This is a genomic window from Salmonella sp. SAL04162, assembly GCF_046551535.1.
Classification (GTDB): domain Bacteria; phylum Pseudomonadota; class Gammaproteobacteria; order Enterobacterales; family Enterobacteriaceae; genus Salmonella; species Salmonella enterica.
The window spans coordinates 57,672-114,633 of the sequence record NZ_JBGDVX010000010.1 but is presented as its reverse complement, the minus strand read 5'-3'; the positions used below and the strand labels follow the sequence as shown (position 1 = coordinate 114,633).

61 protein-coding genes (2 of these 61 only partly in view) are annotated in these 56,962 nt (G+C 50.8%); 21 read left to right on the top strand and 40 right to left on the bottom strand.

Annotated features, from left to right (window positions below):
• The 6 genes from ACLJRH_RS19045 to gutQ form a co-directional block, all read left to right on the top strand.
• Positions 1-251, top strand: the end of a protein-coding gene (locus ACLJRH_RS19045; RefSeq protein WP_000199039.1) for a PTS glucitol/sorbitol transporter subunit IIB. It extends 721 nt beyond the left edge of the window; 251 of the gene's 972 nt are visible here — the last part of the coding sequence; the start codon falls outside the window, past its left edge; it ends in the stop codon at positions 249-251.
• Positions 252-262: 11 nt separating this feature from the next.
• On the top strand, positions 263-625 hold the full coding sequence (gene srlB / locus ACLJRH_RS19040; RefSeq protein ID WP_001645799.1) for a PTS glucitol/sorbitol transporter subunit IIA: 363 nt from the start codon (positions 263-265) through the stop codon (positions 623-625).
• A gap of 11 nt (positions 626-636) precedes the next feature.
• Positions 637-1,416, top strand: a complete 780-nt coding sequence (gene srlD, locus ACLJRH_RS19035) for a sorbitol-6-phosphate dehydrogenase (RefSeq protein ID WP_001077372.1) — start codon at positions 637-639, stop codon at positions 1,414-1,416.
• A 76-nt stretch (positions 1,417-1,492) separates the two neighbouring features.
• The gene (gutM, locus tag ACLJRH_RS19030) at positions 1,493-1,852 is read left to right on the top strand and encodes a transcriptional regulator GutM (protein WP_000255198.1); all 360 of its coding nucleotides are present in this window, start codon (positions 1,493-1,495) and stop codon (positions 1,850-1,852) included.
• Positions 1,853-2,049: 197 nt separating this feature from the next.
• Positions 2,050-2,823 (top strand): glucitol operon DNA-binding transcriptional repressor SrlR, encoded by a 774-nt coding sequence (gene srlR, locus ACLJRH_RS19025; RefSeq protein WP_000804536.1) that lies wholly within the window; start codon positions 2,050-2,052, stop codon positions 2,821-2,823.
• Positions 2,816-3,781 (top strand): arabinose-5-phosphate isomerase GutQ, encoded by a 966-nt coding sequence (gene gutQ / locus ACLJRH_RS19020; RefSeq protein ID WP_410958100.1) that lies wholly within the window; start codon positions 2,816-2,818, stop codon positions 3,779-3,781. The genes srlR and gutQ overlap by 8 nt, the downstream gene beginning before the upstream one ends.
• Here the strand turns inward: gutQ and norR are convergent.
• Positions 3,778-5,298 carry a nitric oxide reductase transcriptional regulator NorR gene (norR, locus tag ACLJRH_RS19015; protein ID WP_000010814.1) on the bottom strand — a complete coding sequence of 507 codons (1,521 nt, stop codon included), beginning with the start codon at positions 5,296-5,298 and terminating at the stop codon, positions 3,778-3,780. The two genes, gutQ and norR, sit on opposite strands and share 4 nt — an antisense overlap.
• 185 nt (positions 5,299-5,483) lie before the next feature.
• Between norR and norV the strand changes: the two genes are divergently transcribed.
• Both norV and norW read left to right on the top strand, forming a co-directional pair.
• A complete protein-coding gene (gene norV / locus ACLJRH_RS19010) occupies positions 5,484-6,923 on the top strand; it encodes an anaerobic nitric oxide reductase flavorubredoxin (protein WP_000026000.1) in 1,440 nt (479 codons plus the stop codon).
• The gene (gene norW, locus ACLJRH_RS19005; RefSeq protein ID WP_000086339.1) at positions 6,920-8,053 is read left to right on the top strand and encodes an NADH:flavorubredoxin reductase NorW; all 1,134 of its coding nucleotides are present in this window, start codon (positions 6,920-6,922) and stop codon (positions 8,051-8,053) included. The genes norV and norW overlap by 4 nt, the downstream gene beginning before the upstream one ends.
• Before the next feature lie 96 nt (positions 8,054-8,149).
• On the opposite strand, the gene hypF is transcribed toward norW, so the two are convergent.
• The 12 genes from hypF to hycA form a co-directional block, all read right to left on the bottom strand.
• Positions 8,150-10,390, bottom strand: coding sequence for a carbamoyltransferase HypF (hypF, locus tag ACLJRH_RS19000; RefSeq protein WP_000963424.1), 2,241 nt, complete (start codon positions 10,388-10,390; stop codon positions 8,150-8,152).
• 145 nt (positions 10,391-10,535) lie between these two features.
• Positions 10,536-11,081: an electron transport protein HydN gene (gene hydN, locus ACLJRH_RS18995; protein ID WP_001078787.1), complete on the bottom strand. Its 546-nt coding sequence runs from the start codon at positions 11,079-11,081 to the stop codon at positions 10,536-10,538.
• A 200-nt stretch (positions 11,082-11,281) separates the two neighbouring features.
• On the bottom strand, positions 11,282-12,061 hold the full coding sequence (locus ACLJRH_RS18990; protein ID WP_023136964.1) for a hypothetical protein: 780 nt from the start codon (positions 12,059-12,061) through the stop codon (positions 11,282-11,284).
• Positions 12,062-12,117: 56 nt separating this feature from the next.
• A complete protein-coding gene (gene hycI / locus ACLJRH_RS18985) occupies positions 12,118-12,588 on the bottom strand; it encodes a hydrogenase maturation peptidase HycI (protein ID WP_001635295.1) in 471 nt (156 codons plus the stop codon).
• Positions 12,581-12,991 (bottom strand): formate hydrogenlyase maturation HycH family protein, encoded by a 411-nt coding sequence (locus ACLJRH_RS18980; protein ID WP_000003725.1) that lies wholly within the window; start codon positions 12,989-12,991, stop codon positions 12,581-12,583. Before ACLJRH_RS18980 ends, hycI begins: the two co-directional genes overlap by 8 nt.
• Positions 12,988-13,755, bottom strand: a complete 768-nt coding sequence (gene hycG, locus ACLJRH_RS18975; RefSeq protein WP_000067419.1) for a formate hydrogenlyase subunit HycG — start codon at positions 13,753-13,755, stop codon at positions 12,988-12,990. The genes ACLJRH_RS18980 and hycG overlap by 4 nt, the downstream gene beginning before the upstream one ends.
• A complete protein-coding gene (hycF, locus tag ACLJRH_RS18970) occupies positions 13,755-14,297 on the bottom strand; it encodes a formate hydrogenlyase subunit HycF (RefSeq protein WP_023223204.1) in 543 nt (180 codons plus the stop codon). Before hycF ends, hycG begins: the two co-directional genes overlap by 1 nt.
• Before the next feature lie 9 nt (positions 14,298-14,306).
• Complete coding sequence (gene hycE / locus ACLJRH_RS18965) at positions 14,307-16,016, bottom strand: formate hydrogenlyase subunit HycE (protein WP_001288155.1); 1,710 nt, start codon at positions 16,014-16,016, stop codon at positions 14,307-14,309.
• A 17-nt stretch (positions 16,017-16,033) separates the two neighbouring features.
• Complete coding sequence (locus ACLJRH_RS18960; protein WP_000110563.1) at positions 16,034-16,957, bottom strand: respiratory chain complex I subunit 1 family protein; 924 nt, start codon at positions 16,955-16,957, stop codon at positions 16,034-16,036.
• A 2-nt stretch (positions 16,958-16,959) separates the two neighbouring features.
• Positions 16,960-18,786: a formate hydrogenlyase subunit 3 gene (gene hycC, locus ACLJRH_RS18955; protein ID WP_000097051.1), complete on the bottom strand. Its 1,827-nt coding sequence runs from the start codon at positions 18,784-18,786 to the stop codon at positions 16,960-16,962.
• Complete coding sequence (gene hycB / locus ACLJRH_RS18950) at positions 18,786-19,394, bottom strand: formate hydrogenlyase subunit HycB (RefSeq protein ID WP_001079164.1); 609 nt, start codon at positions 19,392-19,394, stop codon at positions 18,786-18,788. Before hycB ends, hycC begins: the two co-directional genes overlap by 1 nt.
• Positions 19,395-19,539: 145 nt before the next feature.
• A complete protein-coding gene (gene hycA, locus ACLJRH_RS18945) occupies positions 19,540-20,001 on the bottom strand; it encodes a formate hydrogenlyase regulator HycA (protein ID WP_000158075.1) in 462 nt (153 codons plus the stop codon).
• 209 nt (positions 20,002-20,210) lie between these two features.
• Here hycA and hypA point away from each other — a divergent pair, with 209 nt between their 5' ends.
• From hypA to flhA, 6 genes are all read left to right on the top strand, one after another.
• A complete protein-coding gene (hypA, locus tag ACLJRH_RS18940; RefSeq protein WP_000544461.1) occupies positions 20,211-20,567 on the top strand; it encodes a hydrogenase maturation nickel metallochaperone HypA in 357 nt (118 codons plus the stop codon).
• A 68-nt stretch (positions 20,568-20,635) separates the two neighbouring features.
• Complete coding sequence (gene hypB, locus ACLJRH_RS18935) at positions 20,636-21,508, top strand: hydrogenase nickel incorporation protein HypB (RefSeq protein WP_000337641.1); 873 nt, start codon at positions 20,636-20,638, stop codon at positions 21,506-21,508.
• Positions 21,499-21,771, top strand: coding sequence for a hydrogenase 3 maturation protein HypC (hypC, locus tag ACLJRH_RS18930; RefSeq protein WP_000334871.1), 273 nt, complete (start codon positions 21,499-21,501; stop codon positions 21,769-21,771). Before hypB ends, hypC begins: the two co-directional genes overlap by 10 nt.
• Positions 21,771-22,892 carry a hydrogenase formation protein HypD gene (gene hypD, locus ACLJRH_RS18925; RefSeq protein ID WP_001212962.1) on the top strand — a complete coding sequence of 374 codons (1,122 nt, stop codon included), beginning with the start codon at positions 21,771-21,773 and terminating at the stop codon, positions 22,890-22,892. Before hypC ends, hypD begins: the two co-directional genes overlap by 1 nt.
• Complete coding sequence (hypE, locus tag ACLJRH_RS18920) at positions 22,889-23,899, top strand: hydrogenase expression/formation protein HypE (RefSeq protein ID WP_001059957.1); 1,011 nt, start codon at positions 22,889-22,891, stop codon at positions 23,897-23,899. Before hypD ends, hypE begins: the two co-directional genes overlap by 4 nt.
• 218 nt (positions 23,900-24,117) lie before the next feature.
• Positions 24,118-26,196: a formate hydrogenlyase transcriptional activator FlhA gene (gene flhA, locus ACLJRH_RS18915; protein ID WP_000122691.1), complete on the top strand. Its 2,079-nt coding sequence runs from the start codon at positions 24,118-24,120 to the stop codon at positions 26,194-26,196.
• A 61-nt stretch (positions 26,197-26,257) separates the two neighbouring features.
• Here the strand turns inward: flhA and ACLJRH_RS18910 are convergent, their stop codons facing one another.
• Positions 26,258-26,602 (bottom strand): nitrous oxide-stimulated promoter family protein, encoded by a 345-nt coding sequence (locus ACLJRH_RS18910; protein WP_001117938.1) that lies wholly within the window; start codon positions 26,600-26,602, stop codon positions 26,258-26,260.
• A 181-nt stretch (positions 26,603-26,783) separates the two neighbouring features.
• On the opposite strand from ACLJRH_RS18910, the gene sitA reads away from it, so the two are divergent.
• From sitA to sitD, 4 genes are read left to right on the top strand one after another with little or no spacing between them, the layout of a single operon-like run.
• The gene (sitA, locus tag ACLJRH_RS18905; protein WP_000182930.1) at positions 26,784-27,701 is read left to right on the top strand and encodes an iron/manganese ABC transporter substrate-binding protein SitA; all 918 of its coding nucleotides are present in this window, start codon (positions 26,784-26,786) and stop codon (positions 27,699-27,701) included.
• Complete coding sequence (gene sitB / locus ACLJRH_RS18900) at positions 27,698-28,519, top strand: iron/manganese ABC transporter ATP-binding protein SitB (protein ID WP_000083154.1); 822 nt, start codon at positions 27,698-27,700, stop codon at positions 28,517-28,519. Before sitA ends, sitB begins: the two co-directional genes overlap by 4 nt.
• The gene (gene sitC, locus ACLJRH_RS18895; protein WP_001104336.1) at positions 28,516-29,376 is read left to right on the top strand and encodes an iron/manganese ABC transporter permease subunit SitC; all 861 of its coding nucleotides are present in this window, start codon (positions 28,516-28,518) and stop codon (positions 29,374-29,376) included. Before sitB ends, sitC begins: the two co-directional genes overlap by 4 nt.
• The gene (gene sitD, locus ACLJRH_RS18890; RefSeq protein ID WP_000480209.1) at positions 29,367-30,215 is read left to right on the top strand and encodes an iron/manganese ABC transporter permease subunit SitD; all 849 of its coding nucleotides are present in this window, start codon (positions 29,367-29,369) and stop codon (positions 30,213-30,215) included. The genes sitC and sitD overlap by 10 nt, the downstream gene beginning before the upstream one ends.
• A gap of 276 nt (positions 30,216-30,491) precedes the next feature.
• Here sitD and sprB read toward each other — a convergent pair whose 3' ends face one another.
• The 9 genes from sprB to prgH form a co-directional block, all read right to left on the bottom strand.
• Complete coding sequence (gene sprB / locus ACLJRH_RS18885) at positions 30,492-31,247, bottom strand: transcriptional regulator SprB (protein ID WP_001527990.1); 756 nt, start codon at positions 31,245-31,247, stop codon at positions 30,492-30,494.
• A 384-nt stretch (positions 31,248-31,631) separates the two neighbouring features.
• The gene (gene hilC, locus ACLJRH_RS18880; protein ID WP_000243999.1) at positions 31,632-32,519 is read right to left on the bottom strand and encodes an invasion transcriptional regulator HilC; all 888 of its coding nucleotides are present in this window, start codon (positions 32,517-32,519) and stop codon (positions 31,632-31,634) included.
• A 344-nt stretch (positions 32,520-32,863) separates the two neighbouring features.
• Positions 32,864-33,316 carry a type III secretion system effector protein OrgC gene (locus ACLJRH_RS18875; RefSeq protein WP_000612182.1) on the bottom strand — a complete coding sequence of 151 codons (453 nt, stop codon included), beginning with the start codon at positions 33,314-33,316 and terminating at the stop codon, positions 32,864-32,866.
• 15 nt (positions 33,317-33,331) lie between these two features.
• Entirely contained in the window at positions 33,332-34,003 is a 672-nt protein-coding gene (orgB, locus tag ACLJRH_RS18870; RefSeq protein ID WP_000916656.1) for a type III secretion system linker protein OrgB, read from the bottom strand.
• Entirely contained in the window at positions 33,960-34,559 is a 600-nt protein-coding gene (gene orgA, locus ACLJRH_RS18865; RefSeq protein ID WP_001591231.1) for an oxygen-regulated invasion protein OrgA, read from the bottom strand. Before orgA ends, orgB begins: the two co-directional genes overlap by 44 nt.
• Positions 34,531-35,289, bottom strand: a complete 759-nt coding sequence (gene prgK, locus ACLJRH_RS18860) for a type III secretion system inner membrane ring lipoprotein PrgK (RefSeq protein WP_000621238.1) — start codon at positions 35,287-35,289, stop codon at positions 34,531-34,533. Before prgK ends, orgA begins: the two co-directional genes overlap by 29 nt.
• A complete protein-coding gene (prgJ, locus tag ACLJRH_RS18855; protein ID WP_000020431.1) occupies positions 35,286-35,591 on the bottom strand; it encodes a type III secretion system inner rod protein PrgJ in 306 nt (101 codons plus the stop codon). Before prgJ ends, prgK begins: the two co-directional genes overlap by 4 nt.
• Positions 35,592-35,609: 18 nt before the next feature.
• A complete protein-coding gene (gene prgI / locus ACLJRH_RS18850) occupies positions 35,610-35,852 on the bottom strand; it encodes a type III secretion system needle filament protein PrgI (protein ID WP_000235228.1) in 243 nt (80 codons plus the stop codon).
• 24 nt (positions 35,853-35,876) lie between these two features.
• Positions 35,877-37,055, bottom strand: coding sequence for a type III secretion system inner membrane ring protein PrgH (gene prgH, locus ACLJRH_RS18845; protein WP_000450196.1), 1,179 nt, complete (start codon positions 37,053-37,055; stop codon positions 35,877-35,879).
• Between the two features lie 315 nt (positions 37,056-37,370).
• On the opposite strand from prgH, the gene hilD reads away from it, so the two are divergent.
• The 3 genes from hilD (at position 37,371) to iagB (ending at position 41,550) form a co-directional block, all read left to right on the top strand.
• Positions 37,371-38,300 carry a transcriptional regulator HilD gene (hilD, locus tag ACLJRH_RS18840; RefSeq protein ID WP_001527962.1) on the top strand — a complete coding sequence of 310 codons (930 nt, stop codon included), beginning with the start codon at positions 37,371-37,373 and terminating at the stop codon, positions 38,298-38,300.
• A gap of 1,088 nt (positions 38,301-39,388) precedes the next feature.
• Complete coding sequence (gene hilA, locus ACLJRH_RS18835; RefSeq protein WP_001120090.1) at positions 39,389-41,050, top strand: transcriptional regulator HilA; 1,662 nt, start codon at positions 39,389-39,391, stop codon at positions 41,048-41,050.
• A 17-nt stretch (positions 41,051-41,067) separates the two neighbouring features.
• The gene (gene iagB, locus ACLJRH_RS18830) at positions 41,068-41,550 is read left to right on the top strand and encodes an SPI-1 type III secretion system invasion protein IagB (protein ID WP_000558932.1); all 483 of its coding nucleotides are present in this window, start codon (positions 41,068-41,070) and stop codon (positions 41,548-41,550) included.
• Between the two features lie 53 nt (positions 41,551-41,603).
• Here the strand turns inward: iagB and sptP are convergent, their stop codons facing one another.
• The 17 genes from sptP to invC all read right to left on the bottom strand — a co-directional run.
• Positions 41,604-43,235 (bottom strand): SPI-1 type III secretion system effector GTPase-activating protein SptP, encoded by a 1,632-nt coding sequence (gene sptP / locus ACLJRH_RS18825; protein ID WP_023223205.1) that lies wholly within the window; start codon positions 43,233-43,235, stop codon positions 41,604-41,606.
• Positions 43,222-43,614, bottom strand: coding sequence for a chaperone SicP (gene sicP, locus ACLJRH_RS18820; protein WP_001147854.1), 393 nt, complete (start codon positions 43,612-43,614; stop codon positions 43,222-43,224). The genes sptP and sicP overlap by 14 nt, the downstream gene beginning before the upstream one ends.
• Before the next feature lie 26 nt (positions 43,615-43,640).
• Positions 43,641-43,901 (bottom strand): hypothetical protein, encoded by a 261-nt coding sequence (locus tag ACLJRH_RS18815; protein ID WP_000692251.1) that lies wholly within the window; start codon positions 43,899-43,901, stop codon positions 43,641-43,643.
• A 43-nt stretch (positions 43,902-43,944) separates the two neighbouring features.
• On the bottom strand, positions 43,945-44,193 hold the full coding sequence (locus ACLJRH_RS18810) for an acyl carrier protein (protein WP_001055579.1): 249 nt from the start codon (positions 44,191-44,193) through the stop codon (positions 43,945-43,947).
• An 18-nt stretch (positions 44,194-44,211) separates the two neighbouring features.
• Positions 44,212-46,269 carry an SPI-1 type III secretion system effector SipA gene (sipA, locus tag ACLJRH_RS18805; RefSeq protein ID WP_023136968.1) on the bottom strand — a complete coding sequence of 686 codons (2,058 nt, stop codon included), beginning with the start codon at positions 46,267-46,269 and terminating at the stop codon, positions 44,212-44,214.
• Positions 46,270-46,287: 18 nt separating this feature from the next.
• Positions 46,288-47,310 (bottom strand): SPI-1 type III secretion system needle tip complex protein SipD, encoded by a 1,023-nt coding sequence (gene sipD, locus ACLJRH_RS18800; RefSeq protein ID WP_000932250.1) that lies wholly within the window; start codon positions 47,308-47,310, stop codon positions 46,288-46,290.
• Positions 47,311-47,380: 70 nt separating this feature from the next.
• Positions 47,381-48,610: an SPI-1 type III secretion system needle tip complex protein SipC gene (gene sipC / locus ACLJRH_RS18795; protein ID WP_000909019.1), complete on the bottom strand. Its 1,230-nt coding sequence runs from the start codon at positions 48,608-48,610 to the stop codon at positions 47,381-47,383.
• Positions 48,611-48,637: 27 nt separating this feature from the next.
• The gene (gene sipB / locus ACLJRH_RS18790; RefSeq protein WP_000245782.1) at positions 48,638-50,419 is read right to left on the bottom strand and encodes an SPI-1 type III secretion system needle tip complex protein SipB; all 1,782 of its coding nucleotides are present in this window, start codon (positions 50,417-50,419) and stop codon (positions 48,638-48,640) included.
• A 2-nt stretch (positions 50,420-50,421) separates the two neighbouring features.
• Positions 50,422-50,919 carry a SycD/LcrH family type III secretion system chaperone SicA gene (gene sicA / locus ACLJRH_RS18785; protein WP_000386309.1) on the bottom strand — a complete coding sequence of 166 codons (498 nt, stop codon included), beginning with the start codon at positions 50,917-50,919 and terminating at the stop codon, positions 50,422-50,424.
• Positions 50,920-51,056: 137 nt separating this feature from the next.
• Positions 51,057-52,127, bottom strand: a complete 1,071-nt coding sequence (gene spaS, locus ACLJRH_RS18780; protein ID WP_000097719.1) for an SPI-1 type III secretion system export apparatus protein SpaS — start codon at positions 52,125-52,127, stop codon at positions 51,057-51,059.
• A complete protein-coding gene (gene spaR / locus ACLJRH_RS18775; RefSeq protein WP_000498965.1) occupies positions 52,114-52,905 on the bottom strand; it encodes an SPI-1 type III secretion system export apparatus protein SpaR in 792 nt (263 codons plus the stop codon). Before spaR ends, spaS begins: the two co-directional genes overlap by 14 nt.
• A 3-nt stretch (positions 52,906-52,908) precedes the next feature.
• Positions 52,909-53,169, bottom strand: a complete 261-nt coding sequence (gene spaQ, locus ACLJRH_RS18770; RefSeq protein ID WP_000342503.1) for an SPI-1 type III secretion system export apparatus protein SpaQ — start codon at positions 53,167-53,169, stop codon at positions 52,909-52,911.
• Between the two features lie 25 nt (positions 53,170-53,194).
• On the bottom strand, positions 53,195-53,869 hold the full coding sequence (spaP, locus tag ACLJRH_RS18765; protein ID WP_000526016.1) for an SPI-1 type III secretion system export apparatus protein SpaP: 675 nt from the start codon (positions 53,867-53,869) through the stop codon (positions 53,195-53,197).
• Entirely contained in the window at positions 53,859-54,770 is a 912-nt protein-coding gene (spaO, locus tag ACLJRH_RS18760; RefSeq protein ID WP_000058729.1) for an SPI-1 type III secretion system protein SpaO, read from the bottom strand. Before spaO ends, spaP begins: the two co-directional genes overlap by 11 nt.
• On the bottom strand, positions 54,770-55,780 hold the full coding sequence (gene spaN / locus ACLJRH_RS18755; RefSeq protein ID WP_023136970.1) for an SPI-1 type III secretion system protein SpaN: 1,011 nt from the start codon (positions 55,778-55,780) through the stop codon (positions 54,770-54,772). Before spaN ends, spaO begins: the two co-directional genes overlap by 1 nt.
• The gene (gene spaM, locus ACLJRH_RS18750; RefSeq protein ID WP_000555884.1) at positions 55,780-56,223 is read right to left on the bottom strand and encodes an SPI-1 type III secretion system protein SpaM; all 444 of its coding nucleotides are present in this window, start codon (positions 56,221-56,223) and stop codon (positions 55,780-55,782) included. The genes spaN and spaM overlap by 1 nt, the downstream gene beginning before the upstream one ends.
• Positions 56,201-56,962, bottom strand: the 3' portion of a protein-coding gene (gene invC, locus ACLJRH_RS18745; protein WP_000856766.1) for a SctN family type III secretion system ATPase InvC. 534 nt of this gene lie beyond the right edge of the window; 762 of the gene's 1,296 nt are visible here — the last part of the coding sequence; the start codon falls outside the window, past its right edge; it ends in the stop codon at positions 56,201-56,203. Before invC ends, spaM begins: the two co-directional genes overlap by 23 nt.

Sequence of the window (56,962 nt, the reverse complement as noted above, 5' to 3'; positions counted from 1 at the left end):
CTCAGGTCATTGGCGTCCTGATCGGCGTTCAGATAGGCCTGGGCAATATCCCCCCGCATCTGGCGCTTCCCGCCCTGTTCGCGATTAACGCGCAGGCGGCCTGCGACTTTATCCCGGTCGGCCTGTCACTGGCGGAAGCGAAACAAGACACCGTTCGCGTCGGCGTACCTTCTGTGCTGGTCGGACGCTTCCTGACTGGCGCGCCCACGGTACTTATCGCCTGGTTTGTTTCCGGCTTTATCTATCAATAAGAGGTTCAGACATGAGCGTGATTTATCAAACCACCATCACCCGTATCGGCCAGAACGCGAAGGAGGCGCTCGGCGAACAGATGCTGATTACGTTTCGGGAAGGCGCGCCGGCGGATATCGAAGAATTTTGCTTCATCCATTGTCATGGCGAACTGACCGGCGCGCTGCAGCCTGGCGCGCGGTGTGAATTGGGCCAACATTGCTATCCGGTCACGGCGGTCGGCAGCGTAGCCGAGCAAAACCTGCGTGAACTGGGGCATATCACTTTGCGCTTCGATGGTCTGCGCGAAGCGGAATTTCCCGGCACCGTACACGTTGCGGGGCCTGTACCGGACGATATCGCGCCGGGCTGTATTTTGACGTTTGTCGCTTAAGGAGAAAAAACATGAATCAAGTTGCCGTTGTCATTGGCGGAGGCCAGACCCTGGGGGCATTCCTTTGCCGTGGGCTTGCAGAAGAAGGATACCGCGTGGCGGTCGTTGATATTCAAAGCGATAAAGCCGCGAATGTCGCCCAGGAAATTAACGCCGATTTTGGCGAAGGTATGGCGTACGGTTTTGGCGCTGACGCTACCAGCGAGCAGAGCGTGCTGGCGCTGTCCCGCGGCGTAGACGAGATTTTCGGGCGCGTCGATCTGCTGGTTTACAGCGCGGGTATCGCCAAAGCGGCGTTTATCAGCGATTTCCAGCTGGGCGATTTTGACCGCTCGCTACAGGTGAATCTGGTGGGCTATTTCCTCTGCGCCCGGGAGTTTTCCCGCCTGATGATCCGCGACGGCATTCAGGGGCGCATTATTCAGATTAACTCTAAATCCGGCAAAGTGGGCAGTAAACACAACTCCGGCTACAGCGCGGCGAAATTCGGCGGCGTGGGGTTAACCCAGTCTCTGGCGCTGGATCTGGCGGAATACGGCATTACCGTACACTCGTTGATGCTCGGCAACCTGTTGAAATCGCCGATGTTCCAGTCACTGCTGCCGCAATACGCCACTAAACTGGGCATTAAGCCCGACGAGGTGGAGCAGTATTACATTGATAAGGTACCGCTCAAACGCGGGTGTGATTATCAGGATGTGCTGAACATGCTGCTATTTTATGCCAGCCCGAAAGCGTCCTATTGCACCGGGCAGTCGATCAACGTAACCGGCGGTCAAGTGATGTTCTGACCGTGAATTGCCGGATGGCGCCGTAGGCCGGATAAGACGGTTACGCCGCCATCAGGCAAAACAACAGGAGCACATTATGGTTTCCACTCTGATTACCGTCGCCGTTATCGCCTGGTGTGCGCAACTGGCGCTGGGCGGCTGGCAGATTTCCCGCTTTAATCGAGCTTTCGATAAACTTAGCCAACAGGGACGGGTCGGCGTCGGGCGCTCCGGCGGGCGTTTTAAGCCCCGGGTGGTGGTTGCCGTGGCGCTGGACGAACAGCAGCGGGTGACGGACACTTTATTGATGAAAGGCCTTACGGTATTCGCCAGACCGGTTAAAATTGCCGCAATGCAAGGAAAACATTTGCATGAATTACAGCCTGATGTGATCTTTCCCCATGATTCGCTCGCGCAGAATGCACTATCATTGGCGCTTAAACTGAAACATGGGTAATTTCGTTGTGAATGCGTATAGCTTGCGAAATTATCATTTTGCAACCAATACCCTAAATAATTCGAGTTGCAGGAAGGCGGCGACGCAGTGAATCCCAGGAGCGTACATCAGTACGTGACCGGGGTAAGCGAGGAAAGCCAACGCACATGCAGCGTGAAGTATGACGGGTAAATACATAAGTCAGGGTAATCACGCCTATGAAACCTCGTCAGCGTCAGGCCGCGATTCTGGAGCACCTGCAAAAACAGGGAAAATGCTCGGTTGAAGAACTGGCCCAGTACTTTGACACGACAGGCACCACTATCCGTAAAGATCTGGTCATTCTGGAAAATGCCGGAACCGTCATCCGCACCTATGGCGGCGTGGTGTTGAATAAAGAAGAGTCCGATCCGCCTATTGATCACAAAACGCTTATCAACACCCACAAAAAAGCGCTGATAGCCGCAGCCGCTGTGAAATATATCCATGATGGCGATTCCATTATTCTGGACGCCGGAAGTACCGTGTTACAGATGGTGCCGTTGCTTTCGCGTTTTAGCAACATCACGGTGATGACCAACAGCCTCCATATTGTCAACGCGCTATCGGAACTGGACAACGAACAAACTATCCTGATGCCCGGCGGCACCTTCCGTAAAAAATCGGCGTCGTTTCACGGTCAACTGGCGGAAAACGCCTTTGAGCAATTCAGCTTTGATAAACTTTTCATGGGAACTGACGGTATTGACCTGAACGTCGGTGTGACCACGTTCAATGAGGTTTACACCGTCAGTAACGCAATGTGCAATGCAGCACGCGAGGTGATTCTGATGGCGGACTCCTCAAAATTTGGTCGTAAAAGCCCCAATGTGGTGTGCAGTCTGGAAACCGTCGACAAACTGATCACGGACGCGGGTATCGATCCGGCATTTCGTCAGGCGCTGGAAGCAAAAGGGATTGAAGTAATCATAACCGGAGAAAGCAATGAGTGATGCACTACTAAACGCGGGCCGTCAGACCTTAATGCTGGAGCTACATGAAGCCAGCCGTCTGCCGGAGCGTCTGGGCGATGATTTTGTCCGCGCCGCCAATATCATTATTCACTGTGAAGGCAAAGTGATCGTTTCCGGTATTGGTAAATCAGGTCATATTGGTAAAAAAATCGCCGCGACGCTTGCCAGTACCGGTACTCCCGCTTTTTTTGTTCATCCGGCGGAAGCACTGCATGGCGATCTGGGGATGATTGAAAGCCGCGACGTGATGTTATTTATCTCCTATTCCGGCGGCGCAAAAGAACTCGACCTCATCATCCCGCGTCTGGAAGATAAATCCGTCGCGCTGCTGGCGATGACCGGTAAACCTCACTCTCCGCTGGGGCGAGCGGCAAAAGCCGTTCTGGATATTTCCGTCGAGCGTGAAGCCTGCCCGATGCATCTGGCACCGACGTCCAGTACCGTCAATACGCTGATGATGGGCGATGCGCTGGCGATGGCAGTCATGCAGGCGCGCGGTTTTAACGAAGAAGATTTCGCCCGTTCGCATCCGGCTGGCGCACTGGGCGCGCGTTTGCTCAATAATGTGCATCACCTGATGCGCCAGGGCGATGCAATACCGCAGGTGATGCTCGCCACCAGCGTAATGGATGCCATGCTGGAACTTAGCCGTACCGGACTGGGGCTGGTGGCAGTTTGCGATGAGCAACATGTTGTGAAAGGCGTCTTTACCGACGGCGACCTGCGTCGCTGGCTGGTGGGCGGCGGCGCGCTCACCACGCCGGTAAGCGAAGCCATGACGCCCAACGGTATTACGCTCCAGGCGCAAAGCCGCGCTATTGACGCCAAAGAGCTCCTGATGAAACGCAAAATTACCGCCGCGCCGGTGGTCGTTGAAAACGGCAAACTCACCGGCGCCATTAACCTACAGGATTTCTACCAGGCGGGGATTATCTAATCCTTCAGTCCCAGACGCTTCGCCAGCCGATGCAGGTTGGCGACGTCGGTTTCCAGTGCCCGCGCGCTGGCCGCCCAGTTATGATTATTTTGCGCCAGCGCCTGGCGAATCATCTCTCGCTGAAAGTTCTCCGTCGATTCGCGCAAATTGCGGCAAGTCGGCAGCGCCAGAAAGCTTTCCGCAGGCGGCGCGGGTAAAACGTCCTCTGACAAGGCAAAATGCTGCGCCTCCAGTATCACCTCATCCCCTGCCCGGGTCGCTCTCGCCAGTACAACCGCACGGTGAATGGCATGTTCCAGTTCCCGGACGTTGCCCGGCCAGCCATAGTTGAGCAAATGGCGGCGCGCGCCGGGACTCAGCACCACGCGGGACAGCCCCAGCCGCAGTCGGCACTGCTCGCAAAAATAGCCCGCCAACAGCACCACATCATCGCCGCGCTCGCGCAGCGGCGGCACAAAGAGCGGGAAAACGCTCAGGCGATGGAACAGATCGGCGCGAAAACGTCCCGCCAGCACCTCTTCACGCAGGTCACGGTTGGTCGCCGCCAACACCCGCACATCCACGCGCAGGCTACGATCGTCGCCGACGCGCTGAATATCGCCATACTGCAACACGCGAAGCAGCTTGGCCTGTAGCGCCAGCGACAGTTCGCCAATCTCATCCAGAAACAGCGTACCGTTATCTGCCATTTCGAACTTACCGCTACGATTACTGATAGCCCCGGTAAAAGCCCCTTTTACATGACCAAACAACTCGCTCTCCGCCACGCTTTCCGGCAGCGCGGCGCAGTTGAGATAGACCAGCGGATTGACCGCTCTGGGGGAGCCCTGGTGAATAGCTTTCGCCACCAGCTCTTTACCGGTCCCCGTTTCACCGCCGATCAGCACGTTAAGATCGGAGCCCGCCACAATCTCGATCTCTTTTTTCAACTGCGTCATCGCAGGCGACAGGCCGATCATGTGCGTCTCTTTTATCGGTTCAAACACGCCTGACGACCCCGGCAGCATGTTCTGGCTTTCCAGTTGTTCAATTAACAGCGCATTACTCAATGCCCCGGCGGCCAGCGCGGCGACAAGCCGTAGTTCTTCATCGCTAAATACCTCGAACTGCTCCGGCGTCATAGCATCAAGGGTCAGCGCACCGATGAGGTTCTGTCCGGCAAACAGCGGCAGACCAACACAGGCGTGGACTTTCAGGCTTTCCTGTCCGGGAATTAACCCGTCATACGGATCGGGCAAATCGCTATCAGCCGGAAAACGCACCACGTCCCCCGCGCGGGCGATGGCTTCCAGGCGCGGATGCCCTTCCAGGGTAAAACGTCTGCCGAGGACGTCCTGCGCCAGGCCATCAATCGCCAGTGGAATAAATTGTCGTGATTCATAGCGCAGCAGCGCCGAGGCGTCGCACGCCAGCACCTGACGCAGCGTAGTAATCAACCGCTGAAAACGATCCTGATGCCCAATGCCGCGTTGTAACTCAATGGCGATGCCCGCCAATACCTCCACGGAAAAACTCATGGTTACCTCATTGTCATTTTGACAACCTATAGTGTCATATTGACAGCATCATTTATAGTCTTTTTGACTATATCAAAAATACAAACTTATTATAAATTCATATAAATCAATAAGATGTAAAGTTGGCACACTACCTGCAATAAGCAAAACAACTTTTTGCAAACGTTGAATGAATTGAGGTGGTTATGTCTATCCTGGTTAAAAATAATATTCATTGGGTTGGCCAGCGCGACTGGGAAGTTCGTGATTTTCACGGCACTGAATACAAAACGCTGCGAGGCAGCAGCTATAACAGCTATCTCATTCGTGAAGAAAAGAATGTGCTGATCGATACCGTCGATCATAAGTTTAGCCGTGAGTTTGTGCAAAACTTGCGCAGTGAAATCGACCTCGCGGATATCGACTACATCATCATTAACCATGCCGAAGAAGACCATGCAGGCGCGCTGACCGAACTGATGGCGCAGATCCCGGACACGCCTATCTACTGTACCGCCAACGCCATTGACTCTATCAACGGCCATCACCATCACCCGGAATGGAATTTTAAGGTGGTGAAAACCGGCGATACGCTGGATATCGGCAACGACAAGCAGTTGATCTTCGTGGAAACGCCGATGCTGCACTGGCCGGACAGCATGATGACCTATATGACCGGCGACGCGGTGTTATTCAGCAACGACGCCTTTGGTCAGCACTATTGCGACGAGCGCCTGTTCAATGATGAAGTGGACCAAACCGAACTGTTTGAACAATGCCAGCGCTACTACGCCAATATCCTGACGCCGTTCAGCCGTCTGGTAACGCCAAAAATTACCGAAATCCTCGGCTTCAACCTGCCGGTGGATATGATTGCCACCTCACACGGCGTGGTATGGCGCGACAACCCAACGCAAATCGTGGAACTGTATCTGAAATGGGCGGCAGATTATCAGGAAGATCGTATCACTATTTTCTACGATACCATGTCGAACAATACTCGCATGATGGCGGATGCCATCGCACAGGGTATCAATGAAGTGGACCCGAACGTGGCGGTCAAAATCTTTAACGTCGCCCGCAGCGATAAAAATGAAATACTGACCAATGTCTTCCGTTCGAAAGGCGTGCTGGTCGGCACTTCTACCATGAACAACGTGATGATGCCGAAAATCGCTGGTCTGGTGGAAGAGATGACCGGCCTGCGCTTTCGCAACAAACGCGCCAGCGCCTTCGGTTCTCATGGCTGGAGCGGCGGCGCGGTGGATCGACTGTCCACGCGCTTACAGGATGCCGGTTTTGAAATGTCCCTGAGTCTGAAAGCAAAATGGCGTCCGGATCTGGATGCGCTGGAGTTGTGCCGTCAGCACGGTCGCGACATCGCGCGTCAGTGGGCGCTTGCTCCGCTGCCGGAAACCACACAGAAAACCGCGCCAGCCGAAGAAATCACAACCTGCGCCGCCGCAGACCTCGGCCCTAAAATGCAATGCAGCGTATGCCAGTGGATTTACGACCCTGCGCAGGGCGAGCCGTTGCAGGATGTCGCGCCGGGTACGCCGTGGAGCGACGTGCCGGATAACTTCCTGTGCCCGGAATGTTCATTAGGTAAAGACGTGTTCGACGTACTGGCGACGGAGGCAAAATGAGTCGGGGGATCATCATTATTGGGTCGGGCTTCGCCGCCCGCCAGCTCGTCAAAAATATCCGTAAACAAGATGCGCATGTGCCGTTAACCCTGATTGCGGCGGACAGTATGGATGAGTACAACAAGCCCGATCTCAGCCACGTTATCAGCCAGTCGCAGCGCGCCGATGATCTCACCCGCCAGTTAGCGGGGGAATTTGCTGAACAGTTTAATCTGCGACTGTTCCCGCATACCTGGGTTGCTGACATTGATGCCGATGCCCATGTGGTGAAAAGTCAGGATAAGCAGTGGCAGTACGACAAGCTGGTACTGGCGACCGGGGCGACAGCCTTTGTGCCGCCGATTGCAGGACGTGAGTTAATGCTTACTTTGAATAGCCAGCAGGAGTACCGCGCCTGTGAGACACAACTGCGCGACGCGCAGCGAGTGCTGATTGTCGGCGGCGGTCTCATTGGCAGTGAATTAGCGATGGATTTCTGCCGCGCCGGGAAAACGGTAACTCTGATGGATAACGCCGCCAGCCTTCTCGCCTCACTGATGCCACCGGAAGTGAGCAGTCGCTTACAGCATCACCTGACCGATATGGGGGTGCATCTGCTGCTGAAATCGCAGTTGCAAAAACTGGAGAAAACCGAAGCCGGTATCCGCGCTACGCTGGTAAGCCAGCGTAGTATTGAGGTCGATGCGGTGATTGCCGCCACCGGCTTACGCCCGGAAACCGCTCTGGCGCGCCGCGCCGGGGTAGTCGTCAACCGCGGCGTCTGCGTGGATAGCTATCTACAGACCAGTCACCCGGATATTTATGCGATCGGCGATTGCGCGGAAATCAACGGTCAGGTGCTGCCCTTCCTGCAACCGATCCAGCTAAGCGCGATGTACCTGGCGAAAAATCTGTCTGGCGGCAACGTGCCGCTGAAGCTACCGGCGATGCTGGTCAAAGTCAAAACGCCGGAACTGCCGCTGCATCTGGCGGGAGAAACTCAGCGCCGTGATTTAAGCTGGCAGATTACCGCAGAATCTGACGGTATGATTGCCAAAGGCATGAGCGGAGAAGGCCAACTACGCGCCTTTGTGGTGAGTGAAGACCGCATGAAAGAGGCCTTTGCACTACTGAAAACGTTGTCCGTATAAGCCTGTGATGCCGGATGGCGCCGCTTCGCGTCTTATCCGGCCCACGAGTGAGCATCTATTTACAGGCCGAATAAGGCGCAGCCGCCATCCGGTGCCCTACACTTCCCTTAATGCTCGCGCTGCGGCAATCACGCCCTGTCCAAACGACAGTCCGCCGTCGCCCGCCGGTAACCGCTGCGGAAATAACAATTTAAAATCAGAAAGATAAAAGGCAAGACGCGCGCGAAGTAAGCGGTTGTGTATCACCCCGCCGCTGAAGACCAGAGTGGTTATCCCCCGCGCCGTAGCCTGCTGGCGCATTAGCGTGGCAAACCCGCACGCCAGCGCATCATGAAAAGCCCAGGCGCGTTGCGCGGGCGTGGCCTGCCAGTTCAACCATTGCCGCCAGAAAACAGCGACGTCCAGTTGAGCGCCGTTAAGCGGCATCGTTACCGGATGCTCAACGTTAGCGCATTGAGAGGCCAGCGCCTCCAGCGCGCAGGCGGCCTCGCCCTCATAGCTAAGCGATGCTGGCGCGCAGCGAAGCGCGGCAGCCACCGCGTCAAACAACCGCCCGCAGGAAGACGCCAATGGGGCATTGACGCCGCGCTCAATGGCGCGCGCCAGGACACTCCAGTTTTGCTGTTGCAGCCCCGCTGTCTCCGGGTAATCCTGCCAGTCCGGCACAAAGCGCAGGCACTGCGCTAACAGATTACGCCACGGCTGTTTGGCAGCCAGATCGCCTCCCGGCAGCGCCACGGCGGGTAAACCACCTAAATGTTCGCATTCGCGATAATTGACCCGCAGACATTCTCCGCCCCATAGCGCGCCATTCTCACCCATGCCGATACCGTCTACCGTCAGGGCAATCACCTCTCCGCCGTCCAGCGGCCAACCATGCTCGGCCAGGCAAGCCGCCGCATGGGCATGATGGTGTAACACCGTCTCTGTCGGCAGACGCATCTCACTGGCCCACTGACTGGAAACATAGCCCGGATGCGCGTCACAGACGATACGCTCTGGCGTAAAATCGTAGATTGACTGGATCAAACGCAATGCCTCGCGCCACTGCGCCTGGATACCGTCATCGCTGAGATCGCCCAAATGTTGGCTGACAACCGCCTGTTCGCCGCGTACCAGACAGAACGTGTTTTTCAGATCCGCGCCCAGACAAAGTATCGGCGGCACATCGCGAAATCCGGGCGGCAACGCAATCGCGTCCGGCACGTATCCCCGCGAACGACGCAGCATTTCGCCGCTGTCGCGCACGACAGAGTCGTCCATGCGCTGAACAATGTCGCGATTGTGCAACAAAAAACCATCGGCAATATCGTGTAAATCGTCCAGCGCCTGTTCGTTGGTGATGGCGGGCGGTTTGCCGCTCAGGTTGCCGGATGTCATCACCAGCGGGTAATTGAGCGCCTGCAACAAGAGATGTTGCAACGGGTTGGCTGGCAGCATCACGCCCACCTCCGTAAGCCCTGGCGCGATGCCCTCACCCAGCGCAGGTACATACTGCTTATCCACCAGCACAATCGGGGCCGCTGGCGTGGTCAGCAGCGAACGCGCCGCGCTCGGCAGCGTTTGCGCCGTGGGCAACATCACCGCCAATGGTTTCGCCGGGCGATGTTTACGCGCCCGCAGCATCGCCACTGCGTTATCGTTGCGCGCATCGCAGGCCAGATGAAAACCACCCAGCCCTTTAACGGCAATAATGCCCCCGGCGTTCAGTTGGGCGACCGCCGCCTGCAAAGCCGCCTCTTTTTCCGCTCGTTCATGTTGGCTCCGCCACTCAAGATGCGGCCCGCATGACGGACAGGCAACGGGCTGGGCATGAAAACGGCGATCGTACGGATCGCGGTATTCGCTGTCGCATTCCGGACACAAGGGAAACGCCGCCATCACCGTAAATGGCCGGTCATAGGGCATAGCGCGAATAATGGTGAAGCGTGGTCCGCAGTGGGTGCAATTGATGAAAGGATAACGGTAGCGCCGCTCGCCAGGGGTATTCATCTCGGCAAGACATGCCGGGCAGGTCGCCGCATCCGGCACGATTTGCGTGTTCATCGAACCGCCTGCGCTCTGACGAATAGCGAAATCCGTCGGTGCGCGCTCCCATATCAACGACGCGTGTTCAACGCTGTCAATGCGCGCCAGCGGCGGGCAATCCTGATAGAGCGCGGCAATAAATTGCGACGGCTCTTCCAGCAGCCGAACGACGACGCCGTCGCCGTCATTACACACGTCGCCGTGTAATCGCAACTGCTGCGCCAGCTGCCAGACAAAAGGACGAAAACCGACGCCCTGTACTTTGCCCCGAATGCGTAGCTGTACGCCGGAAGGTGTGTCTATCGCCATCTTATTTTCCCGCCATCATCGAACCCGGATGCCTGATGGCGCGACGCTTATCAGGTCTACAACCGCACGGACCGTAGACCGGATAAGGCATTGATACCGCCATCCGGCAATGCTTTGTGGCGTATTCTACGCGCAATCGCAGAAATCAGAAAAGCAGCGATGCCGTTGAATCCAGCGCCGCACGACGGCGTTTTTCCGCGCTCAGCTGTTCAAGCTTATTGCGGTCAACGCAGATGAGGGCGTGCGTTGGGCAAGCGGCCATACAGGCCGGACCGGCCTCACGGTGGTGACATAGATCGCACTTGTTGGCTTCGGCTTTTTCGGCACGCACGTTCAGCCCCGCGCCGCTATTGCGAACCACCGGACGTACCACCACGTCCATGGCGCCGTAAGGACATGCCACTACGCAAGTTTTACAGCCAATGCAGCGTTCCTGCATCACATGAACAAAGCCTTTGTCACGGCTGATGGCGCCATTCGGGCAAACGTTGGCGCACGGCGCGTCTTCACACTGGCGACACAGCGTTGCCGTGGAAACGTTCACGCCTTTGATGACATGGATACGAGGTAAAAAGGTTTCAGGGGTCAGCGATGCGCAATCCTGATTTTCCTGATGGGATACGACGCAAGCCACTTCACAGGTACGGCAACCAATGCACTTACTCGCGTCTGCAATGATGAAACGGTTCATCAAATTCTCCAGCAATAACAGATGATGTGCCGATATATACACGAATCGTGCCAATTTTTATTTCATTGTTATTTAAGAATATTATTTCTATTTTCGTGAGCATTTACGTGTCATCGTCACAAGTGTCGATGACACGTAATGTCGCCAGTGGTGGTCAAAATTTGCAGTGATAGCCAGCCAACTCTGCACCGCAACTGGCATCAATCCTGATTAACGCCTGGCAATACGTTACCGCGTATTAAACAGCGCTGCGTAAGGGAAAGATCGTCCGTTTGCGGATTCCTTCCGGCAATAGGTTTGATAATTAATTTACGGCCAGGATAGTGATTAAAACGGGTCAGCGCCGGATAACTCAACCGGCCAAACCAGCCGTGTACGCGCTGCCAGCGGGCGTCCTTCACCTGATATAAATTGGTTATCCAGTAGCCTGAGTCAAACTGCATATCCAACAGTTGCGTGCGACCATTGCCCTGTAAATCAAGCAAATCATCGACACCAGTATCGGTCGCGGAATAAAACCCCCACGGTTCAAAGACGCAGGGGCGGCCATTCTTGAGAAAGGTGAAAATGATGTATTGCGCGCTCGGCGCCAGGCCCAACCCAGGATTGCCCAACCAGATAACCAGGTCCTGAATGCCGTTACGATCGAGGTCAGCGCGATAAAATTGCGCATTACCCGCCAAATTAATCAGCCTTCCCACCGGGACAACCCACGAATTACCGGCTCTGTCTTTTCCGCTAATCCGCCATTCGTTATCTTTTTTCGGCTCCGGCAGTAGCGTCACGCCACTGACTCCGACCTGGCGAAAATGCCAGGTCTGGTCGGGCGATACAGAATAAGGCAGGGTCAACAGCGGCTTCAGCGCACGCTTTTGCGCATATTCACCGTCGCTCATCGGCAGGTAACCGACAAAATCGGTGGCCAGCGCGCGCACGGCGAGGCAGAGAAATAGCAGTCCGCTCCATACGATAATCTTCACGTCCTGCTTACAACCGTTGCCGGGTAACTCAAATTCTCCCTAAATATGTGCGCATTTTACGCCTCCGGCGCTTCCAGCGCGGCAAATCCGCCGTTTCCCTGCCATCCTTCCAGGCGCTGATAGACGATGTTTACCGCGTCCTTAATCGGTTGAGTCATCGGATAATAAAACCCGACGATATCCGGCTGGATACCAAGAAAAATCACCTCGCCGACATCCTCTTTGAGCTGATCGACCAGGTAGTTCAGCGGCATATTGTGGGTGGTCATCATAAACATTTCGGCGATATCATCCGGATCGATAATGCGGATCTCGCCCGGATTAAGCCCCATGTCGGTGGCGTCGACAATCAACAGACGCTGCGGGCGCAGTTCGCGAATCGCCACAATGTCGTTTTCCGGCGCGCTGCCGCCATCAATCACCACCCAATTACCCTTCGGCTGCGCCGCGCACATTTCCGCCAGTAGCGGGCCTGCGCCGTCGTCGCCCATCATGCTGTTGCCGACACAGAGTAAAACGTCAGTCACGAAGCCTCCTCACCATCAGGTAGATGGCGCTTTCCTGATGAATGTCATGCAGCATACTGAGCATCAGTTTGCTCCATTCTTGCTGCTGCGGGGTCTGCGCGGCGCGCGCCTCATCAAACGCGCGCGCCAGCATTTGCACATGGTTGAAATCGATGACGATCTCGCCATACTTCGGCACGCCTTCCATTTTACGCCGGGCATCGCTACCGGCTTCCAGGGTGGCGATCCACGCCAGATACTCATCCCATGGGCAGGTGAGCGCGGCCTCCAGACAATCGATGACCCCCAGGTGGTGACCAATCGCCAGGCTGTAATAGACAACCTGCTGCGCCTCGGCAGGCGTCGCATCGTTCTCATCAATAAACTTACGGCTCAGTTGACTGAACACCACCTGTTCGCTCATCGGATACGCGCCTCTTCAACAACATGATTGAGATGGGTGACAATTTCGGTTAAACGCGGATCGTTTTCCGCTTCCAGCCAGCGCGCCACTTGCTGCTCGCCCTGCCCCAACTGTGTCAGGTAATCATCGGCGATCTGACGACCATAGCGATACCCCGCCAGCCGGCGCGCCGCGCGATCCACCTTCACGCGCAGCGGCTGCACCATATCCGGATGCAGGATCTCTGCGGGCTGATCGTCCAGCTCACCCGGCGCGCGGGCGTGGATTTTCTGCTCCAGCAGGCCAAGCGCCATCGCAAAGCCATACAGCGTGGCGGCAGGCGTTGGCGGGCAGCCTGGAATGTAGACATCTACCGGGACGATTTTATCCGTACCGCCCCATACGCAGTACAGATCATGGAAGATGCCGCCGCTGTTGCCGCAGGCGCCGTAAGAGATACAGATTTTCGGGTCCGGCGCCGACTGCCAGGCGCGCAGCGCCGGAGAGCGCATGGCGCGGGTCACCGCGCCGGTAAACAGCAGAATATCGGCATGACGCGGCGACGGTACCACTTTGATGCCGAAACGCTCGGCATCAAACAGCGGCGACAGCGTCGCAAAGATTTCGATTTCACAGCCGTTACAGCCGCCGCAGTCCACGCGGTAAACGTATGCCGAACGCTTAATATTTTTCAGTAGAGACGCTTTCATGCTGGCGATGGATTCATCCACCGTCATCGGTACCGGAATGCCGTTGGCGTCACGCGGGCCTAATAAATTGCTCATTAGCTGACCTCTTTCATATGGCGAGTCAGTTCAATACGGTCGGACGGCACCAGGCATTTCTGACGCTTACAGTCCGGGCAGGTCTCAAAGCTTTCGCGGTGGTTTTCCGCGCGGTTGTCGCCGTTGTGCGCAAGCAGCGCAATGGCGTAGTCAATCTCTTTCTGTACCGCGAAAGGACGATTGCACACGCGGCAGTTGCACAGCGCAAAGCGGGACTGTTGCAGGAAATCTTCTTTCTTCCACACCGCCAGTTCGTACTCTTGCGACAGTTTAATCGCCGCCGTCGGGCACACCTCTTCGCAGCGACCGCAGAAGATACAACGGCCAAGATTGAACTGCCACGCCAGCTCATTGGTCGCAAGATCGGTTTCCACCGTCAGCGCGTTCGACGGGCAGGCATTAACGCAGGCGGCGCAGCCGATGCACTGCTGCGGATTATGTTCCGGCTTGCCGCGGAAGTTTTTATCAACCGCAATCGGCTCCAGCGGATAAGACGAGGTCGCCGTGCCGGTTTTGATAACTTTTTTGATAAAGGTAAACATGGCGATTCCTTATTTCAGCGGCGAGTTTTTACGCTCAATGCTGTAGCGCTCAAGTTCTTTGTACGGCACGACTTTGCTCTTCTTCTTACGTACATCGACCACGGTCATCCGGTCGGTACAGGAGTAGCAAGGGTCGAGGCTGCCGATAATCAGCGGCGCATCGGAGACGGTGTTGCCGCGCAGCATATAGCGCAGCGTCGGCCAGTTGGCGTAGGTCGCCGCACGACAGCGCCAGCGGTAAAGCTTTTGGTTGTCGCCGGTCATGCTCCAGTGGATATCGTCACCACGCGGCGCTTCGGCAAAGCCGAGCGCAAAACGGTGCGGAATATAGGTAAAGCCTTCCACCATCAGCGGGCCGCCCGGCAGATTATCCAGACCGAAATCGATCATATTCAGCGAGGTGTAAACTTCGTTGATACGGACTTTCAGACGAGAAATCACATCGCAGCCCTGCTCGCTGTGCACTTCCATCGGCAGCAGGCCATAGCCCACAAACGGGTGGTCGGCGCGGGTGTCGCGGGCGTGACCGCTGGCGCGCACCATCGGGCCGACATTACTGAAGTCACGGGCAATTTCCGGGTCCAGACGGCCGATACCCACGGTACGCTGTTCCATATTCGGCGTGCTCAGCAGCATGTCCACCAGCTCCTGCACGTCACGACGCATCTGCTGCGCCAGTTGACGGGTCTGGATCATGTCCTCTTTGAGCAGATCGCGGCGAATCCCGCCGATCAGGTTCAGACCGTAAGTTTTGCGCGCCCCGGTAAGGATCTCTGCCATCTTCATGGAGGTTTCACGCACGCGGAAGAACTGCATAAAGCCGGAGTCAAAGCCGGTAAAGTGGCAGGCCAGGCCGAGGTTGAGCAGATGCGAGTGCAGACGTTCCACTTCCAGCAGAATAGCGCGGATCATCTGCGCACGTTCCGGCACCTGAATGCCCATCGCGTTTTCCACGGAAGTGGTGTAGGCGGTGCTGTGGGCGAAGCCGCAGATACCACACACGCGATCCGACAGGAACGTCACTTCGTTATAACCCATACGGGTTTCCGCCAGTTTTTCCATGCCGCGGTGGACATAGAACAGACGGTAGTCGGCGTCGATAATGTTTTCGCCATCGACGAACAGACGGAAGTGGCCCGGTTCATCGGAAGTGACATGCAGCGGGCCAATCGGCACCACGTTATTTTTCTTGTCACCCAGCTCGTTAATGAACTCGTAGGTTTCCGCATCGGTGGTCGGCGCCGGGCGCTGACGATAATCCATGCTGTCTTTACGCAGCGGATAGAGTTCATCCGGCCAGTCGTCCGGCAGCACCAGACGGCGCTCGTCCGGCAGACCGACCGGGATTAAACCGTACATGTCGCGTACTTCGCGCTCACCCCACACGGCAGCCGGCACGCGCGGCGTAACGGATGGGAATTCCAGCTTATTGGCATCCACTTCAACGCGGACGGTAATCCAGCACTTCGTGCCCTGCTCCATCGACAGCACGTAATAAACGGCATAGTGGCCGCACAACTGGCGTTCGTCATTACCGAACAGCACCGACAACCACCCACCCTGCTGGTAGTAAAGAAACTCCACCACTTCCGGCAGATAGTTCACTTTTACCGTAATAGTCAGCTGATCTTTGGTCTGCCAGGCTTCGTCCAGCACGACGCCCGGAAACGCCTGGTGCAGCGCCGCAAGGTATTGTTGACCTAATTTTTCTTCAGACATGCTCAAACTCTCTTAAATCACGCCGCCAGCAAGGAGACGAAGGCTAAAAACGCAAACCCAAAACCGGCCCAGGTCACGCGTGAAGTGGCGCAAAAACGCAGTCGCGCCATGCTGTTTTCAAACAGGGCGATCACCAGTACGCCGACAATCAGCTTGACGACGGCAATCACCAGCGCCAGCAACAGTCCGCCTGCGCTGAAGGTTTCCATTTGTCCCCACGGCAGAAACACGCCGACGAACATTTGCAGCACCACCAGTTGTTTCAGGCTGATGCCCCATTTCAGCACCGCAAAGCCGCTACCGCTGTATTCGGTCAACGGCCCTTCCTGCAACTCCTGCTCCGCTTCCGCCAGGTCGAACGGCAGCTTGCCCATTTCGATAAAGGTGGCGAAGGCGCAGGCGCACAGCGCCAGAATCAGCGGAATACTGCGCGCGACAGGCCAGTGATAAATGGTATCGGCGATATTGCTGATATGAGTTGAACCCGCCACCTGCGCGGCGACCCACAGACCCAGCAGCAGAATCGGCTCCACCAGCACGCCGAGCATCGCTTCACGGCTGGCGCCGATCGCGGTGAACGGACTGCCGGTATCCAGGCCTGCAATAGAGAAGAAGAAGCGCGCGATGGCGAACAGGTAAATCAGGGTGATTAAATCACCCAGTTGCGGCAACGGAGATCCAACGGTGACGACCGGCAGTGCGGTGGCGATAGTCAGCATCACGCCGACCATCACAAACGGCGTCAGGCGAAAAACCCAGCCGGAATCCGCGGGCGCAATACTCTGACGACCGAGCAGTTTGATAATGTCGCGGTACTCCTGCAACACGCCCGGCCCTCGGCGATTGTGTAGACGGGCGCGCGCCACGCGAGTAATACCGGACAGCAATGGCGCAACGGCAAATAGCACCAGCGCCTGAATTAACGGATAAAACACACTCATTTTCAGGCTCCTCGTGAAACCACAATCACCACCAGCACCGCCAGCTCAATCAGCGCCAGACGACGGAACAGCACCGCTGCCGCCGCGTTCTGCCAGCCCGGCACCAGCGATACCGGGTTCAGCCATTTACGCAGTTTAAGTACCGGGGCAAAGGCCTCTTTCACCGGCATGGCGAAACCGTGCGCGGTAATCACCATCGACTGCTCATGGTCGTAGCCGCACACCCAGGCCGCGCCGCGAGAACGCGACGGCAGACGGTTGCCTTTGAACATCGCCATAATGATGAACGGCAGTAGCGGACAGGCGACCAACAGCAGCGTGATCATCGGCTGCGATACGGTGGTGTGCGCGGTTTCCAGCGGCAACGGTACCGCAGTGGAAATCATCGGCAGCAGCCACGGCGCGGCAACCCCGCCCAGTACGCAGCAAATCGCCAATGCCACCACGCTGACGCCCATCAGGATCGGCGCGCAGCTGGCATTTTCAGCTTCCTTCGTGCGCGGCGCGCCAAGGAACGTCACGCCGTAAACTTTCGCCATACACATCACCGCCAGCGCGCCGGTAATCGCCAGGCCAACCGCCAGCAGCGGTCCTAACAGACGACCAACAAACGCGCCGCTGTTGCCCAGTTTGAAGAAGGACTGGTAAATCACCCACTCGCCGGCAAAGCCGTTCAGCGGCGGCAACGCAGCCATCGCCATCAGACCGACCAGCATGGCGATAGAAATAACCGGCATCCGTTTACCAATACCGCCCAGTTTTTCGATATCGCGATGACCGGTACGGAACCAGATGCTGCCCGCGCCCAGAAACAGCACGCTTTTGAACAGGCTATGGTTCAGCAGGTGATAGAGCCCGCCGGTCAGACCCAGCGCGATCAGTACCGGCTGATTGAGAGCAATCCCGGTAACGCCTGCGCCCAGACCGAGCAAAATGATGCCGATATTTTCCAGCGTGTGGTAGGCCAGCAGGCGCTGAATGTTATGCTCCATCAGCGCGTACAAACCACCGACAAAGGCGGTGATCATCCCAAGCACCAACAGCGCCACGCCCCACCACAGCGGCGCATTGCCGCCAAGCAGAGATAGCGTGAGAATGCCCAGCAGCCCGATTTTCATCACCACGGTCGAGAACAGCGCGGCGGCGGGAGCGCTGGCGTTGGCGTGCGCCTGCGGCACCCAACCGTGTAGCGGGATAATCCCGGCCAGCAGACCAAAGCCGATAACACCGAGCAGCCAGATATCGGAGCCCAGCGGCAGTTGCTGAGCGCGTTGATCCAGCAGCCCCAGATCCAGCGTGCCGTAGCGCTGCCACACCAGCCAGCAGGCGATTGCCAGCAGCAGCGTACCGAGACGGCCCAGCGCAAACCACAGTTTGCCCTCTTTGCTACCGCCGGTAAGGAACACGGCGCAGAGCGCCATGATTTCCGCCATCACCACCATCGTCCCCAGGTTACTGGCGACCACAGCGCAGACGGCTGTCGCCATCAGCAGGTTGATCAACAGTCCGTTGGCTTTTACCTGTGGATGGCGATGCCAGTCGATATTGAACAGGCTGACGAACAGACCGCACAGCCCCAGCGTAATCAGCCAGATAGCATTCAGCGGCGTTATTTGCAGCATGTGACCGGTAAACGGCATCACGCCGCTCACCGTAACGGCGCTGGTCAGCGCGGTGAACCCCGCGCCTGCCGTACACAGGCTGCCGACCGCGCCGCCGATACCGGCAATCCAGCCGCTCAGCGCTTTATGAAACGAAAACAGAAACGCCAGAACGGCGGCGGCGGCAAACCACGCGACGCCGCTAGTAATCAGTGAAAGTGAACTCATTATGCATCCCCACTCTGAGCCTGCTGAAACAAGGTGAGATCGCCAAAATCGGTATTAAACGTCAGCTCACGTTTACGTTTGCTGGCGCGGGCGATATCCGTGTTCTCTACCAGGTGTAGCGCTTTAGTCGGGCACATCCGCACGCAGGCCGGGCCTTGCTCGTCAAAGCTGCACAGGTCGCATTTCACCGCGATAGCGCGCACGCCCGGCACCCAGTCGAGCAACGTACTGACGCGCGCAGGCGCTGGCGGCGCGGGCGGCGCTTTCGGCGTATTGGCGTTCGCCGGAATATGCAGCGGACGGCTGCCGGAAAACTCAATAGCGCCAAACGGACAGGCAATACCGCACAGTTTGCAGCTCACGCACAGGCTTTCATTAAGCTGGACAGCGCCGTCAACGCGATTAATCGCGTTAACCGGGCATACCGTGGCGCATGGCGCATCTTCACAGTGGTGACAAAGCTGCGGCGCAGATTCTTTTTCATTCAGCATCACTTTCAGGCGCGGCATTGACTGCAGGCCATGCTGGCGATGCGTCTCTGAACAGGCGGCCTCACAGGTGTGGCAGCCGATACAGAGAGTGGAGTCAGCAATTACAAAACGATTCACCAGGCATTCCTCAGGTGATTGTCATTTTTGACGAAAACATGCCGTTGAAATGTCATTTTCGACACTTATCGACACGCCCATCCCCAAAACATTCATGACATGGCGCAACGCCATATCGAGAATCAAAGCGGGCAACACCTCAGGCTTATACCGCCGGGCTGTTTCCCTTTACCAATTGACGCAAATTAACCGGCGAATTGGTTTCTACAGCGGTATAGAGGCTGTCGTAAACGCTGGCGATTTTTTCCAGATAGTGCTCCAGCACCTGCTCGCGATCGCGGTTATTAACCCGTTCGTCAACCTTGCCGTCGATATCGAGCTGCGCCTGTGCAATCAATTGCTTATCTTCGCCATCTTTGGTTTCAACGTAGTACTCAATGGTGTGGCTGTTAAAACCATCCGCCAACGCGACGTAAATACGAAAGTGCTCAAACAGGACAAAGCAAAGATCCCTTTCCGGCGCGCAGCTCATTGCGTGATGCAGGCGCGCTTTCGAGAGGGTGATCCCCTGAACCAGCGAGTTGCAGTAAATATGCCACTGGTCCTGTAGGCGACGATGCCGTTGCGCGATGTAATCGGCCTTTTCGCTTATTTCCCAAATAGTCATGTCAGGTTACCCGTTTAACAGAGATGCCTGCGTTAAGCATTTTCCATGCCAATTTTTAACTTATTGTTTTTAATGGCAGACGCGCACAGTAACTGCCGTTTCGACGCGGTGACGACATGTCATTTCGTCATCGTCGACATTAACCTGCCAGGGGATAAAAATATTGGCATAAATATTGCTTTACAGGGGCAACCACTACGGGAGGCGATATGCACGAAATCACCCTCTGCCAACGGGCACTGGAATTGATTGAACAACAGGCTTCAGCATACGGTGCAAAACGTGTGACAGCCGTCTGGATCAAAATTGGCGCATTTTCTTGCGTGGAAACCAGCGCTCTTTCCTTTTGTTTTGATCTGGTATGCCGCGGCACGATAGCAGAAGGTTGTAAACTGCACCTCGAAGAACAGGAAGCCGAATGCTGGTGTGAGCATTGTCAACAATATGTCACGTTGTTAACCCACCGTGTACGTCGTTGTCCGCAATGTCATAGCGATACGCTGCGAATTGTGGCCGATGACGGCTTACAAATTCGGCGCATAGAGATTGATGAAACTGAAGATTAATGCCGGATAGACGCTCGCGTCGCCATCCGGCAGAAAGCCTGTAACAAGAAAAAGATCAGGAGTAAGCGATGTGTACGACTTGCGGTTGCGCTGAAGGCAACCTTTATATAGAAGGCGATGAACATAATCCGCACTCAGCGTTTCGTAGCGCGCCCTTTGCCCCAGCGGCCCGCCCGGCGCTGAATATTACCGGCATTAAAACGCCTGACTTTGCCCCAAGTCAGACCGCAGAAGGCGATCTGCATTACGGCCACGGCGAAGCCGGAACCCACGCGCCTGGTATGAGTCAGCGGCGGATGCTTGAGGTTGAAATCGACGTGCTGGACAAAAATAATCGTCTGGCTGAGCGCAACCGCGCCCGTTTTGCCGCCAGCCAGCAACTGGTGCTCAACCTGGTGTCCAGCCCCGGGTCCGGTAAAACCACCCTGCTGACCGAAACGCTGATGAAATTGAAAGACCGTGTACCGTGCGCGGTGATTGAAGGCGACCAGCAGACAGTGAACGACGCCGCCCGCATCCGCGCTACCGGCACGCCCGCCATTCAGGTCAACACCGGTAAAGGCTGCCATCTTGACGCGCAAATGATCGCCGACGCCGCGCCGCGCCTGCCGCTGGATGACCACGGTATTCTGTTTATCGAAAACGTCGGTAATCTCGTCTGCCCGGCCAGCTTCGATCTGGGCGAAAAGCATAAAGTCGCAGTGCTTTCCGTGACCGAAGGTGAAGATAAGCCACTGAAGTATCCCCATATGTTTGCCGCTGCGTCGCTCATGCTGCTCAATAAAGTCGATCTGCTGCCCTACCTCAATTTTGACGTTGAGAAGTGCATCGCCAGCGCGCGTGAAGTGAACCCGGAGATTGAAATTATCCTGATTTCCGCCACCAGCGGCGAAGGCATGGATCAGTGGCTGGCCTGGCTGGAGGCGCAGCGATGTGCATAGGCGTTCCGGGTCAAATCCGCGCCATTGACGGCAATCAGGCAAAAGTTGACGTCTGCGGCATTCAGCGCGACGTCGATCTCACATTAGTCGGCAGTTGTGATGAAAACGGTCAGCCGCGTCTGGGTCAGTGGGTGCTGGTTCATGTCGGATTCGCCATGAGCGTCATTAACGAAGCGGAAGCGCGCGACACGCTCGACGCGCTACAAAATATGTTTGATGTTGAGCCGGACGTCGGCGCACTGCTGTATGGTGAGGAGAGATAATGCGTTTTGTTGACGAGTACCGTGCGCCGGAACAGGTAATGCAGCTCATTGAACACCTGCGTGAACGCGCCGCCCTTCTTCCTTACACTGCCGAACGTCCGTTGCGCATTATGGAAGTCTGCGGGGGTCATACCCACGCGATTTTTAAATTTGGTCTCGATCAGTTACTGCCCGAAAACGTGGAGTTTATTCACGGCCCCGGTTGTCCGGTCTGCGTGCTGCCGATGGGACGCATCGACAGTTGCGTGGAAATTGCCAGCCATCCGGAGGTGATTTTCTGCACCTTTGGCGATGCCATGCGCGTGCCGGGGAAACAGGGGTCTCTGTTGCAGGCTAAAGCGCGCGGCGCGGATGTCCGTATTGTTTACTCTCCGATGGACGCGCTGAAGCTGGCGCAGGATAACCCGACCCGCAAAGTGGTATTTTTCGGGCTGGGCTTTGAAACCACCATGCCGACCACCGCCATCACGCTGCAGCAGGCAAAACAGCGTGACGTGCGAAACTTCTACTTTTTCTGCCAGCACATTACGCTGATCCCGACGCTGCGTAGCTTACTGGAGCAGCCGGACAACGGCATTGACGCCTTTCTTGCGCCAGGCCACGTCAGCATGGTCATCGGCACCGAGGCGTACCAGTTTATCGCCGCCGATTTTAATCGCCCGCTGGTGGTGGCTGGATTCGAACCGCTTGATCTACTGCAAGGCGTGGTCATGCTGGTTGAGCAGAAAATAGCGGCCCTAAGCCAGGTTGAAAACCAATACCGTCGCGTGGTGCCGGATGCCGGAAACATGCTGGCGCAGCAGGCCATCGCCGATGTGTTCTGCGTTAATGGCGATAGCGAGTGGCGCGGTCTGGGCGTGATTGAATCCTCCGGCGTCCACCTGACGCCAGAGTATCAGCGCTTTGACGCCGAAGCGCATTTCCGCCCAGCGCCGCAGCAGGTCTATGACGATCCGCGCGCCCGCTGCGGCGAAGTGCTGACCGGCAGATGCAAGCCGCATCAGTGCCCGCTATTTGGTAAAACATGTAATCCAGAGACCGCGTTTGGCGCGCTGATGGTCTCTTCCGAAGGCGCATGCGCCGCCTGGTATCAGTATCGTCAGCAGGAGTGTGAAGTTTGAACAATATACAACTCGCCCACGGTAGCGGCGGCCAGGCTATGCAACAGTTGATTAATAGCCTGTTTATGGAGGCCTTTGCCAACCCGTGGCTGGCGGAACAAGAAGATCAGGCGCGTCTGGAGCTGGCGCAGCTGACGGCGGAGGGCGACCGTCTGGCGTTTTCTACCGATAGCTATGTGATCGATCCGCTCTTTTTCCCCGGCGGCAATATCGGCAAACTGGCGATTTGTGGTACGGCGAACGACGTAGCGGTGAGCGGCGCGATCCCCCGCTATCTCTCCTGCGGCTTTATCCTTGAAGAAGGACTGCCGATGGAGACGTTAAAAAGCGTGGTCAATAGCATGGCGGCGACCGCGCGGGAAGCGGGTATCGCCATTGTAACCGGCGACACCAAAGTTGTGCAGCGCGGCGCGGCGGATAAATTGTTTATCAACACTGCCGGCATGGGGGCGATTCCCGCCGATATTCACTGGGGCGCGCAAACGCTGAACGTTGGCGATGTGCTGTTAGTCAGCGGTACGCTTGGCGATCACGGCGCCACTATCCTCAACCTGCGTGAGCAACTGGGACTGGATGGCGAGCTGGCGAGCGACTGCGCAGTATTAACGCCGCTTATTCAGACGCTGCGTCATATTGACGGAGTGAAGGCATTGCGTGACGCCACGCGCGGCGGCGTGAATGCGGTCGCCCATGAGTTTGCGGCGTCCTGCGGTTACGGTATTGAATTGTCCGAATCCGCACTGCCGCTCAAACCTGCCGTGCGCGGCGTCTGCGAGCTGTTGGGGCTGGATGCCCTGAACTTTGCCAACGAAGGAAAACTGGTGATTGCCGTTGAACGGCAGGCCGCAGATCGGGCGTTGGCGGCATTACGCGCGCATCCGCTGGGACGTGATGCAGCGCTGATTGGCGAAGTCGTGGAACGCAAAGGCGTTCGCTTAGCCGGACTCTATGGCGTGAAGCGAACCCTTGATTTGCCACACGCCGAACCATTACCTCGTATATGCTAGCAGCCTGTTGGCAGCATACTGTAGGCCGGATAAGACGCATTTGCGTCGACATCCGGCATTAACGCTGCATTAACGCCTGATGGCGCTTTGCTTATCAGGCCTACGGAGTGTGTGACCAGCGAGTTTGCGGTCAGCCATCCGGCAATAACTTACGACTTATACCTATAATTCATTTACCGTTTTCGCACCGTTTTGCGGTATTTTCCTGGAAAAGCAACATGTCGTATACACCCATGAGCGATCTTGGACAGCAAGGCTTGTTCGATATCACTCGTACCTTATTGCAGCAGCCCGATTTGGCGTCGCTCAGTGAAGCGCTTTCGCAACTGGTAAAGCGTTCAGCGCTCGCCGACAGCGCCGGCATTGTGCTATGGCAGGCGCAGTCGCAACGCGCACAATATTATGCGACGCGAGAAAATGGCCGTCCTGTTGAATATGAAGATGAAACCGTACTGGCGCACGGCCCGGTACGTCGCATCCTTTCTCGCCCCGATGCATTGCACTGTAATTTCCATGAGTTTACCGAAACCTGGCCGCAGCTTGCCGCGAGCGGCCTCTACCCTGAATTTGGTCATTACTGTCTGCTTCCTTTAGCCGCGGAGGGCCGTATTTTCGGCGGCTGCGAATTCATCCGTCAGGAAGATCGCCCCTGGAGTGAAAAGGAATATGACCGTCTGCATACGTTTACCCAAATTGTCGGCGTGGTCGCCGAGCAAATTCAAAACCGGGTAAACAATAACGTCGATTATGATCTGTTGTGCCGCGAACGCGATAACTTCCGTATTCTGGTTGCGATTACCAACGCCGTCCTGTCGCGTCTGGATATTGATGAGCTGGTAAGCGAAGTCGCAAAAGAGATCCACCACTATTTCAATATCGACGCGATCAGCATCGTGTTGCGCAGCCATCGCAAAAATAAGCTGAATATCTACTCCACCCACTACCTTGATGAGCATCATCCGGCGCATGAACAGAGCGAAGTCGACGAAGCCGGCACGCTCACGGAGCGCGTCTTTAAAAGTAAAGAGATGCTGCTTATCAACCTCAACGAACGCGATCCGCTTGCCCCCTACGAACGCATGCTGTTCGATACCTGGGGCAATCAGATCCAGACGCTTTGCCTGCTGCCGTTGATGTCCGGCAAGACGATGCTTGGCGTGCTCAAACTGGCCCAGTGCGAAGAAAAAGTGTTTACCACTGCCAACCTCAAGCTGCTGCGTCAGATTGCCGAACGGGTAGCCATTGCCGTGGATAATGCGCTGGCCTATCAGGAAATCCACCGACTGAAGGAACGCCTGGTCGACGAAAACCTGGCGCTCACAGAGCAGCTTAATAACGTCGACAGCGAGTTTGGCGAGATCATCGGACGCAGCGAAGCGATGTACAACGTGCTAAAGCAGGTTGAGATGGTGGCGCAAAGCGACAGTACCGTGCTGATTCTGGGCGAAACGGGAACCGGTAAAGAGTTGATTGCCCGCGCCATTCACAACCTGAGCGGACGTAGCGGGCGCAGGATGGTAAAGATGAACTGCGCCGCGATGCCGGCGGGGCTGCTGGAAAGCGATTTGTTTGGTCATGAGCGCGGCGCGTTTACCGGCGCCAGCGCGCAGCGGATTGGCCGTTTCGAGCTGGCGGATAAAAGCTCGCTGTTTCTGGATGAAGTGGGCGACATGCCGCTGGAGCTACAGCCTAAGCTGCTGCGCGTCCTTCAGGAGCAAGAGTTTGAACGTCTCGGCAGCAATAAACTGATCCAGACCGACGTGCGGCTGATCGCCGCGACTAACCGCGATCTGAAAAAAATGGTCGCCGATCGCGAATTCCGTAACGATCTCTACTATCGGCTGAATGTATTTCCGATCCAGCTTCCTCCGTTACGCGAACGTCCGGAAGATATTCCGCTACTGGTCAAAGCGTTCACCTTCAAAATCGCCCGCCGAATGGGGCGTAATATCGACAGCATTCCCGCCGAAACGCTGCGCACGCTCAGCGGCATGGAATGGCCGGGGAACGTTCGCGAGCTGGAGAATGTCGTCGAGCGCGCCGTGCTGCTGACGCGCGGCAATGTGCTACAACTGTCGCTGCCGGATATTACCGCCGTAACGCCCGATACTTCGCCTGTTGCGACTGAAAGCGCCAAAGAAGGCGAAGATGAATATCAGCTTATTATACGCGTGCTGAAAGAGACCAATGGCGTAGTGGCTGGACCAAAAGGCGCGGCGCAGCGTCTGGGGCTTAAACGAACCACCCTGCTGTCGCGTATGAAGCGATTGGGTATTGATAAAGACGCGTTAGCGTAACGGGTTGCCGGATCTGATCCGGCCAGGAGATGATGCGCGCCGTAGGCCTGGCGCTTCCCCTTCACTTCTTGCGCTGATATTTTTCCGGCAATTCCGGAACGGGGCGCTTATCGTCGATAAGGTGCCGCACGGTCAGGACAGGATGCCGCCAAAGCATTCGCGGACCTGCCCAACGCATAATCTGCTTCATCTCCTCGCGTTTAGCCGGCTGATAGCAGTGCACCGGGCACTGCTTACAGGCGGGTTTTTCCTCGCCAAATACGCATTTATCAAGACGTTTTTGCGCGTAGGCGAACAGCGCGTCGTAATGCCCCTGCACCGCTGACGCCTGTGGGCACTGGCTTTCATACAGCGCGATCATTTTTTTGATCGTCAGTTTTTCACGAGCGATACGTTTACCAGGCATCGTGCTCTCTCCGAACATTAAGGTGTATTTATTTTACACCTTATCCCTCTTTAGCACTATCACTGCATATCGTCGCCATTTCGCAAATAAGAATTATTTTCATTTATTCATACCTTGTGCTATATAACATAGCAAAGGCTATATTCGATGATTAATTAACCACATTGTTGCGAGGGATACTATGACGAATCTACATCGTCTGAAAACACTCCTGATTGCCGGTATTGTTGCGATACTCGCGCTATCGCCAGCCTATGCAAAAGAGAAATTTAAAGTCATCACCACGTTTACCGTTATTGCCGACATGGCGAAAAACGTGGCGGGCGACGCAGCGGAAGTCAGCTCAATTACCAAGCCCGGCGCTGAAATCCATGAGTATCAGCCAACGCCCGGCGATATTAAACGAGCGCAGGGGGCACAGCTTATCCTCGCGAATGGTCTGAACCTGGAGCGATGGTTCGCCCGCTTTTATCAGCACCTTTCCGGCGTGCCGGAAGTCGTCGTCTCCACCGGTGTCAAACCGATGGGCATTACCGAAGGCCCGTATAACGGTAAACCGAACCCGCACGCCTGGATGTCGGCAGAAAACGCGCTGATTTATGTCGATAACATTCGCGACGCCCTGGTGAAGTACGATCCGGATAATGCGCAGATCTATAAGCAAAACGCCGAACGCTATAAAGCGAAAATTCGCCAGATGGCCGATCCGTTGCGTGCCGAACTGGAAAAAATTCCCGCCGATCAGCGCTGGCTGGTCACCAGTGAAGGCGCGTTCTCTTACCTGGCGCGCGATAACGACATGAAAGAGCTTTATCTCTGGCCAATTAACGCCGATCAACAGGGGACGCCAAAACAGGTGCGTAAAGTGATTGATACCATTAAAAAGCACCATATTCCCGCCATCTTTAGCGAGAGTACGGTTTCCGATAAACCGGCCCGTCAGGTCGCGCGTGAATCCGGCGCGCATTATGGCGGCGTACTGTATGTCGATTCTCTGAGCGCCGCTGACGGCCCTGTGCCAACCTATCTGGATCTGCTGCGCGTCACGACCGAAACCATCGTCAACGGCATTAACGACGGACTGAGGAGTCAACAATGAGTCAATCTGCGATTACCGTTGATCAAGTCACGGTGACGTATCGCAACGGTCATACCGCCCTACGGGACGCCACTTTTCAGGTGCCTGGCGGTTCAATCGCCGCGCTGGTAGGCGTAAATGGTTCCGGTAAGTCTACGTTATTTAAAGCGTTAATGGGCTTTGTGCATCTTGCGCAGGGCGATATCACTATCCTGCAACAGTCAGTCAACAAGGCGCTGAAAAAAAACCTCATTGCTTATGTTCCGCAATCGGAAGAAGTGGACTGGTCATTTCCGGTGCTGGTAGAAGATGTGGTGATGATGGGACGCTACGGCCATATGGGCTGGCTACGCCGTCCCACTGCGCATGATCACGCCTGTGTTGACGCCGCGCTGGCGCGGGTGGATATGCAGGAATATCGTCACAGGCAGATTGGCGAGCTGTCCGGCGGGCAGAAAAAACGTGTGTTTCTTGCCAGGGCCATCGCTCAGGATGGACAAGTAATCCTGCTGGATGAACCTTTTACCGGCGTGGATGTAAAAACCGAAGCGCGAATCATCGATCTACTACGGGAACTGCGCGATGAAGGCCGCACGATGCTGGTCTCAACGCATAATCTCGGCTCCGTCACCGAGTTTTGCGACTATACGGTAATGATTAAAGGAACCGTACTGGCCAGCGGCCCTACCGAAACCACGTTTACCGCCGCGAATCTGGAACAGGCGTTTAGCGGCGTTCTACGTCATATCGCGCTAAGCGGAGGCGAAGAGCACATCATCACCGATGACGAGCGCCCCTTTATTTCCCGGCGCGTGGTCAGCGGAGGAAAATCGTCATGAACTGGCTTGTTGAGCCGTTTGGCTACCAGTATATGCTCAACGCGATGTGGGTCTCCGCGATGGTGGGCGGTCTGTGCGCGTTTCTCTCCTGCTATTTGATGCTCAAAGGCTGGTCGCTCATTGGCGATGCGCTATCTCACTCTATTGTGCCTGGCGTCGCTGGCGCCTGGATGTTAGGGCTGCCCTTCTCGCTCGGCGCGTTTCTTTCCGGCGGACTGGCGGCAGGCAGTATGCTCTTTCTTAACCAACGCTCACGCCTGAAAGAAGACGCGATTATCGGGCTTATCTTCTCCTCTTTTTTTGGCGTCGGCCTTTTTATGGTGTCGCTCAATCCGATGTCGGTGAATATCCAGACGATTATTCTCGGCAACGTGCTGGCGATCGCGCCAGCGGATATTGCGCAACTGGCGATTATCGGCGCAGTCTCGCTGACGATTCTGCTGTTAAAGTGGAAAGATCTGATGGTCGTCTTTTTCGATGAAACCCATGCGCGTTCTATCGGGCTTAATCCGGGTCGACTAAAGCTGTTGTTTTTCACTCTATTGTCCGTCTCCACCGTGGCGGCCCTGCAAACCGTTGGGGCGTTCCTGGTGATCTGTCTCGTCGTCACGCCGGGCGCGACAGCCTGGTTACTCACCGACCGTTTTCCACGTCTGCTCATGATTGCCGTCGTGATTGGCAGCCTGACCAGTTTTCTGGGCGCATGGCTTAGCTACTGGCTGGATGGCGCCACGGGTGGAATTATTGTCGTCATGCAAACCTTACTGTTCATCACAGCCTTTATTTTCGCCCCGAAACACGGTCTGTTAGCCAACCGTCGACGCGCCCGCCTGCAGAAGGAGCCGACATGTTCTTAACAACGTTACTGGAACCCTTTCAGTTTGATTTTATGGTGAACGCCCTTATGGTTTCGGTCATTGTGGCGATTCCCTGCGCCTTACTGTCCGTGTTTTTAGTGTTAAAAGGCTGGGCGTTAATGGGCGACGCAATGAGTCATGCGGTATTCCCCGGGGTCGTGCTGGCATATATTGTGGGGATCCCCCTGGCGATTGGCGCTTTCATTGCCGGATTATTTTGCGCTATCGCGACCGGCTATCTGGACGATAACAGCCGCATCAAACGTGATACGGTGATGGGCATCGTCTTTTCCGGGATGTTTGGCGCAGGTCTGGTGCTCTATGTTTCTATTCAATCGGAAGTGCATCTGGATCACATCCTGTTTGGGGATATGCTGGGCGTATCGCTGGGGGATATCGTACAAACGTCGGTTATTGCACTGGGTATTGCGTTAATCATAGGGCTGAAATGGAAAGATCTCCTGCTACACGCTTTTGACCCGCACCAGGCGAAAGCCAGCGGGCTGAATACGACGCTACTGCATTATGGCCTGCTATGTATGATTGCGCTGACTATCGTCGCCACGCTGAAATCGGTGGGCATTATTCTGTCGATTTCATTGCTTATCGCCCCCGGCGCAATTGCCATTTTGCTGACGCGACGCTTTGCGCGCGCGCTGGGATTAGCGGTGAGTCTGTCAGTTATTACCGCTTTTGCGGGCGTCTATCTGTCTTTTTATCTTGATAGCGCGCCAGCGCCGACCATCGTGGTATTATTTGCCATCGTGTTTATTGCGGTATTTATTTACGCAACATGGCGCGACAGGCGTAATGAAATCGTACCAGAGGCGCAAGGTTAAAAGCTGCGTTCAGAAAATAAATACGGCAGTTGTAGTAGAAAGCCACCCTATATCTATTGTTGGTCAGTATGGTAAGCAGCTATCTTTAAATTTCTTTGCGACAAGCGTAAAGATGAGCTGCTTTACTCCCCATATTTTTCCTGTTTCGAAATTTTTTCAGAGTTTGGCTAACCCAGCACAATGTGATTATTACTCACAAGATCTGTAATATCCCAGCAAAAAATAAATCTATAACTACACGTAATACAAGAGCATGATTGTCACATAAAAAATAGTTTAATTCATTCCTACTGCAATCGGTAACGCGCAATTATCGTCAGGTACACCAGGGTTATGTGCAAAAGCAGTGCGCTGTAAATGCGCGTCTAGTTTCAGTCCCCGGAACAGCGATAGCGGCGAAGAGTCCATCCCCAAACGATACATAACCTTCTTACGATAAATACTGACGGTTTTTGTTCCCAGACCAAATTTTTTCGCCAGTTCAATTGCCGGATGTCCGGAGGATAATAATATCAGCAGCGCATATTTCGCCTGAGTGACGCCGGGAGGTAGATTCCACCAGGCGTATTGATTGATATTAAACAATACCTCTTCCGGCGTCTCGCCGGCATTAAAAGCATACGTAGCAGCCACGGTTTTCTTTTGTGGCCTGTGGCAGAAACGCAGCCAGGCTTCCGGAAGACGGAGCTTCTCTCGCTCCGAGCGGATAGCGCAGGATAGTTCGTCTTTTAAAACATAATCCATAACGCCAAAATATTGCAGCACACAGCGATCGATATAATACAAGCGATCTGCCACTACCAAAACTTTACGGTTCTGCAACCGCGTCAGCAACGCATGAAAAAGATAAACATGCTCATGCGGGTTCAAAGCTAAAATCAGCCCGGCGTCCGGCATATCGGATAGGGAATGCAAAAGTGCAGTTAATGAGTTACACGTTTTAACGCACTTTTCCGGATATTTTTGCTTAAAAATAGACTGAAGGGCATAACAATTAGTCCAGTTAATACCGTATATAATTACATTTCTCATTTATTTATCCTTTTTTGAAAACTGACCACAGCTTCGGTAATGATTTTTCTTCCTGGGCGACTACTGCGCAAGTAGATAACGCCTTCTTACTACAAAGGTAATAAGACCAGATACGTTATTACATGCGCAATGTCGTTACCGAAATGAATTCCTTTTACAAATCTGATAATGATTAAATTTGCTGTTTTACTTTACTGTAATCTCTTAGAGTACAACGATTGCCCGGCGCCTGGTGGCCATGTATGTCTGACAATGAACGCTTTCGATTCCCTTTCATTAACTACATATCACTGGTGTAGCGATACTGAAATATACACTACGATTAAAAAAATATTTGGTATCTGTAACGCAAACAGATAGTAACGTTTAAAATAATTTCACAAATCAATGGTTCATTGTACGCATAAAGCTAAGCGGTGTAATCTTAAAATGCCGTTTAAAAATAGCGATAAAATAAGAAGGCGTATCATAGCCACACATCGTCGCGACTTGTGAAATATTTCCAGCCCCCATACGTAATAATTTTATAGCCTGATTCATACGAGCATCCAGGTATATTTTGCTAAAACTCACCTCTTCAGCGGCCAGTTTTCGCTTCAGACTTGATACGCTCATAAACAGCTTTCCTGCCACCTCAGCCTGTGACCATTTGCGGGTGAGATCGCTGATAATAATGTTATAAACTTTCTCTTTTGTCGTAATTTTTATTGCTCGCTCAAGGAAATCAAACCCACCGGGCTTACGTACAAATGCCGATATAAGATACATCAATGAGAAATATGAATAATCATGATCATCAATACTCACATTACTACAAACCCGTGGACATGCCACACCATGCAAAATAGAGTCAAAAGTATCACTCATCCCTGGCAACAAGTCCGCATGAAAAAAATACTTTGGTTTCGTTTTTAATGATAGCTCTCGATCATTATAGTTTCTTGTACTGTAAAAAACTTTGTAGAATTTTTGCATTAAGTCATAGGAAACTTCCAGTGAAGAAAAATCAATATGCCCTTCTATTTCGCTCATACTAAGCGTGATTGTTTGATCTTTTTCCAATAAAAATAAACACGGCGCAGATCGTTCGATGAACTCCCCAAATTCGTTTTCAATTCGCAAACTGCCTTTATTAAGTTTAAACAATAAGCAGTTTGCGACATAATAGTCTCTTACGTCAGCTAATCCATTTATTAATGGAAATTTGTTCGGCTGTTGAAGGTGATTATTGCTAATGGCCTCAACTGATTTATTCATTGAAGGCAATACCATATTTTATCCTGTGTGCTATAAGGAACTCAAAATCGTTATATTCTTATAAACAAATAATTAAAACTCACAGAGATGATTTAAATCCGATTTTTTATTATTATAGCCAATAATTACATTCCAACGCGCGTTCATTTCGTCACAAAAAGATACCCTTACAAACTTTATGCACAATTTTGTAATGAAAGCTTACAATATTAATATAATCATTTCAGAATAAAACGGCTGGCAGACATCTTAATAATCCATATACATCAATAAGATAGACACACTGGCATGGTGCATTTTCTGCATTATTTGCTGATATATACACCATACCTTATCACAAATCGCCAGCAATGGGGGGTTCACCAGTCAATTGCCTCTTTGTTTTCCCCGCCCGATAAAATAATCTCCTGCATCCAGGAGGTCATTTGTGACTGTGCATTCATTGTACCAACTAATACCCCGTTTAAAGCCTCATATAAATGGGTGCCCGGTTCAACTTTTGCTAACATGTTTTGTAGCATAGCCGTTTGCTGCTCAAAAGAAACAAAAGCCGAATCACCACTTTTAGGATCTTTGAAGGCATTCATCTCTTGATAAATGCTATCTTTAAGCGTTTCAGAAGAGGCTGACTCAGGAAGCGCCAAAAGTCGTTGGTAGAATGCATCATAAAGATCAACGTCGCCGCCATTGCTTAAAGGCGCGCTATCCACATTATTCCGCATAGCGGCCCTGGCACTCAACGAAACCACACCCGTCGCTTCAGTATCCGCTGTCGGGACCAAATAAGAAGTCGGAATCGTACCCGGTATCACCTTATAACCTCCATTTTACAATCCTTGCGTTTTTGTCTTCCATTCATCAATAAGTGCGTTAATGGCGTTATCAGAAATTGTCCGGCAGTCTTGTGGAAGTTCATCAAGATGATGCTTAATGACGCCTACTGCCGTTTCAACAAATTGTTCAGGTGAAAATTCTGCGATCTGATCGCCGCAACTCATGATAAAGCGCTGTTCCTGATGATATTTAAGATTAAAAGTGCCTGGCCAGTTCTCCATAAGCAACACCATCAGTTTTTGGTGATCTTTTTTCGCATTAACTGGTAGTGTTAAAAAAAGTTGCCCCTCAGGCTTATCGAAATCCCTCAGCCACTCATCCAGGACGGTTAAAAGCGTTTCGGGATGGTCGACCGCAGCTGAAAATAACTCGCGGGCATAAATCTGTATTTTTTCCATCCACTTCCAGGCCATTGTCTGATTATCAGTAAGATAAGCGGCGACCTGCTGTAACGCGTCTATCATTCCCTGCTCGTAACCTTCCTGGTAGGCGTACATCCGCAAGGTCTTTGCCTCTTCTTCCGCCTCTCGCAAAATACGCTTAGCCCGTTGATGCGCCTGCTGTTCTAATCTTTCAATAGAGAAATAACGTTCCAGCGTTTTACGCTTTATCAGTATCCCCTCAACAGGCGAAAGCGGGGACGGAATTGGGATATTTTTGAGCATATTGTAAGGCCAGTAGCAAAATTGACATTTCTACAGCATCCTGCTTCGATGCCTCCTCAATAAATGGAGGAAAAAGCAAAGGAAAACGCTGTGCTAAAGATTCAGGTAAAAATTCATTCAGGGCATTTAACTGTGCATACCCGACGCTAAGTAAAAACCGGTGATTCGGCGCCTTATTGCAGACAGATAAACTTGTTCCCTGATGCATTGCCAAAAATGCTTGCGCCCAATCCGGCAGGCCAAGCAAGGCTCCCTGCCTTGCCAGATCGGCTCTCAGTTTATGGCAACCGAGTAAATACGCTACTTGCGGCAGTCGGCGCCACTGACGCAGCCACAGCTGCGTCAGTGAGTTTTGAATACACTCCTTTTCTCCGTTCTTAAGCCGCCATGCCGCCAGTATTAACTCATTTGCCGCCGCCCTGGCGGCGGGTCTGACAATCATTTCCGGCGCTATCTGCAACCGCTGAGGATGGATATACGATAACGGATCAAAAATGATTCTTTGCCAGATAATGGGTAATGGCTGCCTATTCATTTGACGATTTCGCCTTATCATCAGCCGTTATGCCTTTCTTATTGCGGGCATAATGGTTTTTGTAATACCAGACGCCAAAGCCTGCTGACATCACGGATAACAAAATAATCAACACAATCCAACTGGTTGCAAAAGAATTACGTTTTACTGGTGTGCCGGGAGCCTGTAATTGGGCATCAGAACGTTCTGACAACACAACAGAAATGTTGTCATAATCCACATCGGCAAAACTATTCTTTAAGAAACGCTTGATATCGCTGATCTGATGCGCAAGCGGCGAACCTCGTTCATATACGGCTAATGCCGACAGATGAACAGGTTTTGGCGGGCGGCCATTTTCACCAGCATCAATATCATAACTAATATGGACCCTGGCGGAGAGCACGCCCTCCATCGTCTGTAATGACTGTTCCAGTCGCTGTTCAATAGCCGAATATAACCTGGCCTTTTCAGCTCGCGGAGACGATACCAGCGAATCCGCCGGGAACATCTGCGCTATTTCCACCCGTGGCCGGGGAGGAAGCTGATAAGTTTTAATCCAGTACACCGCAGCGGTAAAATCAGGCTCAGCAACGGTAATGCTATAGCCCAATTTTCCGCTATCAATTTTATTCGCCTCTATATTGTGCATTTGCAGAACGGCAATGACCTCATTAGCCTGTTCCTGGTCCAGTCCTTTTAAAAGATCCTTATCCTTACAGCCGGCAAGGGTCATTACCAGCAGAAAAGTATATAGATATCGACGAATCATGAGCGTAATAGCGTTTCAACAGCCCCGACTCCTTTACGAGTAAGGGTACTGACCATAGAAACATACAGGTTATAATCTGAAATCATCTCTTGCGAAATAGCCAGCTCTTTAGGATCCGTCACCAGATTAGGGTCCTCAATCCTGTTGGTAATCGTCTGTTTATCCACAGCCGTGGCAATCGCCGAACCAGAAAAAGCCTGGAGTAGCCGGTCATCCAGCGAGACAATGTCCGTTTCCATAGACCTGATATTGACCGCCTGCCCTATAACGGCATTCTCAGGGACAATAGTTGCAATCGACATAATCCACCTTATAACTGATTAACGGAAGTTCTGAATAATGGCAGCATCAATATCCTTAAAGACTTTTACCGTGTTCGATTGCGCGTTACGGTACAAGTTATATTCCGAGAGCTTACTCTGATACGCCGCCAGTAGCGCCGGATCGGAGGGTTTTGCTGCTAATTTATCCAGCGCCTCTGTTACCTGCGTTTGTAGATTATCAACGCCCGTATCAAATTTTGCTGAGACGTCATCCAGATAGCCTGACCAAGGTGTTGCCATAATGACTTCCTTATTTGCGTTAAATTAAAGTGGGCTTGGGAAATACCAATGGCCTGGGCTCATTTTGATATAACCTTCCGCCCCGTACTGAAATGAGCGCCCCTTGAGCCAGTCATCTTTTAATTCGATCGCAAACTGCACATAGCGTCCTCCCCATGTGCGGTAATAGCTATCGACAAATTGACGGGCTCTGAGTATTTCTACATCATCGAGCGCCCCCTGAATAACAAACGTTACGCCCCCCTTATGATTCCTGCGGGAATAAGGTAACGCCTGCTGTTTTAGCCCCGCTTCCGCCTGGCCTGCGGCGGTAACATCGTCCATCAACGTGATGTTAACCGAATCCGCGTAAGGCATTAGCGCTCTCAGCTTTTGACTTAACACCTCGAGCTCTTTCTTGCTCATCGTGTTTCGCTGGCGGCTTAGCCAGAAAACGGGTTTACGCGGCTCATCGAAATGAAGCCGATAATAAGCCAGCTGCGGATAATAGGTATCCAGCCAGGTAGAGATACGCTTATTTTCTTCGTTTTCGTTAATCACTCGCGCATTTTTATCATAATCGCCCCTCGCTAAAACCTGACGAGCCCACAGCGTATCTCTTTCATTTTGCGCAGCGACATAGAGCATTTTGTCCCGTCCTGGCAACACCTGAAAGCGCTCCTTCTCCTGCCCCAATAACGAATCGAGCTCTGCGGCCTGCCGCTGCGGCGAGTTAAGTATCCATAACGTCCCCACCGTCCCAATTCCCAATATAAAAAACCCGGCCAGTGCTGCTACAATTCCGTTTTTAAAACGCGGCTCGTTCTTTTTTGCAGACGTTTCTAACTTCTCAGGCTGCTCGGGCACCCACGGCTCGCTTTCCGGGCGAATCAGGATAAGCAATTCACCGACCTGTATTGGCGTATTTAATTGCACCGAACGAGATTCAGAATTTCCTTCTTTCAGCTCATGGAGTATAATTTCGGTCGCATCCGTATCCACCTGGATTTCAAAATTTACTCCGCCATGGTCCAGCGGGATAAAAAAGCTATCGGCAGGTATATCAGGGAGTTGGCCTGAAGCAGTGAGCGCATCACTCTGACCTACCACAAAGAGTGTTCGGCCTGTCAGCAATGGAAACTCACAGCCGTTCAGTGAGCTGTTAAGTAATCGAACTATGTATGGCCCTGGGCTTGTTATCGTCTTCTCTTTTGATGTTTCCATATATACTGTTAGCGATGTCTGTCGTTCTCGATAGCAGCAGATTACCGCACAGGACACAGGGATTCCTGATGAAAATAGAATGAAAAGTGAGAAATAAAATCAATTTATTCTGTATAATGCGTCTCAACACATATTAAAAGAACCATCATCCCCATTGGGGCTTAAACTACTGTAGATAAATTACCCAAATTTGGGTTCTTTTGGTGTAACAATCAGACCATTGCCAACACACGCTAATAAAGAGCATTTACAACTCAGATTTTTTCAGTAGGATACCAGTAAGGAACATTAAAATAACATCAACAAAGGGATAATATGGAAAATGTAACCTTTGTAAGTAATAGTCATCAGCGTCCTGCCGCAGATAACTTACAGAAATTAAAATCACTTTTGACAAATACCCGGCAGCAAATTAAAAGTCAGACTCAGCAGGTTACCATCAAAAATCTTTATGTAAGCAGTTTCACTTTAGTTTGCTTTCGGAGCGGTAAACTGACGATTAGCAATAATCACGATACGATTTACTGTGACGAACCTGGGATGTTGGTGCTCAAAAAAGAGCAGGTAGTTAGCGTGACGCTTGAAGAGGTCAATGGCCACATGGATTTCGATATACTCGAGATACCGACGCAACGACTTGGCGCTCTCTATGCACTTATCCCAAACGAGCAGCAAACCAAAATGTCGGTACCCACAGAGAAAGCGCAGAAAATCTTCTATACGCCTGACTTTCCTGCCAGAAGAGAGGTATTTGAACATCTGAAAACGGCGTTCTCCTGTACGAAGGATACAAGCAAAGGTTGCAGTAACTGTAACAACAAGAGTTGTATTGAAAATGAAGAGTTAATTCCTTATTTTCTGCTGTTCCTGCTTACTGCTTTTCTCCGACTCCCGGAGAGTTATGAGATCATCCTTAGCTCGGCTCAGATAACGTTAAAGGAGCGCGTTTACAACATTATATCTTCGTCACCCAGTAGACAGTGGAAGCTTACGGATGTTGCCGATCATATATTTATGAGTACGTCAACGCTCAAACGGAAACTTGCAGAAGAAGGTACCAGCTTTAGCGACATCTACTTATCGGCAAGAATGAATCAGGCAGCAAAACTTTTACGCATAGGCAACCATAATGTTAATGCTGTAGCATTAAAATGTGGTTATGACAGCACGTCCTATTTCATTCAATGTTTCAAAAAATATTTTAAAACTACGCCATCGACATTCATAAAAATGGCGAACCATTAACATTTTTTGTATCTGTCACTCAAGTAAAGATTTTTATTAAAATTGTAATAATTTAAAATTCAGACTGCGCATTAACACGCTATATCAGGATGGGAGGCTATTCAATATCATTGTTCTGTCAGGAAGACAGCTTATACTGATATCTCTGGTAATTTAAAGTAAGGCTGATTATATAACACGATTTTTGTGAACTTGTCATCGCTATGATGACTGGTAAATCGATATTGCCTTATTCACAGCGTAACAATCCATCCAGATGACACTATCTCCTTCCGGCTTTAACCCTGTGGATTAAGGCCGGCATTTTATTCCTATATATACATCATCCGTTCCCTCTGAGAACTATTTGCCTGAACGGTCTACACCGAAACAGTCACGCTTGTTAGCTTTCTGCCAGGCATACCTCTTCTCTTCCTCCTGATATCGATATAATGCCTGGGGGCCAGCCTGAGGATGATACTGCTCATAACCCCCTGCCTTTTTGACGCTATAGCAGAAAGGAGTAAAGAAAAGACGATATCATTATTTTGCAAAAAAATATAAAAATAAGCGCACCATTAAAAACAGTCTTTCATTTATATTTTGACACCTAAGACAAATTACACTCTTAAACTTTCAACGAATGGTCATTTAGTGGAAATCTTCGAGAAAAATGGTTCTGATGGTGTAATTATCAGACCATTAACCATGAAGATATAATAAGCAGCATTTACACCCCCAAAAAATGCAGTAAGATAGCTACAAAACTAATCTCTATTGCAATGAGGCCAAGTTAAATATGTAAATATTTAGATGCCCGGCGCTGACTCTCTGCTCCAGGATATACGACAGCGTCCATTCGATAATCACGGTTAGTTATAACAATATTATTACCAACATGTCATTTATTTAAAGCACAGGCATAAGCTAAATAATCAAATGTTAAAAATATATAAACCCGAGCCCGTACAATATGACATTAAGCTCATAATAAAAGCTCAACCTGACCGTTAGTACTAACAGCAGAATTACTGAAACAGTAGATTCTATCCTAACGACTTGTATTAGCTATTATAACTTTTCACCCTGTAAGAGAATACACTATTATCATGCCACATTTTAATCCTGTTCCTGTATCGAATAAAAAATTCGTCTTTGATGATTTCATACTCAACATGGACGGCTCCCTGCTACGCTCAGAAAAGAAAGTCAATATTCCGCCAAAAGAATATGCTGTTCTGGTCATCCTGCTCGAAGCCGCCGGCGAGATTGTGAGTAAAAACACCTTACTGGACCAGGTATGGGGCGACGCGGAAGTTAACGAAGAATCTCTTACCCGCTGTATTTATGCCTTACGACGTATTCTGTCGGAAGATAAAGAGCATCGTTACATTGAAACACTGTACGGACAGGGCTATCGGTTTAATCGTCCGGTCGTAGTGGTGTCTCCGCCAGCGCCGCAACCTACGACTCATACATTGGCGATACTTCCTTTTCAGATGCAGGATCAGGTTCAATCCGAGAGTCTGCATTACTCTATCGTGAAGGGATTATCGCAGTATGCGCCCTTTGGCCTGAGCGTGCTACCGGTGACCATTACGAAGAACTGTCGCAGTGTTAAAGATATTCTTGAGCTCATGGATCAATTACGCCCCGATTATTATATCTCCGGGCAGATGATACCCGATGGCAATGATAATATTGTACAGATCGAGATAGTTCGGGTTAAAGGTTATCACCTGCTGCACCAGGAAAGCATTAAGTTGATAGAACACCAACCCGCTTCTCTCTTGCAAAACAAAATTGCTAATCTTTTGCTCAGATGTATTCCCGGGCTTCGCTGGGACACAAAGCAGGTTAGCGAGCTAAATTCGATTGACAGTACTATGGTTTACTTACGCGGTAAGCATGAGTTAAATCAATATACCCCCTATAGCTTACAGCAAGCGCTTAAATTGCTGACTCAATGCGTTAACATGTCGCCAAACAGCATTGCGCCTTACTGTGCGCTGGCAGAATGCTACCTCAGCATGGCGCAAATGGGGATTTTTGATAAACAAAACGCCATGATCAAAGCTAAAGAACATGCGATTAAGGCGACAGAGCTGGACCACAATAATCCACAAGCTTTAGGATTACTGGGGCTAATTAATACGATTCATTCAGAATACATCGTCGGGAGTTTGCTATTCAAACAAGCTAACTTACTTTCGCCCATTTCTGCAGATATTAAATATTATTATGGCTGGAATCTTTTCATGGCTGGTCAGTTGGAGGAGGCCTTACAAACGATTAATGAGTGTTTAAAATTGGATCCAACGCGTGCAGCCGCAGGGATCACTAAGCTGTGGATTACCTATTATCATACTGGTATTGATGATGCTATACGTTTAGGCGATGAATTACGCTCACAACACCTGCAGGATAATCCAATATTATTAAGTATGCAGGTTATGTTTCTTTCGCTTAAAGGTAAACATGAACTGGCACGAAAATTAACTAAAGAAATATCCACGCAGGAAATAACAGGGCTTATTGCTGTTAATCTTCTTTATGCTGAATACTGTCAGAATAGTGAGCGAGCCTTACCGACGATAAGAGAATTCCTGGAAAGTGAACAGCGTATAGATAATAATCCGGGATTATTACCGTTAGTGCTGGTTGCCCACGGCGAAGCTATTGCCGAGAAAATGTGGAATAAATTTAAAAACGAAGACAATATTTGGTTCAAAAGATGGAAACAGGATCCCCGCTTGATTAAATTACGGTAAAATCTGAGAGAGGAGATATGCATTATTTTTTTATCATCGTAATCTGGTTGCTTAGCATAAATACTGCATGGGCTGATTGCTGGCTTCAGGCTGAAAAAATGTTCAATATTGAATCCGAACTACTTTACGCTATCGCCCAGCAGGAATCGGCGATGAAACCAGGCGCCATTGGTTATAACCGAGATGGTTCAACCGATCTTGGCCTGATGCAAATTAACAGCTTCCATATGAAAAGGCTGAAAAAAATGGGGATTAGTGAAAAACAGTTGTTACAGGACCCCTGCATTTCTGTCATTGTGGGCGCATCCATTTTATCAGATATGATGAAAATCTACGGTTATAGCTGGGAGGCCGTTGGCGCTTATAATGCCGGGACGTCACCGAAACGATCGGATATAAGGAAGCGTTATGCTAAAAAAATTTGGGAGAATTACAGAAAATTAAAAGGGATGTCAGCAGAAGAGAAAAACAAAAGACTTTCTATCGCGGTAAACAAATAATTATACAGAAATAGCTTACTTTCAGATAGTTCTAAAAGTAAGCTATGTTTTTATCAGCTTGCTGTCGTCATAAGCAACTGGGCTTGCATTGCTTTTAGTTGTACAAACTGTGAGGCGTCTTCCAGCATTCTATTGTTCCGTGAATCCCGGAAATCTGCACGTACCTGCTCCAGATTACTATGAGGATTATCCTTAAGTACAAGAGCCGCCGCCATCGTTCCGGTTCTCCCCACTCCGTCCAGACAATGAATCATCGGTAAATACTTATCTGATGAACTACGCCCCGGCGCGCCATTTTGGTTACTATTTTTCACCCTATCTGCCAGGTATTCTAACTGATCAGTAGACGGTAACGGCTGGTGATCTGGCCAATTTTTCACATGCAATACCGGGATTGTATACTGCTTTTCCCCGCAGGACAGGTGCATATTGTATTGGTCTATCGCTCCTCCCTGACTGGCTGAGCTCACTTTTTGGCTGTTGGTATGCACCTCGCCAAAAGTGTAGCTCCCTCTGAAATAGGGTGGTAATTGTTTTGCCTGCATCTGATCTTCCGACGTTAACACCACCAGGCACGAGCATTCTTTTTCAAGAAGCATTTTCATATGCGCTTCCAGCGCGTCCGGCGTATTTTTTGGGTACGAACCGGCTAATGCCACAGGCTTACCGTCAAAAGTTAACGTATTCACTGGCACAGGCATTCCATCGCTCAGTTTCACTTGGGTTTGCTGATTAATTGGAATGCTGCTGACCGCAAACCGTGCCAGGCCCAGTGTCGGTCCGCTCATCGTCTGTGGCATTGGCGCGCCGGCTTCTATTTTCTCAAGTTCAGCTGTAACGTTTTTCAGTTCTTTAACAATAACGTGAATTTTTTTTACAGCCTGGGTTAATTCATGGGTAGAGGCTTTATCAATCCACCTCTCAACCACTCCCCCACAGGTTCCCCATTGTGAGAACCTGTCTGCTCCTATCTGAATATTTTTTAACGTTGTAACATAATCATTAAGTTGTTTAGCCTCTGGAATTTTATTTAAATTCTGTAAATTCGTCATTAATGAACGTAGCGGGCCGTTACCTGAAGCCATCTCCTGGAAGTTTTCTCGCAGGCTATTTCCATCCATTTGTTCCAGTTGCGGTAATGTTCTTTTAAGTCCCTTTAGCGCGATATCGAGTAAAGGTTGCTTACTTTCTGCTCCAACATCGTTATTTTTTTCTGCCACTTTTGTATCGCCGCCTTTTATGACTAAAGCGGCATTCATGACACCAACATTATCCTTGCTCTTAATAAGGTTTATAAACCCTTCGTCAGCAGCTTTTACACACTCCGTGATCTGCACTGCTAAACGTTGGGTAAGGGGTTTGTTCATATTTATACGGGACATTAACAGTGCGTTATTGACCGCTGTTTCTCCATATTTTTCCGTTAGTGCCTGGAGAAATGTTTGTAAAATTTTCTGATCCTGTCCCTTGATGTTTTCCGTATGTTTTTGCACCACTTCAGTGTTTTTAAATAACGGCATTTTTCCAAGCCAGGTTAATACTTTTGACGAAAATTTTTCAGGCGCAACATATGCCTTATCAGTATTTTCCTTAGCAATATAAAGTCGGGCATCATTCGACACACCAACTTTTGAAAACGAAGACAACGTTAAATTATTCAATTTTCTCTCCTCATACTTTAGCATATTCCTGCAGTATGTTTTTGAGCGCTTCCTGCTGATTCACAAATGACTCAAGCTGCGATATAATATGGTAAGTATTTGTCAGATCGGTAATTGCATGTATAAACAACAACGTCTCTGCGGCCTCAATATACGCTAACGTACCTTCATTATTCGCAGCCAGTTCACCATTAATCACCATAATCTGCCGCCAGATAGAATCGCCACAAACAGGCGATAACGGTATAATCATACCGTTCAATAACCAGATATCATCTTTAGCTTCAATAGACGTAAAAATATCGCTATCGAGTAGTAATAAGCACTGATTGTTGTCGTCAAAAGTGAGCGGTAAACCCAATTTCTCACCAATATTAGCGATAATATCCTGGTGTGCTTGCAATTTACTTTCCTCTTGAATTATATCTTTTATAAGATTGCTTCTTCAAATTTAATCTGGTTACACAATGTCTTGATACTTTTTCGCGCCCATCGCCGGGCGCAATATTTCTCTCCTTTAATCCAGTAGAATAGCCATTCACTACGCATCGGAACACATATCAGCAGCTCCTTCGGATCATTTTCAACATGACGTAACTTGCCTTTAATAACAAAACGCGGACTGTCAGCAATATCATCATATATTGCAGCCATACCTGAACCGGGTACTACGTGTGTGATGATTTTCATAACAATTAATCTTGTTCAATTGTTGTCGAGCGAGAGAAAAATACTACACCCTGGACTCAAGACTTTTTTTAACAACACGGCATATATCCGCAAAGGTCGTCATATCAGGAAGATCGTTTTCATTGCAACTAATGTCAAACTCCTCACTAAGACCAAATACAATATCAATTAAATCCAATGAGTCAGCATAAAGATCCTCAACCAGATGGGTCTGACCATTGATACTATCAACATCAACGGCAATACAGGAGGTGATCACTTTTTTGACTCTTGCTTCAATATCCATATTCATCGCATCTTTCCCGGTTAATTAACGCTGCATGTGCAAGCCATCAACGGTAGTAATAACCCGATCTACGCCAGGTTTATTCAGGTATGACTCGTAAGCCGGGCCAGCTCGCCAGCTACCGTCTCCGATAAGGCCGTCCAGCACATTACTTAACACATAGTCAGTTTCCCCTTTTTGCCTGGTCAACCCCGCCTCTCTGGCAAACTGCAGTGCAATCTCAGCCAGTTTTTCTTTTTGTGGATGATGAGTAATGACCTCTTTAAGCGTATCCATTTTCGCTTTCAATTCTGGGTGCTTGTCAATATCGCTACATTGCGCTTTCAACGCTGCACTCTTTATCGTGTCATTGGGTAATATTTCCGCACGCAAGCCGTCAAACGCTCTGCGTACAGGGAACGGTGTGGAGGTATCCGGCTCCAGGGCTTTACGTATCACACCCAAAAACGCCTCACGGGCGTTGAAATGCATTGAATGCATATTCGTAACGCTCGGTACTGTTGAGAGGAAACTATTTTGCTTAAACTTCAAACCAGAAAATGGGCCAGTCTTATCTGTCTGGCTATTATCATTATCGGTCGTACCGGCTTTATTACCTGTAATTACCGTCGAGTCTGATTGTAAGGTATCGATTTTAACATTCTCAACGCCAGCCAGTTGACTGGCAAGCGGCTTCACATTCACAATCTCTGCCGTCTGGCTTTGCTGTTTATTATCATCAACGCCGTGCACCGTGGCCTGTACCGGCTTGCCGATAATGCTCTTGCTGGTTACGCCATCGACTTCATCAAAAGAGGTTGTTTCACCCGTAGTGCCCTTTTCTGACGTGACCACCTTTCCATCTTTACTTTCGGAAGAAGCGTTGGTCACAGCCTCTGCCGTCGCATGAGCCGTGATGTCAATTTTACCTGCGATGCCATGGTCAATTGCCCCTGTGCTGGCGCTGTGTGCCGTCTCCGTTTGATGCGTAGTCGAATCCACACGCGAATGACTATGACTTACGTTGCTGCTGTTAGTCGAATGGTGTGACTCGCCATGGCGTTGGCTGTTATCAATAAATGTTCGGCTATTATCAATCGTCTTCCGGCTATGATCATGGTTGCTATTATCGATATGGCGCTGGCTATTATCGACATGGCTTCGGCTATTGTTAATATGCTTACTGTTATCCACGCTATGGTTACTGCTATCAATATTAATATTGATATTAATACCCGTAGGTTCTGCTTTTTTCCCACCATCAGGTACTGGTCCAGCCGCAGGTTCCGGAATTTTAGGGTCAGGCAGTTTATCTGCAGGAATTTGTGCAAAAACATTACGTAGCAGCAGGGGTATCAACGTTTGCATTTCAAGGTGCCGGGCTTCCCGTCCTACGCTGGTACCCTGCTCTTGCGTTAATTTTTGGTGGCACATATCAAGCGCCTTAACCGCCTTCGCCGCCGCGGCGTCAACAAGCTGCGTAAGATTGCTGCGGGTTAACGGATCCAACGTACAGCCAAAGTTATGTTCAATGCAGCTGGCAATATAGGGCATCACCTCCTGCATAACAAGATTCGTCGATAATTTACTTAATTCACCGCCAGTGTTATTTTTGATGATATCTAACAGCTGCTTTTCCAGGTTTTCCAGCTTCGCTTCCGCTTTCTTTGTTTCTGGCAGCCATGGCCCAAAAGCTGACTTTTCTTTCAGGCCATCTTTTATGATTTGCGCGGTATACTCTGCCCCCACCTTCATCAGTAGCGTCTTCGCCTCAGGAGAATCACTGGTGGCGTTGAGCGCTGAACGAAAGAGCCCGGCAAACTCCATTATCGCTTTCTTACCTGCGACATTATTTGAATTGGTAAAAACTTCTTTTAACGCCTCGGCGTCTTTTCCGCATTTAAACAATGCATCCAGACTCGCCTGTTTGATCAGCGCGGGAAAATCTTCCAGTTGCGGGCCTTTAATTTCCCCTGACAGCGTCGCTGTGGCACTTTCTCTGACTGCGGAAAGATTCGCCGCAAGATTCGTGGCCTGCGTTTTGATCTCGGTCTGCATACCTGGCATCATGACGGGGGGCTGAGTTCTTACACTTGTAACCATTATTAATATCCTCTTCTATTATCCTTGCAGGAAGCTTTTGGCGGTTTCCAGGCTGCTACTTATCGTACTGCTCAGCACTTTTACCAGGTTGTCGTACAATGAATTGGCATTGCTGTATTTTTGCGTCAGCGTCTGTAATGTGGTTTTCAGATTTTCTTCCTGTGCTTTAAAACCCGACTGCCAGGCTTGATATTTGGCGTTATCCAGTTCAAGGGCTGAACCCGATCCTATTCCATTAAGATCGCTAACCATTTTGCTCAGTGGCCCCGTATCTACCAGTACGACATAACCAGAACCAGACGCCTTTAGACAGCTGTCCGGTAAATTCAATTCTTTAATCCACTGCTCAGCTTCCGCTTTCGTTGCTGTTGTCACTCCGCTGCCAGTTTGCGAGGGAAATAAAATCGTATTTTTATTTATTTGAGTGTATTTATTAATTAAACTACTTATTTCACTTTTAAGTGAGTCAACATTTAGCTTAATGGTATTTCCATCCTTACCAGGCGATAACCAGCCTCCCATTTTGGAAAGAATATCACTGAAGGCCTGATAAAAATCGGTATAGACTGCGACAACGTTTTCATAAACGCCCAGATAGCTGTCACCTATCGCCGATATATTTTGGGAAACCATATCCCAAATCTCAGCATCAGAAATGGTTGTTCTCGGCTGCGCCATAGGCGAAGCGCTAAATAAGGCCGACGTCGGCGCAGAAAACGCGCTCCGCAGGTTCTCATTTTGTTCTGCGGATAATGACACGCCAGACTTCGCCAGCGCATTCAGGCTGCTGGTCAACTGCTGGCGCGCCAGCGTGCGCTCGTCATTATTCTCTTCAGAGATCGGTGGCGTTGACTGCAGCGTCTGCTGTGCCTGCTGGATTTTAGTAGCCGCCTGCGATAATGAAATGATATCTGTGCCGCGATGTTCTGTGGTAGACGGTACCACGGCAGTCTCGACGTGCTCGCTCGCCGAGGGAGTCTGCGGCCGTTCGGCAACGATCCCCGGATGAGGAGAAGCGGAATAATTTTGAATATTAAGCATAATATCCCCAGTTCGCCATCAGGAGCGCGATTAAATCCCCCCCATGATGGCGTATAGATGACCTTTCAGATTAAGCGCGAATATTGCCTGCGATAGCAGCAAGTGCGGATGCTTTCGACTGGTTAATGCTCTCCATTGTTTTCAGCATTTCCTGAATCAGGCTGGTCGATTTACGTGAACTTTCACGGGCTTCGTCCGATGCGGTGCTGGCAACACGGTTATTCACCTGGCTAATTTGCTGCTCAGAACGTTCCTGAGTAGCGGCGTACTGCCCGGACGCCCCTGCAATACCACCGACCGTGACCGAGTTCTTCATAATCAGATCGCCCGTCATCTGCATCTTGCGCGCATCAATTCGGGTCATATCCATGGTATTCTGCTCAAGACGAATATCGGATTCGACAGACTCAAGACGTTTCGACAGAATAGCCTGATGTTCAGGGGAGATTTGTTTATTACTGTCTTTAATACCCAGACTTTCCGTGGCGCTGGTTCCGGCATTAGATTTAAGCGTCGCATCATTAAGATTTTTCGTCGCATCGGTACCGGTTTTCTTCATATTTAACGATTTCAGAGAATCGACGCCTTCAGCACCGAGTTTGACGCTATTCTGCCCGTTCAGCACGTTTTTAATACTGTGGCTTTCAGTGGTCAGTTTATCGATCTTCGCGGCATTATGTTTAAGCGCGCCTCTTTCATTCTGCAGCCCCTTATATTCCAGTTTGGCGCCCACGCCAGTGATCCCCAACTGAAGCGCGCTCTGGGAAATACTACCGGACAACGCATTCATCCCTTCGCGCATCATGGAGCTTGCCGTCGTTTTAGCTGCATCAAAACTGACTAATGACAACTTACCAGACAGTTTGCTATCAGCCTGGTTCAACGTCAGCATTAACGTATTCGCGGCAGCCAACAGCGCAACGGCACTGGAAGACATTCCGCTAATATCAAAAAACTTTCCGACTTCTGCCTGCTGCTCGCGTAACTGGGTTTGCACAACCTCATTCGCTTTAGTCGTGACATTATTTGCCAGGGCATTCAAATCCTGATTCATGTCGGTATTTTGAATACTGGCTTTTAAAAAGGACGTGATCGTTCCGGGGGTTTGCGTTAATACCCCTGGCGCAGGCGCGCTCAGTGTAGGACTCAACCCCAGGTCACTGACTTTACTGCTGCTAATACCAATACTATTCAGAATATCTTTAGCGCTAACGGATTGCGAAGCTGTCTGTGAACTATTCTCAACAGAATGATTATTTAAATAAGCGGCGGGATTTATTCCCACATTACTAATTAACATATTTTTCTCCCTTTATTTTGGCAGTTTTTATGCGCGACTCTGGCGCAGAATAAAACGCGAAGCATCCGCATTTTGCTGTACCGCAGAAGACATGGCTTTTTGCAGTTCCGCCGTTACCTTCTGGTTTTCACCAAATATTTCTACGGATTGTTTAAGCCACTGCTGAATCTGATCCATGGCAAAACGGGCGAGCATAAAATCAGCAAGCGCCTCGCTGGCATTTTTAATAAATACGCCCTCGGCAACACCACCGGCTGACTGGGCTGCGGTATTCGTGACTTCCATGCCCAACGCCACTTTATTTAGGGTATTACCTACCAGCTCTTTACTTAAGGCATTCGTTTGCAGGCCCATCTTGCTACCCACATTACCCAGACCGCTAGTAATACGTTGCATCCCCTGGGTAAAGAGTTTGCTGCCGTTTTGTGCCAACTGTTTCAGCACGTTAGGCACCAACTTCTTAATCGTTTCGCCCATCATTTTGCTCAGCGCGTTACCCAGTTTCGCCGCCGCGCCTTTCCCGACAACTGCGACCACCACAATGACCGCTACCATGGCAATAGCGGCGACAATCGCACCAACAATGCTGCCGGCCATCTCTGCCGTTTTCTTATCGACGCCTAATCCTTCCAGCGCTTTGGTAATCGCCTTGCCAATCAGCTCCATTAACGGCTTCAGCACATGCTCCATAATCGGGTTTAGCGCCTGCTGAATAAACGACACCCCCGTCGCCGCCTTCACAATTTCATCGGCCACCATTACCGCAAGTCCCACCGCAGCCAGCGCCAGACTCGCCCCACCGGTAAAAACAGCGGCCACAACGCTGACAATGGTTAGCAGCGCGCCGAGGACTTTCCCGATACATCCCATAATGCGGTTCGTTTCCTCGGCTTTGCGCGTCTCTTCCTGGAATTCAGCCGATTTCTTTTCCATCTCCGCCTGACGCCCTTCCTGCAAGGCGTTGAAAAGCGCAAGATCGTTTTGCAGGCTTTCTTCCGTATTTTTGCCCACAATCTCAATAAACATGGCCATGAGCATAGTGAGGCGGGCGACATTTGACAGATTATCCTGCTCACCCTGGGAAACCTGATTCTGAGAGGCGGCATTAGCCGTTCCCTGGAATTTGGTCAGAATGTTATCCGCTTTCTCGGCTTTCGCTTTGGCGTCTGTGCCTGCTTTAACCGTCGCATCCGTGGCCTTATCTAATGCCTCTTTCGCCTCTGTCGCTTCTTTTCCGGCCTGTTCTACCGCGGCTTCAGCTTGTGCATAGCCGGGGTCAGCCGGGTCCAGCGATTGCAATTTATTTTGCGCCTGCGTCAGTTTTTTGGCCGCAGCGTCATAAACACTCTTGGCGGTATCCGTCTTTTTGATGCTGGCTTCATAGAGATCCGTCGCCTCCTGAGCCTCTCCCAGAGCTGTCTGGAATTCTTTCGATACCTGAATCCCCATCTCTTTTTGTGACTCAATCATCGCCTGCCATACCGCCAGACGAGACTCCAGTTGAGACAGCGAAACATCGCCCAGTAGGGTCATTAACTTGCCAAGCAGTAATGTCAATTGCCCTTCGCTGGAGAGTTTTTCCCGGGCGGCGTCCGTAGGCGGCTTTAGACCCACCGTATTAATAGCGCTCTCGCCGGACTTTGTTCCGGCTTTAAGGTCGCCCGCTTTCGTTGCCACCACATCTTTAAAAGCTTTATCCGCCGCTTTTAAAAAGTCCGTGTTCTTACGAACGCCTTCAAAAGCCGCCTCAGCGAGGCGCGGATTTTGGGTATATCCGCTACGGCTAATGCTACTTGCGTCATTTACCATAATTATTCCTTTTCTTGTTCACTGTGCTGCTCTGTCTCCGCCGTTTTTAGCGCCTCCAGATAGACCAACGCTTTTGCCCGCAGAGACTCATCTTCAGTACGTTCATTGACAAGTTCAAAACACTGCCTGGCTTTTGCCGCCTTACGCATTAATAATTGACACTGCCCGGTAAAAAAAACGGGGCGATAATCATTTTTAAGTAACGTAAACGCTACTGCATAAAGGTCACATGCTTTCTGAAATTGTTTTTTCAGTTGGCATACCGCCGCCAGTCCCATGGTGTAATCGGGATTGTAAAAATCATAAATGCATAAGAAACGAAAGAACGTCTCAGCTTCATCCAGTCGTCCCTGGTTATAAAACTCATAAGCATGAGCATATAAACCGTCCATCATATCTTGAGGGATCCCATGAACGTCTTTTAGCGTGGCGCCTTCACTAACGGCATCCCAAATCATTTCCGCAACACGTTCTTCGCTGACATTATTTTGATAATCCATTACTTACTCCTGTTATCTGTCACCGACTTTGTAGAACTTAACGACTGCGTTTATCTGATGCAGTTATTAAACCCCGACGGTGGTTAGTGAACATTCAAAAAACGCCCAATGAATACATCGCTACTGCTTTACGCGGCTCAATGCCGTACCTCGTTTTCTTGTGGCTGAATAACGTCTTTGCCCGCGTTTTCTACCTCTTCCAGCCAAACCAGAAGACGTAAAACTTCATCAATTTCTTCCAGACTCACCAGATCATAACGGCGATGGGTTTTGAAAAGACTGCGCGCCAGTTTGATATCGACGATCACAGGTACGCCAACCTTCTCCGCATAGGCGCGGACGGCCAGTGCGCGCTGATTCGTTTCATACACCGAGATCATCGGAATCGGCATCAGTTCGGGTTTAAAATAAATCCCGATCGTAATATGCGTGGGGTTGGCAACAATCAGGCGTGAGTTTTCAATATCGGATTTCACCTGTTCAGACAGAATTTCCATATGAACTTCACGTCTTTTAGATTTAACCTCTGGGTTCCCTTCCTGCTCCTTCATTTCACGCTTCACTTCTTCCTTATCCATTTTCATATCTTTCATGGTCAGGAAATATTCCGCAATAGCATCCAATAATAAGACAATCAATGCGCAAGCAAGGCAAGTTAATACCAACGCGAGAAGAAGCTCACGCCAAATGACGGCAATACCTACAATATTGCCATTTAGCTGAGAAAAGATTTCAACCTTATATTTCTTCCAGCAAATGATGGCGGCCACCACAAAGGATGAGAGATACAGTAGGGTTTTGACCGTATCTTTAACCGTTCGCATACTAAAAAGTTTTTTCGCCCCTTCTACCGGGTTTAACGCCGATAAATTAGGTTTTAATGCTTCTGTCGCCAGCACAAAACCGGCCTGTAATAACGCCGGTAATGCGGAACACACTAAGCAGAGCAGCATAAATGGAATCAGATATTTTAACCCTATCCCAAAAACGGCCAAACTGTAGTCAGCCATGCTCTGATCAAAATTATCCGCAATAATGATCTTAATTATCCCCATAAACTCATTAAATGAGCCATACGACACCAGATAGGCAATTCCTCCCAGCGTCAGGCAGGCGATAATGAGATCTTTACTTTTAAATGATTGGCCTTTTTTAGCGGAGTCTTCCAGCCGTTTTTTAGTCGGTTTTTCTGTTTTATTCGAGGACATGCGTCGCCCCTCGCTCGTAAAACCAACTGCTTAATCCTGTGGCCTGGAAAGAGAGTCGCAGTACATTGTCCGGTAGCACCGGAGAGAAATAAAGCAGCATAATTAAAACGGCAATGCCGCTTTTTACCGTCAGTGAAATCGCAAAGGCGTTCATTTGCGGAGCAAAGCGCGACAATAAACCCAGGAATACTTCTGACAGCAACAACACTAATACCACCGGACTGGCCAGAACCAAGGCGTTTTGAGCCACCTGATTAATAAACGTTAATAGCGGCGGTAATGAAGGCGTGCACTCGTTCATCGGATCGCATAGCTGATAGCTTTTATTTAACACGTCAACCATCGTGACCAGACCGCCGTTTTGTAAATAAACGACAGCGGCAAACATATTCAGGAAATTAGCCATTTCCGAGGTATCAATACCGTTTGCCGGATCGATACTGCTACTTAGCGTTGCCCCTCGCTGGTTATCGATAATACAACCCAGCGCATGCATAACCCAAAAAGGCCATGACAGCAGACAGCCCAGCATGACGCCTACCGCCGCTTCTTGCAGAACTAACGGGATCATCGCCACCGATAAAAACGGCGGCGCCTCGTTCAATGCATGCGGCCATACTCCCAATGCCACCAGGATGATAATGGCGTTTCTCGGCGCGCCGCTTAATACCCCGCTATTCAAAAACGGCAGGAAGAAAAAAATCGGCGCCACGCGAGCAAACCCTAGTGCCGCAGACGCAACCAGGTGATGAATTTCAAAGTACAACGCGTAAAACATTTTTTACCCCTTAGCCAACGCCAGGAATATCACCTGACGCCCGTAAGAGAGTAAAACTTCGCCATACCAGCCAGACAGTAAAAACAAGCACAAACACACGCCAAGTAATTTAATGCCAAAAGGCAGCGTCTGTTCCTGTAATTGCGTTACCGTCTGGAATAACCCTACCAGGAGGCCGATAATCGTTGCGACAATCGTCGGCCACCCTGACAGGATCAAAACAAGATAGAGCGCCTTATTACCTGCAAACACTAAATCATCCATTTAACTATCCCGTCTCGTAATGATGTCATGTTGCAATGTCCATATACTGTAAAATCAATCCTTTAGACAGTAATGTCCAGCCATCAAGCGCGACAAAAAGCACCAGCTTAATAGGTGTAGATATCGTCACCGGACTCATCATCATCATCCCCAGCGCCAGTAGCACGCTGGATACCACCAGGTCGACGACAACAAAGGGCAAATAGAGATAAAAACCAATTTTAAACGCGCTTTTTATTTCGCTCAGCGCATAAGCAGGTAATAACGCAAATATTGATGGTTTTTCAATTTCATCTTTGTCACGCTTTACCGTCTCGGTCTCTTCTCCATACTGACGCTTCAGTTGCGCGTTTTCAAAAAACTGAACTAACTCGCGATCTGAATATTTGATCAGATAATCGCGATAACCATCCAGACCTTCATCAACGTGTTTACTTAATGACGAAATATCATTAAAGGTGACATCTTCGTCCTCAAAATAGACGTAGGCATCATGCATTATGGGCCACATAACAAACATAGAAAGCAGCAATGCGACGCCGTTAAGCGTCATATTTGAAGGTATCTGCTGCAATCCCAGGGCGTTACGCACCATGACAAATACAATAGAAAATTTAACGAAACAGGTTCCTGACGCAATAATAAATGGCAACAGGGTGGAAAATGCCAGTAAGGCAATTAATGAGATATCATTCCCCATTACCAGACTCGCTCAGCCATTCATGGATCTCAACGCCTAAGGTGTCATTCATCTGTACCAGTTCGCCATTACCCAGCAAAACACCATTCGCCATAATTTCAACGTTAAGTTCAGCATTGGTCGGCAGTGATAATAGCTGCTGCTGCCCCATGGTTTCGAGTTCGGCGAGGGTAACGTTCTTACGATACAAAACAAATTCCAGTTTGACGGGCAATTGGTTCAAGCCAGGCAGAGTTTCTGCAGTTTCAGTTGTATTATTTTCTTCTTCGATATGTTGAATATCTAACGTTTCCACAATAATTCCCCCTTCAACACGGTTGAAATGACCTAACTTTTTCGCGTAGCAATAAACTTCCGCACGGGAAGTACGAATCAGGAGTACATCTCCGATCCCGATTCGGCCCAGCAACGAACGCTGCGTATCACTGCTACCGATTACAAAGCGCAACGGCCAATGCAGCATTTTCGGCCTGCCGCCCCCGACTGCAGGCAGTTCAGGAAGATATTCAAACCACAGGCCGCCCCGATCGCTCATAATGTGCAACAATTTCCCTTCCGGCAGCGCGCTTCCCGGCACGGGGTTCTCTACGCATAAACGCCGACAGGACAAATGCGGCACGGGCAACTCAAACGGTCGCTCTGTTGCAGCAAGCCAGGGAACGACCAGGTGCTCAGCGCCAGCAGAAACCGCCGCCCCCGCCAGAGCGGGAGAGACATGCTCAAGCCAGTCCCCAGGTTGAATCCACGCCGACCACCGTTTTTCTGCATCGCTCAACCGAACCCACATTCCCTGTCGCGTCGGATATTCCAGCGTAGCTTCCTGGCCATGGCGCTGGCATTCTGTCGCGGTTTGCGCCAATAGCCATTCGCGACGATCAATCTGTCTCACACGCAATGACATCAGGCGTCATCCTCCTCGCCAGATTGCTGTCTGTGCTGTTGCTGCTGCGGATTTTGTTGATCGTCTCGCGTCAGGTGCCAGCGCTGGGGATTACCGTTTTGCCATTGATCATGCAAACGATGTTCAACCTGCGTATTTGACGGTATTAACGAAAACTCCCCTGCTTGCCGCGCCTGAATATTGACGGAATAGTCATTTCCCCAGCGCTGAAAACGGTAAGTCAGCGAGCTATCCTCCCCTTTCACGCCATCGGCAGTGGGAAAAATAGTCATCATCGGCTTTGATTGCGCCGCTAAAGGCATTTTTTCATCGCCGCCGGTTAATTGGCTAAGATCGGCGATAGTGGTTGGTTGCAGCGGAAGCTGAGAAATATCTTTAACCTTTTTATGATCTTTATCGTCAGGCTTACCGGTATTGGCTGCGGCCATTCGGGCAGGTGCGACATCCCGCGCCAGCGGCGCGCCCTCTTTACGAACGCCTTCACCCGCGATGGCTTTATTATCCCCAGGCAATGCCTTGATATTATCGTCAGAGATTCCCGTGGCGTTATCGGTTACTTCACTAACGGATTCCACAGCTTTTAAATCAGCAGATAATTTTTTACCACTTACGCTTTCTAACGGCCTATTTTTAGACGATAGCAACGCTGCGGATTTATCTACTTTGGCCTCCGCAGAAATTAAACCGACAGATTTTTCAGCAGTGACTTTCAACAGTTTTTCAGCAATCCTGAGTTCGCCTTTTCCGTTATGATGCAGACCAGAAACGTTGCCATTGTGATGTTCTGATTTCGCTGGCGCGCCATGTCGCCATGCCGCCAGCAATACCGGTAAAGCCGTTTCTTTATGCATTACGAAAGCATCGCCATAGTCGCGATCTTTTTTATGATCGGAATATTCTGTCTTATGTTTTTCCACCGCTTTTTTTAATGCTTCTGATAAACCGCCAACCTCATCCTGCTGCGGCAGTAAAATGTTCCCGGATGAACTGACAGCTGACACATCGCCCATTAAATTATCTCCTCTGACTCGGCCTCTTCCTGCTGTATCTCTCGCTGGATATAGTGTCTTTTCTGACGGATTATCCAGCGTTGATAGTTCCCTTCTTTGCGCAACCAATATTTACTTTTTTTCTGAAACTCTTCCCTTTTCTTTTCCAGCTCGCTCCGTTTTTCCTGAATTTGTATAATCTGGAGTTCTAAATCTTTTATCTGCCGGCGAACAATAGACTGCTTACGTAATAACGTATAAATTTCCTCACGACTGAGCTGTCTGTTTTCTGCACGCAGCGTATCTAATAACAATTTCAGACCCGCTATTTGTTCAAGGATCGCCTCCTCCTCGGCCTGCAGCCCGCGGTCCTCATCCTGATAGCGAAGTAATATCGACTCACACTGTGAATGAAATACCGTACAGCGCCGCTGCAATACTTTAATTCTGGTCAGCGAATGCATTCATACCGCTCAACGTGTCATCAAAGGATGAATACTGCGCTACCGGCTGGCATAACCAGGCTTTCAGGCTATCCCGCATCTGCATCGCCCGATCGTTATCGATATTTTCGCCAGGACGATATTCTCCCAAGTCAATGAAAAGCTGGAGCTCTTCCAGACGCGTCATTAATTTACGCACGGCAGATGCCTGTTCAGCATGTGTCGGCGTCGTGACTTGTCCAAAAACGCGGCTTACGCTTTTCAGTACATCGATTGCCGGGTAATGTCCCTGACCGGCCAGCTTTCTGCTCAGATACAGGTGACCGTCAAGGATAGAGCGAATTTCATCCGCCATCGGGTCCGCCTCTTCCTCGCTTTCCAGCAGTACCGTATAAAAGGCAGTAATGCTTCCCTCGCTGGTCGCCCCGGGGCGTTCCAGCAAGCGGGGCAAATTATCGAATACGGAGGCTGGATAACCTCGACGGGCCGGACGCTCTCCCGACGCCAGTGCCACGTCTCGCAAAGCACGCGCATAACGAGTCATGGAGTCAATAAAAAGCACGACCCGTTTTCCCTGGTCGCGAAAATATTCCGCTACGGTTGTCGCCAGTTGCGCCGCATTGCAGCGATCGACCGAGGGGAAATCGGAAGTGGCAAAAACCAGCACGCATTTTTCTTTCTTATGCGAAGCGCGCAACATATCCACGAATTCAGTGACCTCGCGGCCTCGTTCACCGATAAGACCAATAACAAAAACATC

Excerpts from the sequence above, each read along its gene's own strand:
- ACLJRH_RS18980 (WP_000003725.1), bottom strand. The coding sequence starts at position 12,991 with ATGAGCGAACAGGTGGTGTTCAGTCAACTGAGCCGTAAGTTTATTGAT.
- sipD (WP_000932250.1), bottom strand. The coding sequence starts at position 47,310 with ATGCTTAATATTCAAAATTATTCCGCTTCTCCTCATCCGGGGATCGTT.
- hycC (WP_000097051.1), bottom strand. The coding sequence starts at position 18,786 with ATGAGTTCACTTTCACTGATTACTAGCGGCGTCGCGTGGTTTGCCGCC.
- spaO (WP_000058729.1), bottom strand. The coding sequence starts at position 54,770 with ATGTCATTGCGTGTGAGACAGATTGATCGTCGCGAATGGCTATTGGCG.
- hycE (WP_001288155.1), bottom strand. The coding sequence starts at position 16,016 with ATGTCTGAAGAAAAATTAGGTCAACAATACCTTGCGGCGCTGCACCAG.
- spaN (WP_023136970.1), bottom strand. The coding sequence starts at position 55,780 with ATGGGCGATGTGTCAGCTGTCAGTTCATCCGGGAACATTTTACTGCCG.
- norR (WP_000010814.1), bottom strand. The coding sequence starts at position 5,298 with ATGAGTTTTTCCGTGGAGGTATTGGCGGGCATCGCCATTGAGTTACAA.
- prgK (WP_000621238.1), bottom strand. The coding sequence starts at position 35,289 with ATGATTCGTCGATATCTATATACTTTTCTGCTGGTAATGACCCTTGCC.
- spaP (WP_000526016.1), bottom strand. The coding sequence starts at position 53,869 with ATGGGGAATGATATCTCATTAATTGCCTTACTGGCATTTTCCACCCTG.
- sitD (WP_000480209.1), top strand. The coding sequence starts at position 29,367 with ATGTTCTTAACAACGTTACTGGAACCCTTTCAGTTTGATTTTATGGTG.
- spaM (WP_000555884.1), bottom strand. The coding sequence starts at position 56,223 with ATGCATTCGCTGACCAGAATTAAAGTATTGCAGCGGCGCTGTACGGTA.
- hydN (WP_001078787.1), bottom strand. The coding sequence starts at position 11,081 with ATGAACCGTTTCATCATTGCAGACGCGAGTAAGTGCATTGGTTGCCGT.
- spaS (WP_000097719.1), bottom strand. The coding sequence starts at position 52,127 with ATGTCCTCGAATAAAACAGAAAAACCGACTAAAAAACGGCTGGAAGAC.
- hypA (WP_000544461.1), top strand. The coding sequence starts at position 20,211 with ATGCACGAAATCACCCTCTGCCAACGGGCACTGGAATTGATTGAACAA.
- hycG (WP_000067419.1), bottom strand. The coding sequence starts at position 13,755 with ATGAGCAATTTATTAGGCCCGCGTGACGCCAACGGCATTCCGGTACCG.
- hilC (WP_000243999.1), bottom strand. The coding sequence starts at position 32,519 with ATGGTATTGCCTTCAATGAATAAATCAGTTGAGGCCATTAGCAATAAT.
- sprB (WP_001527990.1), bottom strand. The coding sequence starts at position 31,247 with ATGAGAAATGTAATTATATACGGTATTAACTGGACTAATTGTTATGCC.
- spaR (WP_000498965.1), bottom strand. The coding sequence starts at position 52,905 with ATGTTTTACGCGTTGTACTTTGAAATTCATCACCTGGTTGCGTCTGCG.
- gutM (WP_000255198.1), top strand. The coding sequence starts at position 1,493 with ATGGTTTCCACTCTGATTACCGTCGCCGTTATCGCCTGGTGTGCGCAA.
- hilA (WP_001120090.1), top strand. The coding sequence starts at position 39,389 with ATGCCACATTTTAATCCTGTTCCTGTATCGAATAAAAAATTCGTCTTT.
- srlR (WP_000804536.1), top strand. The coding sequence starts at position 2,050 with ATGAAACCTCGTCAGCGTCAGGCCGCGATTCTGGAGCACCTGCAAAAA.
- flhA (WP_000122691.1), top strand. The coding sequence starts at position 24,118 with ATGTCGTATACACCCATGAGCGATCTTGGACAGCAAGGCTTGTTCGAT.
- ACLJRH_RS18910 (WP_001117938.1), bottom strand. The coding sequence starts at position 26,602 with ATGCCTGGTAAACGTATCGCTCGTGAAAAACTGACGATCAAAAAAATG.
- hycA (WP_000158075.1), bottom strand. The coding sequence starts at position 20,001 with ATGACTATTTGGGAAATAAGCGAAAAGGCCGATTACATCGCGCAACGG.
- hypC (WP_000334871.1), top strand. The coding sequence starts at position 21,499 with ATGTGCATAGGCGTTCCGGGTCAAATCCGCGCCATTGACGGCAATCAG.
- hypB (WP_000337641.1), top strand. The coding sequence starts at position 20,636 with ATGTGTACGACTTGCGGTTGCGCTGAAGGCAACCTTTATATAGAAGGC.
- sipA (WP_023136968.1), bottom strand. The coding sequence starts at position 46,269 with ATGGTTACAAGTGTAAGAACTCAGCCCCCCGTCATGATGCCAGGTATG.
- sitA (WP_000182930.1), top strand. The coding sequence starts at position 26,784 with ATGACGAATCTACATCGTCTGAAAACACTCCTGATTGCCGGTATTGTT.
- sitC (WP_001104336.1), top strand. The coding sequence starts at position 28,516 with ATGAACTGGCTTGTTGAGCCGTTTGGCTACCAGTATATGCTCAACGCG.
- prgH (WP_000450196.1), bottom strand. The coding sequence starts at position 37,055 with ATGGAAACATCAAAAGAGAAGACGATAACAAGCCCAGGGCCATACATA.
- norW (WP_000086339.1), top strand. The coding sequence starts at position 6,920 with ATGAGTCGGGGGATCATCATTATTGGGTCGGGCTTCGCCGCCCGCCAG.
- sipB (WP_000245782.1), bottom strand. The coding sequence starts at position 50,419 with ATGGTAAATGACGCAAGTAGCATTAGCCGTAGCGGATATACCCAAAAT.
- ACLJRH_RS18960 (WP_000110563.1), bottom strand. The coding sequence starts at position 16,957 with ATGAGTGTGTTTTATCCGTTAATTCAGGCGCTGGTGCTATTTGCCGTT.
- ACLJRH_RS18810 (WP_001055579.1), bottom strand. The coding sequence starts at position 44,193 with ATGAATATGGATATTGAAGCAAGAGTCAAAAAAGTGATCACCTCCTGT.
- orgA (WP_001591231.1), bottom strand. The coding sequence starts at position 34,559 with ATGATAAGGCGAAATCGTCAAATGAATAGGCAGCCATTACCCATTATC.
- iagB (WP_000558932.1), top strand. The coding sequence starts at position 41,068 with ATGCATTATTTTTTTATCATCGTAATCTGGTTGCTTAGCATAAATACT.
- spaQ (WP_000342503.1), bottom strand. The coding sequence starts at position 53,169 with ATGGATGATTTAGTGTTTGCAGGTAATAAGGCGCTCTATCTTGTTTTG.
- hypD (WP_001212962.1), top strand. The coding sequence starts at position 21,771 with ATGCGTTTTGTTGACGAGTACCGTGCGCCGGAACAGGTAATGCAGCTC.
- srlB (WP_001645799.1), top strand. The coding sequence starts at position 263 with ATGAGCGTGATTTATCAAACCACCATCACCCGTATCGGCCAGAACGCG.
- sitB (WP_000083154.1), top strand. The coding sequence starts at position 27,698 with ATGAGTCAATCTGCGATTACCGTTGATCAAGTCACGGTGACGTATCGC.
- hycF (WP_023223204.1), bottom strand. The coding sequence starts at position 14,297 with ATGTTTACCTTTATCAAAAAAGTTATCAAAACCGGCACGGCGACCTCG.
- hilD (WP_001527962.1), top strand. The coding sequence starts at position 37,371 with ATGGAAAATGTAACCTTTGTAAGTAATAGTCATCAGCGTCCTGCCGCA.
- ACLJRH_RS18815 (WP_000692251.1), bottom strand. The coding sequence starts at position 43,901 with ATGAAAATCATCACACACGTAGTACCCGGTTCAGGTATGGCTGCAATA.
- hypF (WP_000963424.1), bottom strand. The coding sequence starts at position 10,390 with ATGGCGATAGACACACCTTCCGGCGTACAGCTACGCATTCGGGGCAAA.
- prgJ (WP_000020431.1), bottom strand. The coding sequence starts at position 35,591 with ATGTCGATTGCAACTATTGTCCCTGAGAATGCCGTTATAGGGCAGGCG.
- sptP (WP_023223205.1), bottom strand. The coding sequence starts at position 43,235 with ATGCTAAAGTATGAGGAGAGAAAATTGAATAATTTAACGTTGTCTTCG.
- srlD (WP_001077372.1), top strand. The coding sequence starts at position 637 with ATGAATCAAGTTGCCGTTGTCATTGGCGGAGGCCAGACCCTGGGGGCA.
- prgI (WP_000235228.1), bottom strand. The coding sequence starts at position 35,852 with ATGGCAACACCTTGGTCAGGCTATCTGGATGACGTCTCAGCAAAATTT.
- norV (WP_000026000.1), top strand. The coding sequence starts at position 5,484 with ATGTCTATCCTGGTTAAAAATAATATTCATTGGGTTGGCCAGCGCGAC.
- orgB (WP_000916656.1), bottom strand. The coding sequence starts at position 34,003 with ATGCTCAAAAATATCCCAATTCCGTCCCCGCTTTCGCCTGTTGAGGGG.
- sicA (WP_000386309.1), bottom strand. The coding sequence starts at position 50,919 with ATGGATTATCAAAATAATGTCAGCGAAGAACGTGTTGCGGAAATGATT.
- sipC (WP_000909019.1), bottom strand. The coding sequence starts at position 48,610 with ATGTTAATTAGTAATGTGGGAATAAATCCCGCCGCTTATTTAAATAAT.
- gutQ (WP_410958100.1), top strand. The coding sequence starts at position 2,816 with ATGAGTGATGCACTACTAAACGCGGGCCGTCAGACCTTAATGCTGGAG.